This is a genomic window from Streptomyces sp. NPDC002092, from assembly GCF_053593775.1.
In genome coordinates, this window is the sequence record NZ_JBSFDG010000006.1 from 57,672 (window position 1) to 113,322 (window position 55,651).

Sequence of the window (55,651 nt, forward strand, 5' to 3'; positions counted from 1 at the left end):
GGCGTCCACCTCGAAGCTCATCTTGCAGGTGGAGGTAGATCGGTCGGTGGGCGACACCGGTGCACGTGCCCGCCGGAGAGGAGGTCGACAGGATGCCGTCGGCGTCGTCGGTGTATGGGCCGTGCTTCAGGTAGGCCCAGGAAGGGGTGACGCCGACGGCGCTGCCTGAGGGGCGTGGCCGTGTGGTCTGCGCCGGCATGGCGCTCATCCGGGCTCGCGGACGGCAAACCAGTGCTCCGCAGCGGTGGGGCCCGTATCCGCCTGGGCCGTCAGGGCCTGTGCGGGAGGCAGTTTGTCAACGGGCCGTGTCCGGCGAGGTCGGTGGCGCGCTCGACGAGGCGGGGGATTCGCTGCGGCACCGGGTGGAGTTCTTGGTGTACCAGTTCCACCGGGGTGACGCGGCGGGGGAGCCCGTCTTTGCCGCGTACTCCGATGACCGGCATCCGTCCTCCGGGGGCTGACGGGTCGGGTACTGCTTTCCACTCGCCTCCGAAGTGGTGGATCAGGAATACCGCGACGAATGCGGACAGTTGAGAGTGGATCCAGATCCAGTCGTCGTTGTCGAATTCCTGCCAGGGCATGCGGGTGATGAGGTCGTCCAGCACAGCCATCGCGGACAGCGGATCTGCGTCGACGGCCTCGACGTCGCCGCCGAGACCGTCGATCAGGTCGCGGATCGCCGGTCGTGCTCCGCTCGCCCACTCCTCGAGGTCGATGTCCATCCCCGGATCCTATTGATCAGAAACTCATGGGGTTCTCGTTCAGGACGTAGCGGACGTGTGGGCCCACCTCACCCGTCGTGGGTGAGCACCCCCACCACCTGGAGCACCGCCGACCGGATGCCGGGTGATGCCTGTTGCGCCGCATCTGACATGGTGGCGCGTGTGATGATCTCATCGGCGGCAGCCGGCGGAATGGCCCTGGTCGAACTAGGAATGGCACTGACGCCGGGCCCGAACATGGTGTACCTGGTGTCTCGGAGCGTCAGCCAGGGCCGCGTGGCTGGGCTTGTCTCGTTGATCGGGACTGCGGCGGGCTTCCTCGTGTACATGACTTTGGCCAACTTGGGGTTGGCGGTGGTCTTCGTTGCCGTCCCGTGGCTGTACATCGGTTTTAAAGCTGCCGGTGCGGCCTATCTCGCATTCCTGGCCTGGCAGGCGCTCAGGCAGGGAGGCCGCGGGTTGTTCGAGCCACGCAGCCTCCAGCGCGACTCGCACTGGAGGCTGCTGCGGATGGGACTGATCACCAACCTGCTCAACCCGAAGGTCGCCATCCTGTACCTCGCGCTCATCCCGCAGTTCATCGATCCCGCACGTGGCCACACCACGGCCCAAGGGTTCACTCTCGGCGTGGTGCAGATCGCGGTAGGCCTCACCGTGAACGCGGTGATCGTGCTCGCGGCTGGATCAATCGCCAGCCTGCTCAAGAGCCGCCCGGCATGGGCCAAGTGGCAACGGTGGACCACTGGGAGCCTTCTCGGCGCCGTCGCGATCGCCCTCGCCCGGGAGGTACCCGCCCGCGCGCGGGCTTGACGTCCGTCCACGACCTTCTTCGCACCTCAACCTCGCCGTCAGTTTCGGGACCTCCGGTGCACCATGGATGGCGCGCTTTCCGGATCACCGTGCAGGTGTCGACTGTCTTGTTGATCAGAAGCTCGTGCGGTTCTCGTCCAGGACGTATCGGACGTGTGGGGCGCCGAAGTAGCCACGGACGATGTGCGGTTGCCGTCGGCGTTTCTCGGCCACGGCCACGGACGGCGAGGTGCGGGCGGCGTTCCGGACCCCGCCCACGACGGCGAACGTGAAGACGGGCAACGGCGGGATCGACCTCACGCTGCCGAACTCCGACTACGACATCCAGGCCGACAGCGCCAACAGCACCCTCCAGATCGGCCTTCCGGTGGACCGCAACGCCAAGCACACCGTGATGGTCAAGAGCAACAGCGGTGGAATCAACATCCACCGCTGGCAAGCCGCCGCCGTCGGAGTGACGGACCCCGGTGCCCTCCCCCGAGCACCGGTTTCCGGCGGCGGCAGAGTGCAGGTAGACGTACCCGCCCTTGGCGCCACCGGTCTTCGCTCGCTGTGCGGCCCTGGCCTGCTCGGAGCCGCGTCCGTGGCCCGCCACCCGCCGCCGTCGGGGATGCGTCCGACCCTTCTTGACGTCCAGGTGGACCATGTGGCCCGGGTAGCGGGCCACGATCCGTTTCGACGGGCGCCTGTTGGCCGAGCCGTCGGGTCGAGGAACCGGCGGTGGCCGATGCCCAGACGCACCAGCCACCGGCCTACGGTGCGCTCGCTGATCTGCACGTTCTGGCCTGCGAGTTCGAGGGTGATCCGCGGGCGGACCACTTGTTGTCCCGCCGCAACCGCCCGATCCGTTCGACGACACGGGGTGCACCGGGTGGGGTCTGGGTCGGCGAGGATCGCGGGACGCTTGGGCGGTCCTGCAGCCCGACTTCGCCGTGCGTGTCGTACCGGTTCTTCCACATGGACAGGCAGGCGCGGAAGACACCGGCCTCGGCGGCGACGTGCGCGATGGGACGGGTGCGGCAGCGCTCCACGAGCCTTCGGCGTCCCTCGATGTTCAAGGGGGGCGTTCGCCTGTGTCACCGGAGCATCTCGGTGCTCCGGCCGGCCGTGATAGCGGTGCGGAGAGGGAACGCGATGAGCAGCGCGACCCCGACGAGGAGTCCGCTTGCCCACAGCGGCCCGAGATCCCCGGCTTCGGTACTGAGGGTGGCCGCAGCGATGACGGGGCCGACGGCGGCGCCCACGTTGAGCGCCGCGGTCGCATACGAGCCGGCCATGGTGGGAGCTCCCGCGGCCTCGTAGAGGACCCGCGTAATCAGCGTGCTGCCCAGCGCGAACGACAGTGCGCCCTGCACGAACACGAGGATGAACAGGGCGACCGGCTCGTTGACCAGCATCGCCAGGGCCGGCCAGCCGATGAGCAGCAACGGACCGCCGACTGCGATGACCGGACCGGGACGCCGGTCGGACAACCGGCCGGCGACATTGACGCCCACGAAGGAACCCGCACCGAAGAGCACCAGAGCGACAGAGATCCACAACTCGCCCAGCCCGGCGCTGTCGGTCACCACGGGGGCCAGGAAGGTGAGGCTTGCGAAGGTTGCCGCGTTCACCAGCGCACCGAGCAGCATCACCAGGATCAACCGCGACCGTGTGAGCTGGGCGAGCTCCGCTCGCAACGCCGGCCTGCCAGTCGCCCCAGCCTCATCACGCCCTGCTGGGACTCCCTTCAGGATGCCGAGAGTTGCAGGCAAGCAGAGAGCAGCGACCGCCCAGAACGTGGCCCGCCAGCCGAACAACGTGCCGAGCACCGAGCCGCCAGGGACACCGGCGATCGTGGCCACCGTCGTGCCCGACAGCAGAACGGCCAGCGCACGTCCCTTCCTGTCGGGTGAGACCAGCGTGGCGGCAGCCGTCAGAGCGACGGCAAGGAACCCTGCGTTCGCGAGTGCGGCGACGACCCGGGTGGCGAACAGGATGGGGAAGCTGATGGTGATGGCGCCCACGGCATGAGCTGCCGCAAAAACGAGGACGAGCCCGAGAAGGCTGGAGCGCCTGGGCCAGTTACGGGCAAGCGCGGCCACAAGGGGGGCACCGACCATCATGCCGACCGCGAAGGCCGAGGTGAGCGTTCCGGCTGTCCCGACTGTGACATCGAGGTCTGAGGCGATGTCCGGCAGGAGGCCGGCGAGCATGAATTCCGAAGTGCCCATGGCGAAAACCGCCATGGCAAGCAGGTACAGCGGGAGAGGCATCGAGTGGCTCCGAGGTGAGGAGAAGCGAGAAGGTCATCTCGTCACCGCGGCCAGCCCCAAGGGCGCAGTCGCCCGGCCGCAGGATGCGGCGCGACGACAGGGCTACGAGTTCAGTGGTTCAGGGGGCTGACGGCGTGACCGAAAGCCCCCACCTTGTCTGACTCAGGACTCGACATGGCCCGCACGCTACCCGACCGATGCCCGTCCCAGCACCTCGGTTTTACTGATCGGCCTGTGTCACCAACGTCATGTCCCGCAACGCCTAGCCAAGTGATGGCACGTCTGAGCACGGGTCACCTGCGCCTCCGAGGAGGCAAGCCAAGCAGTAGTTCGGTCATGGCGCGGGCATCTCGCCGCCGATCTGGCTTCGCAGACCAGACGCCGGGGACAACGACGCAGGCCAGTAAGGCCAGCGCGCCGAACAGAGGGATGAGAGCAACCCACGGGTAGGCCACTGCGACGGGTATCAGAGCGCCCCCTGAAACCAGGCCAAGCAGCGGCCGCGCCCTCACGGGTCGATAGTGCTCGCCATGCGCACGAGGTCCTCTCGGTCCAGGGAGCTTCGGGCTCCAACCGCCTTCCACAACGCGTTACGCCGACACATCTCCGACGTCGTTTATGGAAGCACCTCGCGTCCGACTCTCTCGGCTGGCGAACCCGAGTTCGTACGGTGAGGGGCGTCCAAATCCCCCGAGCGGAATTGAAGCCATTGTGGCGTACAAAGTTCACCAGGTGAAGACCTGTCAGCGGCACGGAAGTAGCTTCGAGAGGAGGCACGTTGTGGAACATTCGGCGATCGCTTCGCTGCTTAGGGTCAAGCTGGGGAACGCGGGAAGGGGGCGCCGCTGTCCCTGCGGCTCCAGCCTCGAAGTTTCGTGACGGTCTGGAGACGGAGTCGGTGGACTGTTTTCATGCCGTGAGTTGAGGCTGAGCAGGCCGAGGGCCCGGGTGTCGCCTCGGGGTGGGGCGCCGGTTTCCACTGCTCCGGATGTTGCTGCTGTCGTGGGGGCGGGGAGTCCGCTGGTCAGCCGGGGTTCGGTAGGAGTGTCAGCCGTTCGAGGGCGGCGGTTATGTGGCGGGTCCAAGGCCAGTGCCGGGCCAGGCGGAGGATCCGGCGGCGGCTGGTGGTGACGAGCTGTCCGGCCGGGGTGAAGAGCCGGAGTCGTAGGCGGCGGGGCTCCCCGAGGCGGGCCTTGCCGGTCAGGGCGAGCATCGGCATCCAGGCCAGCAGATCGAGAGCGATCTGCACGATCTCCAGCCAGCTCCGGTTCTGAGCCGTGCGCTTCAAGGGCAGGTTCCGCAAGCCGGTGGCCCGAGCAGCCCGGCTGCGGTCCTCGGGCCCGGGCCCGCAGCCGGTGACGGAGCTCGAGCTCGGCGATCGGCCGCCCCGATGTATTGGTGGCGAAACAGGTCAGCCGCATGCCGTCCGCGTCCGTGAGTCTCAACTGGGCTCCGGGATGGGGCCGTTCCTTGCGGATGATCAGCCGCATCCCCTTCGGCCAGCCGTCCAGGACGTCGCCGGTGAGTTCGGCGACCCAGGTGCCGTCGCGGGTCTCTCCGTCCGCCTCGACGGCCGCCGTCCACGAGGCCGGAACCTTCAGGACGTGCTGGTGGATCGCGTCGGTGATCACCATGCCGACCGAGTAGGACAGCCACCGTCCCCGCCGGGCGAGCCAGGCGACGAAGTCGTGGGTGCCGCCCGCGGAATCCGTGCGGATCAGGGTCTGCCGGCCGCGCCGGTACTTCTTCGGCAGTTGGACGAGGGCCAGTTGGGCGGCGGTGATGTGGTCGGATGCGGGTGTTTTTGCCCGGGCGCTGGGAACCACGCGACGACATCCGCGAAGCCTTCCTCGGCCTCGCCACCTGCCTGATCACCCACCGCCACGTCCAACGCCTTTGTCAGGAACTCTAAAACGCGCGCAACCGGGCACCGCACCCACGCCAGACTGCGAAACTAAACTGGTGCCTTGTCTCACTGGATCGTTGGACGCCGGCCGGCGCGGATCAGCAGTTCGGCCACGTGCAGGGCCCCGGCCGCGTCTACGCGGTTGCACCGGCCGTCGATCGAGCCAGTAACAGCCGTAGCGGCCCCGGTGAAGTCGTCACCCCGCCTGCGAGCCGCACTCAGGACCCTGTTCAGTGCTTCGTAATGGGCGACAGCCTGCAGGCCACCACCGATCTTCCAGGGCTCGGCAAGAACGAGCGCGGCCAGTTCGACGGTGTACGCGGGGTCGAACTCGGCACGGCACTGCTCGATGGCCTCGATGAGGCGGGGGACGCCCCAGACGACGAACGTGGAGTCCTGCATGCCTGTTGAAATCGCGACTTGGCGTGTGACTGCGAACGACGCGTCCCGAACCTCCTCGATGGCGGGCAGAAAGACACTGAACGTGCCTCGCACGCGGTTGAAGCGGTGGGACTTGAAAACGAGGCGGTAGTTCGTGAGGTAGATCCGCCCCCCGATGGCCTCCTTCCCCTGCATGCCGACCAACCACATCAGGTCGTCAAAAGCGAACCGCGACAGTCCAGCCTCGCGCAGGTCGATGACAGCGTTGGCGTTCTTGCGCAGAATGATGCCTTCGCCGGGCAGTAGTTCCTCAGGTTTCAGTGGCGCTATCGCCATGTTCGCTCCCCCATGCCGGTCCTGTTGCTGATCGTGAAGGGATTGTAAAGCTGCTGCACAGCCCAGGCTTCGGTGTCATCACTTGATGGCCGACCACGGCATGTGCCGCGCCGAGCATGTCGCCGACCCGCAGTCACGCGCCGTCCTCGGCGCAGGTGGTGTACCGCCGCGTGCCTTCACCGCGCCGCTCGCTCAGCTACTGGGCCGTTGGCGCTGACCGGGTCAGCGGGAGCGAGCGCTGCGCTGCCCGCGACGAGCCCGTGGCGATTGACCTGACTCGCGGAGGAGTTGAGACCGCCGAGGGACGGCAGGTGGGTGAAGTCGCCGTTGTCGACGCGAGCGATGAAGGCGAAGGGGTTGGGGGCGAAGGAGTTGGGGGCGAAGTTGTCACCGACCACGAGGTGCCCCTTGATCTGCTTGACCTCGGTGACACCCCGGCCGGGAACCAATCGTGGAAGTTGTGTGCGTCGTGAGATCGAACGAGCCACAGTTCGTCCGAGACGATCCAGGGCCGCGACTGACGTGTTCCCACGACCAGACCAACGAGCATCCACACCGACTCACATGATGGGTGTGTCAATTTAACGGCCCTGTCGCACTTTCGGTGGTGACGGAACGTGCGGCTATCCGAGGAGGATGCGGTGGCGTAGCAGGGTGAAGCCTGCTCGTCCGTGCATCTGGCGCGCGATCCGCTTGGTCTTGGTGTTGACGCCCTCGGTGGGGCCGTTGCTGTAGGGAAGTGTGAGGGCGGCGTTGACGGCGTCGCGGTCTCGTTCCAGACCTCGGGTGAAGGCATGCAGGTGGGGCAGGTCGGTGCCGCGGACCTGGACGATCCAGCGCGAGAGTGCCTCGGCGTTGTCGGCGTGCGGTGCAAGGAGCGGGGTGAAGTCGCGGATGCCTGTGGCCAGTTGGGTCATCTCGGGGCAGGCGGCGGTGAGCTTGGCCAGGAGCTCGTGTTGCTCGGCCTTGAGGTTCTCGGGCCTGGTCAGCAGCATTCGGGCGAGCTTGCGCGGGGAGATGTGGCTGCGGTCGGCGTCCGCGCGGCCCTGGTTGATGTACTTGTGCAGGAGGTTGAGGCAGCCGGTGAAACCGAGTGCTTTGATCTCGTCGAAGAGGTGCTTGACGGGGACGCCGGGATCCTCGGTCCGGCGTTTGCGCAGGTGCTCGCGGTAGGGGTCGACGAGGCTGGCGCGGTACTTGGGGACGCGGAGCATGCGCTCGGGCCGGTCGGCGCGGGCATAGCGTTTGACGGTGTTCAGGGCCAGTTCCAGGCGGCGGGCGCATTCGAGCAGGCCGACGCCCTGGGCGAGCAGGTCGTGGACCTGGTGCCAGCGTTCCAGGGTGGTCTGGGCGCGGGGTCCGTCGTAGATGGGCGCGTCCAGTACGGTGGCCCAGCAGGTGCTGTGCGCCTTGACCTCGCTCAGAGCGGCTTCGCACAGGTTGTGCCACAGATGCCACCGATCACCGACTTGCGTCGCACGGGGCAGGGCGCGGCGGATGGCCTCGGCGTAGGTCGCGGAGCCGTCGCGGCACACGATCTCGATGTCCGGATGCTCGCGCAGCCATGCTTCCAGGGTGTCGGCCGTGCGGTCGGGCAGCACGTCGATTCGCTCGTGGGTCTCGGCATCGATGATTACGGTGGCGTAGCGGTGCCGCCGGCGCAGCGCGAAGTCGTCGACGCCGATCACGCGGGGCGCTCGCCCTGCGGGCAGCGGGATCCGCAGCAGAGTGCGCAGAGCCGTGTGACGCGAGACGCCCGCCGCGAGTATCGCCAGCAAACGTGCCCCCGCCCGGCCCGCTAACTCCTTGACCACCGCCTTGACTTGCCTGGTCGGGCGGGTGGTGCGTCGCTGGTATCGGTCCAGGACTCCGGGCACCTGTTCGCGGAAGGTATGTCGGCAGCCGCGGGTGGGGCACACCAGGCGTCGCACCCGCACACGGACCACCACCCGCCGGCCGTCGACCGGCACGTCGGCCACCGTCCGCCAGTGATAGCCGTGCACCCGCCCCGACGACACCCCGCACACCGGGCAGGCCGCAGGGTCCTGCGGAGTCCGTGCCCGCACCACGACGCGCTCGCCCTCGTCGACCACATCCTCGATGACCAGTGGGGACAGCCCTGAAAACACCGTCAGCACAAGCTCGTTGACATCCTTCACATGGATACCAACGACACCTCACCACTCTGCGTCACCACCGAAAGTGCGACAGGGCCGTTAGATTTACACTCCCTGGCACGGCGCCAAACGAGACCCTACTGAACTTGATTGAGTGATGTCAGGGCGTGCTGCAGGGTGGCAGGGGGCAGCTCGCGCCTTTCCCGGTGTCGCCGGACGAGGATGATGCTCGCGTGATCAGAGACTTCCCGCCGTTGCCGTTGCCCCAGTACGCCGTGGTCCGTATCGGCTGCTCACCAGGGGTGCCTGCCGAGATCGCCGCCGTTCTGCGGGAAGTTGGCGTCCCGGCAGGGCTGATCGGTTATGAGTACCAACCGCTGACTGAGGCGACGCTCCTGGACGGGATCGGTGAGAGCGGGTTGGTCGTCTTTGGGTCCAGCGGCGTGTTCGGTCGGCTCGGCGTTGATGTGGCTTCACGTCGCGTCGTGCAGATCCCCAAGATCGGGTCGGCGACCGCTTGGCATGTGAACAGGGACCTCGGGGCCTTCCACCGGTGCGTCGCGGGCACCATCGCCCGCTTCCCGTTCTACGAGGAAGACGAGGAAGACAGGTTCCAGGAGGTGGCGGACGAGCTTCGTCGGCTCCTCGCTGCTCTCGATGCCACCGCACTCGCAGACAACGGGTTGTGGGAGACCTTTTGCGATGGCGTGGCGATGGGCGACTACGCGAACTGGGAGGAGGAATGAGCCACGTCAGTCCTCCAGGGTCAGGCCGGTGGTTGTGAGGCAGCCGTCGACGAGTTCTGGACGGTACTGGATCCTCTTGAGCCGACGTTTCACGGCTCGGGTGATCTGAGTGAGGTCCGCGGCGGCGAGGTTGCTGATCCCGCGCATATCAGCATCGACCACGCGTCGAAAACGACACGCGCGTCACCAGGCACCGACCGGCCCCATGCACACCAGCGGCGCCCGAGACCCGTATCCCGGACGCCGCTCAAGACTGCTCCTTGACAGACCGGCCCACATATCAGTGCTGTGACCGCGAAGGTTCACCGGGCGTGACTGAGCGCTCCAGTTGGCCACTGAGCGCGATAATCGGCCCCACTGAGCGCCGTAGTTGGCCGCTTCGTTGATCTCGCGGGTGTAGACGTCTTTGGGCTGGCTGGGCTGGGCCAGGGCTGGGAAGGTCGGTTGGCCTAGAGTCTGTGGTGACCGAGCAGCCGGAGGTGCCATGTTCCTGCAGATGAAGGCATGCGCAAGAACGCTCGCATGCACGGAAGAACAGGCTTTGGCGGCGATTTACCAGCTGGCCTCCGGCCTCGGACCCCGGCCGCAGTCTGACGCGGAGTTTCCTGGGGGCATCTGTGAGGACGGGCTGTTCATGGGGTCTCAGCGCGTCCAGGGCTTCCGGGGACGCGTCGAAGCGGAAGCCGCGGTGGACAGATGACAGCGCAGGGCCGGCGGCGTGAGCTTGCCGAGTTCCTCCGCAGCCGGCGGGCGCGGCGCACGCCTGCGGAGGCGGGGCTGCCAACCTTCGGGCGGCGGCGCACTCCCGGGCTGCGGCGCGAGGAAGTCGCGACGCTCGCCGGGGTGAGCATCACCTGGTACACGTGGCTGGAGCAGGCCCGCAATATCCGCGTCTCGCGCCAGATTCTCGGGAGCCTGGCCACGGCACTGGGACTTGATGAGGTCGAGCGTGCCCATCTGTTCCGGCTGGCCGATGAACCGCCTCCGGACGGGGCGCCCACGCGTGCCGAACTGCCACCACAGTACGAGCTGTTGCTCGCCCACCTCGACCCGAACCCGGCCTTCATCGTGAACCCGCGGTTCGACATCCTGGCTTGGAACCGCGGCTGCGAACTCCTCTACGGCGACCTGGGCGCCCTGCCCGCGCCGCGGCGCAACGTCCTGTGGCTCACGTTCACCGCACCCGAGGTGCGGGAGATGGCCCGCGACTGGGAGACGGAGGCCGCGCTCACCGTCGCGTTGTTCCGCACGCAGGCCAACGAACGCATCCTGTCACCCGAGATCACCGGACTCGTCGCCGAACTGGCCGACGCCAGCCCCGACTTCGCCCGCTTGTGGCGACGCAAGGAGCTGGCGCCGTTCGTGCCCGAGGCCCGTACGATCGACCATCCGCTGCTCGGCGAGGTCACCCTCGACTACGTGAAGCTGCACGTGGCGAACGACGACAAAACGCTGGTGTCGTATCTGCTGCCACCGGGCTCAGAAGTGGAGAGCCGGTTCCTGAAACTCATCAGGAATCCGGGTGCGTGAACATCAGGCGACCGTGAACCCGCCGTCGACCGGGAGGACCGTGCCCGTCACGTAGTCGGCGCCGATGAGGTAAGCGATCGCGTTCGCGACATCGTCTGGCCGTCCGATCCGCTTGGCCGGAAGGTCCGCCGCCACGGCGGTGAACTGGGCCGCACGCTGTTCCTCCGGCAGGAACGACCACCAGGGAGTGTCAACAGCCCCGGGGGCCACGGCGTTGACCCGCACCGGAGCCAGTTCGGCGGCGAGCGGGGACACGATCCGCTCGATCGCCCCGTTGACTGCGGCGAGCGCCACGCTGCCGGGCAGCGCGGCCCTCGCGGTGGCTGCGGAGATCATCGTGACCGAGCCGGTGACGTCGGCCTTCTGGATCGCGTACAGGTACGGGAAGAGCTTGCCGTCGAAGGCGCCCCTGATGCCGGCCAGGCTCACGTCCGCGAGCGGCCCGAACCCGAGCGCGCCCGGACTGAATGCCAGCACGAGATGGTCGATGGCGCCGATCCGCTCGAAGAACTCCTTCACGTCCGTTTCCGAGGCGCCGTCGATCTGTTCGGCACCGGCCACCCGGCCCTTGGCTGCCGCCAGCTTCTCGGGGTCACGTCCGGTCACGATCACCTCGGCGCCGGCAGCCGTCAGTCTCTCGGCTGCCGCGAGGCCGATCCCGGACGTCCCACCCATGATCACAACGCGCATCGCGTGCGTCTCCGATTCCGTAGGGCTGTGTTGTGTTGCCCCATCAGCCTCGGGAATCCGGAGACAGTGATCCAGATACGCCTGATGCTGGTGGTCCGGCCACCCCCCAGGTCGTGCCCAGGGGAGGTTCGGATCGGTATCAGCAACACGACGGGATCGCTACCCTGCGGCCAACTGAGACGCTCAGAGTGGCCAACTGAAACGCTCAGTCACACCGGGTTGGGCCGTACTGATGGCTCTCGGCGCCAGTACAGTCGGTGCGCTGAAGGAGCAGAGGAGTCCCGGTGCGCAAAAGAGACAGCAACGCTGATGGGCACAGCCAGCGGGCCATGGCTGTCAGGTGGATACAGGTCGTGCTGTTCGGAGTCGTTGTCCTGCTGGTCGGATTCCGTATCTGGGAGCGGGATCACGGCGATGGTTCGAGCTCGATCGTGTTCGGGCTGATGGCCGCATCGGCACTGTCCATTGGCGTACGAGACAAGACCATGATCGACGCCTTCAGCCCGGCCGTGACCACCTACCAGGCGGTCGTCCATACCGGCGGCGACCTGGTCAACGCCACCCGCGCGGCACACGATGCCGCAGTTCGGGGCCTGAAGCAGACCGCCGACATGCAGGCCCGGAAAGGCCGCGCCAGCTATCTCGGCGCCCGCAGCATCGGCCACGTGGACCCCGGCGCGGCGTCGACCGTCCTCATTCTGTCCGCCCTCGCGACCGTGTGCTCGGGGGGCGAGCGGCGTACGGACGGCCACCAGTAATCCTTTGCACGTTTGGTCGGCTGATTGGCACACCCCGGCGAGGGTGGCCTCCTCGCCGGTCCGGACACGGCCGACCTCGACGTCGATGCCAGGCCCACGCCGCCGGGGGCACACACGACGGACGGCCGAGCCCAGGTACTGAGCGGATCGCCACAGCGACCGCCGCAGGGGAAGTGATCGAGGTCCCCAACAGCTTCTAGGCCGGCACGTAGTTCGCGTCCAACGGCCATCTGCCGGCGGACGCACGAGGCGATGGCCTCCTTCACCAACGTCACGTTCATCACGACACGACAAGCGCACTCGCGCGATGAGCGCAGCGCCCGCGACGCGCGGACGCGCCTCGACGATCTGGTCGCCCACCTTGACGAAGAGGAGACGCCAGGCCGCCACGCCCCTACCGGTTGGCGGCCGACCGGTCCGGCGGAAAGCTGTTCGGGCGGGCCGCACCGATCCGTGAGCCTGTGAGCCAGCCATGAGGTTCCCGTGTGTGAACTGTTGAACGGGGTGCAGGGCTGGCTTCCGAGGGCACCTCGATGCAACGCAACAGCATGGAAGTCGGGCATCCCGCGCACTGTTGATGTACCAAGAACGCAATCGAAGATGTTGGATTCTGTTTCGACTTGCCCCTTCCGTCCGCTACCTGACGTTCGCGATGCACCTGGGCCCCTCTGTCTCTGGTGTCCCGTCAACAGGGCGGGATCTCCTTGAGGTTGGCGGATGCGTAAGGTCCCGATGAGGTTCCCGTCCACGATGAATCTTGAGCCGCCCTTGGGAAGACCTTGGTTGTTCATGTTGGCTTTCGGCGAGGAATCTGACAACGTCGCGTGATCAAACGCTTCAGCACGTGGCGGCAGCAACGGGGGCGGAGGCGTCGCGCATGTGTGGCCTGATGGCGAAACCGCCCTTCGCAGTGGATTCACTTCCTTCCACGAGCGCAAAGGACGGCCATGGTCAGACGAAGACATCCATCCGGCTCCTGCTTCCGGCTCGCTTCCTCTCTCAGATCCCTGCTGCTGGTTCTCACCCTGGCTGGCGGCTCGCTGTTCGCGTTCTCGGGCCCGGCTTCGGCCGACAGCTGCAAGGGGTCGGACTGCACCGGCCAGAGCCCCGCCACGATGGGCTGCGACAACGATGCCCGGCTGCTGGAGGAGATCGACGACACGGGGTACTCCCTGCGGTTCTACTACTCGGGCACCTGTGACGCCTCCTGGGCGTATGTGACCGTCGACCCGGCGTCGAACACCTTCCCGCAGGCCGCGAACATCTTCTACGTCCCCCAACTCGGCGGCAGCGAGGCGTCGTTCTCCGCCGGATTCGTGAACCAGGACGACGTGGCCAAGGCAACGCCGATGGTCGGCGGAGACGCGACGGCGAAGGGCTGCTCCACCGACACCGGGCCGGGCTTCGACCCGGCGCCTGAGACCTGGAAGCAGGAAGGGACGAGCGGGGTGTGCACGCAATGGCACTGACCAGGAGTACCCCGACCGCACGCCGCCGGACCGCCAGGACCGCCGCCCTCTCCTGCGCCGTACTGGCCGCGGGCCTGCTGCCCGCCTCGCAGGTCACCGCGGCCGCCGCAACACCCCAGCCCTCGGCGCACACCGACGGCCGGCTGTTCCCCTCGCCCGCCCGGGCATTGGGCGACAACTGGCAGACGTCCTCCGACCGTGCGGTCATCGGCACCGGCGACTCCGAGGGCTTCCACATCCTGGTGGCCGACGAGTCGCGGTCGTTCCGGTACCGGGAGCTGGCCGACCTCACGGAGGCCGGGCTCGACGGTATCGGCCCATGGACCGGGTACGTCTGCACCACCGGCTCCGGCCGGTACGCGGCCGCCGTCTACGCCCCGTCCATGGCGGCCAACAAGCCCGTCCTGATGCAGCACGGCGCCTTCGCCGCAGTCGTGGACCTGACGACCGGAAAGGTCACCCGGTCGGTCACCGGCGTGCAGCTCGCCTACTTCTCGCCCGGCTGCGGCCAGGGCGACACCGTCACCTTCACCCGCAGCGCCGTCGGCGACTCGGCCAGCGGATCCACCGAGCTCTTCGACGTCGACGCCGAGACCGGCAAGACCCTCGACCACACCTCAGTCAAGGGCCAGTTCACCAATCCGCTGCCGACCGCCGACGGCGACCTCGGCGTGCTGAACGGACGGCTGGTCAAGGCCGCCGCCGACGGGACGACCACCACCCTGACCAAGCTCCCGGGGCGCCTGTTCGGGCTCGCCCCGAGCGCCGGCGGGTCCCTCGACCTGGCCGTCGTGGCAAGCGGCAAGGACGAACTGCACCGCTGGAACGGCCGGAAGCTGACGAAACTCGGCACCGCACCGCTCGGACAGCTCGGTCTCTTTGCGCGCCGCGGCGGCGACCTGGTCGCCGGCAAGGTGTCCGGCATCGACACCGCCGACGCACCCGGCCTCATCAAGGCGGATGCCCCCGGCAAGCCCCTCGCCGCCTCCCGACAGGGCCATCTGCTCACGACCTCGGCGGCGTCACAGGAGCTCAAGGGCATCACCTCGAAGATCGGGGCCACCGGCACAGAGGGCGCCGGGCTCATCGACGTACAGGCCCTGGCGACCGCCAGTGACACCACGGCGACCACGCAGGTGACGACCGCGGAGGCCGCCGCCGACACCACCGACGACACGGAGCCCGACGTCGGCGGCCAGCCGGAGAAGGACGCGCTCGCGCAGTCCGGAGTGACCCCGAGCGACCCCAATCCCCAGTCGCACTACTCCAATTGCCTCGTCAAGCGCAACGACGTAAACGCCCAGGCCCTGCAGCCGAGCGCCAACATGGTCGAGTGGGCCGTGGACCAGGCGGTGCACGGCGACCTGAACATCACCCGGCCGGCGAACTACCTCGGCACCGGCAGCGACGCCTACGACCCGGAGACGCTCTTCCCGAAGGTCCCACTGACCGACGGCGGCACCGTCCCGGCCCAGGTCGTGCTCGGCGTCCTCGCCCAGGAGTCCAACTTCAAGCAGGCGTCCTGGCACTCCGTCCCCGGCGACGGCGGCAACCCGCTGCTCGGCGACTACTACGGCAATGCCGACAGCATCCACAACTACCCCAACACAGGCGCCGCCGACTGCGGTTACGGCATCGCCCAGGTCACCACGGGTATGAACGAGGCCAAGCCCGACGCGTACGAGCCGACCCAGGCGTACGCCATCGCCACCGACTACGCGGCCAACATCGCCGCCGGTGTGCGCATCCTGAGCCAGACGTGGAACCAGCTCAAGAGCCTCGGCATGAACGTCAACACCGGCAACGCGGCGTACATCGAGAACTGGTCCATGGCGCTGTGGGGCTACAACAGCGGCGTCTACACCGACACCTCGCAGAACGACGGCCACACGGGCCTGGGCTGGTTCAACAACCCGGCCAACCCCAACTACCCGGCCGATCGCGCCCCGTTCCTGCGTGACTCCTACGACGACGCCGCGCATCCGGCGAACTGGCCGTACGAGGAAAAGATCATGGGCTGGATCGAGACCCCGCAGCTGACCTACAACAGCCAGCCCTCCTACGCCCTGCCGCAGTTCCCGATCGGCGGCACGAGCCCGGCGGGCAAGCTGAATCTGAACCTGAACTACCGTGCCTACTGCGGCAGTTCCAACAACTGCGATCCCGGCGCTGCATCCGGCAGCGACCCGTGCCCGGCCGAGAACGAGACCTGCTGGTTCCACGGCTCGGTCTCGTGGGGCGCCGGCCAGGACAGCACCGACGGCTCCACCGAGAACCTCGTCTACTCGCTCGGCAGCGGCGAGCCGGCCCTGAACCGGCAGTACAACGCGGGCCCCTGCAACAATGCCCCCGCAGGGCTGCTCGTCGACGACCTGCCCGACCCGGACGACAACACCCAGGGCTGCACAGAATCGCAGTCAGCCGAGGGGAAGTTCACCCTGCAGCTCGGGGACAACTTCACCTACGACCGCAGTGACGGCACCTGGCGGGCCACCGGCGACATCGCACCGATCGACCTGCACCAGCTCGGCGCCGGATACGACGGACACGCCTGGTTCACCCACGGCTACCCGGGCGGATCCGGCAGCAGCGCCGACCTGTGGCACAAGGTCACCGCGACATGGACACCGAACCCGTCCCTCATGTCCGAGCCCGGCACCACCGGCCTGCTCTACGACATCTACGTCCACCTGCCCAACCACGGCGCCCAGGCCATCGTCCCGTACCACGTCAACGTCGGCATGAACACTGCCGGCGTGACCGCCACCCGCACCTGCAGCGTCAACCAGGCCACGCGGAGCAACGGCAACGACGTGTGGGTCGACCTCGGCACCGTGCGGATGTGGCAGGGCGGCAACCTCCAGGCCGACAACACCAGTCGTTCGGACTACACGGGTGACCAGGACGTCGCCTACGACGCGGTCGTCTTTTCCGCGACCACGACGGCGTCCAGCACCGGCATCTGCTTCCACGACGCGATGCCCTGATCCACCGCCGCACACCACGGCACGGCGGTGCGTCCCCCGGCCCGGAACGCCCGGGCGCGTGGGCGCACCGCCTCTGGCACACCTCCCTCGCTACGGAGCCCACGTCCATGAAATTCCCCCACGCCCTCGCGGCGGCGCTGGCCGTCTGCGCCCTGATCGCCGGGTGCTCGTCACCGCACGGCTCCTCACCGGGCTCCGCCTCCTCGACGTCAGCGGGACCGGGCGAGGGTGAGGTCACGCCCTCCGCCACCGCCACGACCACCCCGTCGGCGACGGCCACCCCCGGCCTCGACGACTGGCCCACCAAGCCTGCGACCGCCGACAAGTTCCCCACCGGCATCCACAGCACCGCCTTCGCGAAGGGGTACACCGGCGCCGACTTCCTGGCCCGGCTGGCGAAGCGGTGGAACATCACGCTGAGCGCCAGGAAGAAGAACGATTTCAAGGCGCATGACGCCTGGCCCGCCGTGTGGATCTCCTCCGGATCGGCGCACCCCACGTCCGGCATCGAGTTGAGTATCGCCGTCGTCTGGAGCCTGGACGGAGACCTGGAATCCCTCACGTGCACGGCCGACCGGAAGGCCACGGGGCACGCCGACTTCCTGCGGCAGTGCGTCGGACTGGATCACCCGGGCGCACACCCGCAGACGGCGGCGAGCTGGCTCAAGACGACCACACCGGCCGTCGACAAGGCGTTCACCCAGGCCAAGAAGGCGGTCGGCAGCCCCCTGCACCGATCCGGCCCGGCCGCCACCTACCTGCAGGAATACGGCGCCGGTCAGGCCGGGGCGACGTACTCGCTCCGGATCTTCGGCGCCGCCTCATAAGGAACCGAGCACCTCACGCACTGCCCCGGCCCCGGGCACCACCCGGGCCCCTGCCTCAGCCCACCCGGCATCAGGAGTGTGCGTTGACATCCACAACACCCCTGCGGGCGCTGTCCACGGCCGCAGCCTGCGCCGCGCTGGTCGGCGCCTTCGTACAGGCCACACCCGCCACCGCCTCATCCGGACCGTCACCGTCCCCGGCGCACAGCAGTGCCACCGATCCTGACAACACGCTCGGTTCAGCCTGGCAGAAGTCATCGGACCGGGCCGTCACCCTGGCTGCAGACACCGACGGGGTCCACCTGCTCGTGGCGGACAGCCGCAGCGCCTACAGCTGGAAGGACGCGGCCGTGCTCGCCGAGCCCGGCGTGCAGGCGGACACCTGGATCGGCAACGAGTGCGTCATCGACCACTCGCACGCCGCTGTCGCCTACGCGCCCCGCACCTTCACCAACCACGAACAGCTCATGGAACGCGGCGCGTTCACGGCCGTCGTCGACCTCGACTCCGGGGACGTCACCAAGCTGCCTTTCACGGCGTCCCTCGCCTACTTCTCCCCGTCCTGCAACCCCGGCCTGCGCCAGGCGACGTTCACCGCGCTCGGCGACGACAGCACACGTCTGGTCACTGTCGATACGGCAGGTAAGACCGTCAACTCCCCAGTGGTGGCAGGGGAGATCACCTCGGCCGTCCCCGTGAAGGACGGATTGGTCGCCGGACGCGACGACCAGCTGGTGCACATCCGCGCGTCGGGCACCGTGAAGAACCTCGCCAAGACCGCGGGCACCCCCTACGAGATCCACGCCGGTACCGACGGCCGGATCGCCTACCTCGACCACACGGCGACCACCAGCCGCGCCAGAGTCCTCGTCGCAGGGCACGTCAGCACCGTGGCCACCGGAAAACTCGGCGCCATCGGCCTCGGCCAGGGCGGCGGCCGGAAGGTCTTCCTCACCGGCACGCCCACTGGCTCCGAGCACCTGCCGGCCGCCGGCCTGACCCGGCTCGACGCGCCGGCCGACAGCGCCGTCTCCAGCGACGGACGCCTGGCCGTCTCCGCCGTCCTGACCCCCGGAGTACGGGCCGGACTGAAACGGATCGCCGACGCGGGCCGCGACTTCACCGGAAACAAGTCCGCCACCACGGCATCTGGACCGGACACCGAGAAGGCCACCACGGTGACCGCGACTGCGACGGTCACCGGCGAACAGATCACCGGAACCGTCCAGGACAGCGGCTCCCCGGACGCGTCCGGCAAGGCGGCTTCCCCGGCCATCGCCACGGACGGGCAGCCCGGCAGCGCCCACACCATGGCCCTCGCGTCGGCCGACACCGACAGCGTCTCGCACGACACCGTCGACAGCGACCGCTATTGCTCCGTCCCCCGCAACGACGTCGACACACAGGCCCTGCAGCCCACCCCCAACCAAGTCGAATGGGCCGTCGACATGGCCGTACGGAACGATCTGAGCTCCGGCTGGATCAGCCAGGGCGGATGGCGCTCCCAGACCGGCCTCGGCACGATCGACCCGCAGTCGCTGTTCCCGCTGCCGCAGTTGACCGGCGGCGGACGGATGCCCGCGCAGGTGCTCCTCGGCGTGCTCGCCCAGGAGTCGAACCTGTGGCAGGCCGAAAGCGGTGCCGTCCCCGGGCAGATGGGCAACCCACTGGCCTCCACTGCAGGGTTCTACGGCCATCAGGCCGACCCGGACAACCCGCTGTCGTACTGGCAGATCCACTGGGAGGACTCCGACTGCGGCTACGGAGTCGGCCAGATCACCGACGGCATGCGCATGGCCGGCCACGAGAAGACCGACGAGACCGCGCTCGCCCCCGACGTGCAGCGCGCCGTCGCCCTGGACTACACGGTCAACGTCGCCGCTTCCGCGCGGATCCTCGCCCAGAAGTGGAACGAGATCCACTCGGGCGACCAGACGATCACGGTCAACAACGACTCGGCCTCCGCCATCGAGAACTGGTTCGCCGCACTGTGGGACTACAACAGCGGTCTGAACACCCTCGCGGACGCCCCGGACAACGACGGCCACTGGGGCCTGGGCTGGTACAACAACCCGGCCAACCCGCTCTACCCGCCGGACCGGCAGCCGTTCATGGACACCAGCGTCGACCCGGACGCCAACCACGACGCCGCGCACCCGCAGGACTGGCCGTACGAGGAGAAGGTGATGGGCTGGGCCGCCTGGTCCATCGACACCGGTTACTCCTACGACACCAGCGGCAATCAGGACCGGGAAGGGGACACCGGCTACAACACCGCCGGCTTCTACCCGGCCTGGTGGACCGACGCCGACCTGCGTACCCAGATCAAGCCGCCGCTCGCCACCTTCTGCGACAGCAGCAACGACTGCGACGTGAGTGATCCCCCGCCGTGCGAGACCCAGCACATCGACGGCTGCGACGAACTGCACTGGTGGAACGCGCAGAACGCGACCTGGAAGAACGACTGCACCGACGACTGCGGACACGAGAACCTCAAGTACGCGACGCTGCGCAGCGAACCCGGACGCGGCTACAACCTGCAGTACGGCACCCCCGTGTGCACCAACGACGGTCTGCCCTCCGGATCCGTCGTCGTCACCTCCGTACCGAACGGCACCCCGACCTGGAGCGACTGCGGCGCCGTCAGCGCGGACGCAGGATCGTTCCAGTTCACCTTTTTCGCGGACTCCGACAACCACTTCGAGGCCCGCGGCGACCTCCACCAGATCGGCGGCGGCTACGACGGCCACTTCTGGTACGCGCACACCCGCTCCACCGATACCGGCGTGAGTGACCTCAACCAGACCGCCACCTGGTACGACGCCACCACCGGGGAGTTCGTCGCCGACGGGGATGCGGCCAAGCAGTTCGCCGCCACCCCGGTCGATGCCGGCGGCAACATGGCGATCACCGGCGACTGGAACGTGGGACAGCATCTGGACGGCTGGCAACGCGTCTGGGTTCATGTCCCCGACACCGGGATGACCGCCCAGCAGGCGATTTACACCATCCACACCGGATCCGGCACCACGAACCGCGTCATCAACGCCCACATGAAGGCGAACACCTGGATCTCCCTGGGCGCGGTGGACTTCTCCGGCACCGACTGGCAGGGCATCAGCCTCACCGACTTCGCCTTCGGCGCCACCGCCGACAACACGATCGCCTGGGACTCGGTCGCCTTCACCGCCCTGCCGGGCAAGCCGAAGGACACCGTCGTCCAGCTCGGTGACTCCTACGCCTCCGGCACGGGCGTCGGCGACTACTACCCCAACACCGACACCGGTCCGCACCTGGTGAGCGGCGATCCGAAGCCGGCCACCTACGACGCGTGCCTGCGCTCGAAGAACTCCTGGATCCGTCAGACGGTCCTGCCGGGCACCTCGACGTCCGTCGGCGCCCGTGAGGACGCCTTCGACACCTCGATGGACTTCCACTCGGCAGCCTGCAGCGGAGCGACGACCGAACACGCCTCGCGCAACGGCCAGTTCGGGGAGATACCCCAGCTGTACTCGGGATTCCTGAGCTCCGACACCAGCCTGGTCGCCATGACGATCGGCGGCGACGACGCCCACTTCACCAAGATCCTCACCCAGTGCCTGCTGACCGGATGCCCGGACGACGCCACCGTCCAGGACTATCTGACCACCGCAGCCGCCAACGACAAGGCGTTCCTGGCCAACGTCCATCTGGTGGCGCCCAACGCGAAGATCGTCCTGCTCGGCTATCCGCTGTTGTTCGACCCGTCCGTCACCTGCGCGTCGGTCTTCACCACACAGCAGATGGAGTTGTTGCACGACTGGGGCCAGGACCTCAACGACGACGAACAAACGGCCGTCGCACAGAGTGCGGACTCGACGGACGGCCAATCCGTCTTCTGGTCCCCGGACGCCGAGTTCGACGGACATCTGCTGTGCGACTCGGACGAAGCACTGCACGGCTTCACCCAGACACCCTCGGACGACATCGCCTCGGACAACCAGTTCACCGCGACGGCGCCGTCCAGCATGGAGTCGTACCATCCCAACGCGGAAGGGGCCCGGCTGTACGCGTCGGCCCTTGAGCACGTCCTGACCAACATCGGTTACTGATCGGCCATCAGAAGAAGTGCGCAGCGCGGAAAAGGGAGAAGAGGGAACGGTGAACATGGCACGCAAGCTCTCCAGAACCCTCATCGCCCTGCTGATCCTCACTGCCCTCGCCATGGGCGGGGTCATCTTCGCGATGCAGATAAAGGCGCACCGCGAAGAGGACGCCGCCCGCAACAAGCTCGCCGCACTCGTCACCCAGGTGGAGAAGCGGATAACGGACGGCTACCGCGCCGACGGAAGGCTACCGACCGTTCCGCGTGACATCGGAACGCCCACCGTCATCAGCCAGAACACCAGCCATGCCGCGGTGTACGCCCATCTCAGCGTCGACTACAACAGCACCGTCCTGATGCCGTCCGAAGACACGGTGGCCACCTGCCAGCTGTTCACTCTGGAGCGCATCGGAGGAAAGGTGCAGGTCTCGAAGAAGAAGGTCTCCTGCGAGACGGGCACCCGCCCACCGGTGAGCGAGGCTCCCCACCTCACCGCCGCCTTCATGAGCGGCATCCGCTACTGAGGGTCGGCCCCCGGCTTCGGCTGAGACCCAACAGGCCATCTGCCAGGAGTGCTGGGGGCGTGGGCCTGAGAATGCCTGTCCCTTGAGACATGACCAGCAACAACGAGCCGCAGGTCGTACGGCCGCTTCGCGAGCGGCATGCGACCAGGAGGGGCAGCGGCTGCAGCAGATCGTGCGCCGACGACGCCTGCGGGCGATCAGCGCCGCCGCCTGACTACGCACCCGTCCGGCCCGGCTCCGCTACGAGCCGTTTTCCACCACGAAGCGCAGGTAGGCCCTGCCACGCCGGGGCGTCAGCGGCCGCCCTGCGGCCGCGCCCTCCGCGCTGCCAGGAACACCAGCGCGCCGCCCGCCACCAGCAGGAGAGCGGTGCCCGCCCGCAGCAGGACGCCGTCCGCGCCCGTGGCGGCGAGCCCGCCGCCAGTCGTCGTCCCGTTCCCGGTTTCCGCCCCGGAACCGGACGGGCTCGCGGTGGCAGTGGCCGACGGGGACGCAGCGGCGCTGGGCGACGGGCTGGACGTCGCCGAGCCGGTGGCCTTCACCGCGATCGCCGCGGTGTCGTTCGCCGCGTCGTCGTCACGATTGGGGTACTCGGGATTCTCCACCGCCCGCACACTGCCCCGCGCGCCGGACACGACCCGGCCGATCCGCACCGTGAACTCCTGGGTCACCAAGTCGCCCGGCCGGAAGTCCGTGCTGGAGATGGCGCAGGTGTAGCTCTTCGCGCCGGCCTTGCGCGGTGTGCAGTTCCACAGCGGCCCGGGGTCGCACTGCTCGCCCGGGCCCGGGGCGCCGGTGATCGTGGTGCCGGCGGGCGGGGTCACCACGAACGTGCCGGATATGCCGGCGTCCGCCCAGCTGAAGCCCATCCGGCCCGGCCCGTTGTTCCGCACGCCCACGGTGATGCTCACCGTCTCGCCGACCTTGCCCTCGACCGCGTCACCGATCGCCTGGTAGTCGGCGTGCTGGGTGGTGGCGAAGGTGCCGTACCCGGAGCCGGTGAATCCGGAGCCGGGGGCGACGGACTTCAGGCCGAGCGGTGCGCCGGTGCCGGTGCCGGGGAAGTCGGACGGGTCGAAGGAGTCGGGCGCGGTGCCGCCGACCGGCCACACGACGTAGGTGTTGTAGCCGTGCGCATGGACTCATCCTCGGGGAAGTCGGCCTTCAACCGGTGCGAGATCTGTTCCGGGCTCCATGCTGTCGCCCACCGCCTGTCTTGCCGGTGCGGCTTGTTCAGCCCTTTCCACGGAGGCGTCCGCGGTCCTGCGGCGACCGTCCCGTCAGACCGGTGAACGTTCCCCGACAACCTCTCCTGAACGTACTCACGCAACCGGTCATTGCCACGGTGCGGCCGCCGCGTTGCTCAAGCACGCCCTGCACGCCGCCCAGCGCACCGTCGGGGCGGACTTTCCCCCTCGCCGCCTGACGGCCAAGATCCGTGACATCGGCGCCGACCTCATCCGCACCGCCACCCGGCCACGGCCCGGCCGCCGATCACCCCGCGCCACCAAAGCCCGACACATCAACTGGCCCACGCTCCAGCCAGATCAACCCGCCACCGAACGCATCACCTACACCGTCCAGCTCCACCCACTCACACCACAACCGCAGGCACCCTGAAACGATCAAGGAAGCGACATAGGGGGTCGACACCCCGATGGGTTCAGGGAAAGACACCGCGCCGACCGCGTGGCGCGGCTAACGTCCGGCCGAGCGCGGCGCTCCGGCCGCGGTCTGGTTTCTACTGGTTCGTTCCAGGAGGAGAGCCAGAAGAAGGGGACGGGCATGGGGAACTCAAGCAATTCCGACGGGGAGTGGATGGACCTGGCGGATGCGATCACGCTGTTGCGGGACCAGGTCGCCGAGGCCCAGGAGCGGATCGCCGACCCGGCCAGCGGCGGCCACCAAGGGGTGCTGTTCACTCTCGGGGAGATCACGTTGGACCTCGGTCTGGAGCTAACCGGCACCAAGGGCGTCAACGGCGGGCTGCGGTGGAGTGTGCTCAGCTTGGGCGGGAAGAAGGAGAGCGGCAGGAAGGCCACCCACACGTTGACCGTGAAGCTGCAACCACATCTGCCCGGCGGCGGCGACATCGACGTACGCGACGAGGAGTAGTCCGGGCCGCGCGGCCGGCCTTGGGCATGTCAGTGAGCAAGGAACGGGGAAACCGCTCATGGAGTTGGATCGCCGGGTGCAGATCCGGGTCCGCAGACGAGACACGGACAAGCGCGGGTTCGGCTCGGGCTACCTGATCGCGCCGCGGTTGGTACTGACCGCCGCGCATGTCCTGGACGGCATGGACGGTGCCGGCCAGGACACGCTGACGGTGACTCAGCCCGACACCGGCGAGAACGAGTTCCCCGCGACCGTGCGCTGGCGTCCCGCGGACGGGACTGTGGATGCCGTGCTGATCGAGGTCAGTGAGGGCCGGGGCTGGCGGACGCCGGAGTCGCTGAGCGATCTGCTCACCCGGCCGCCGCAGAGGTTCGGCCTTGTGATCGGCACCCGGCCGGTGCCGGTGACGATGACCGGTTTCCCGCGTATGCAGAAGGACGTTGAGGCCGGCCTGCGCCTGGACGAACAGCTCATGGGCGCCATCTTTCCGGGCAGCGGTTCCTTGGCCGGCCGCTATGAGATCTCCAGCACCGACCCCACCTTTCCCGCCGCGTCATCCACCGGGTCGGGCAGCCGCTGGTCGGGAGTGTCGGGTGCCGCCCTCCTCGGTGACGACGGGCTCGGCGGGGACATGCTGTGCGGTGTCGTGGGCCAGGACCGCCAGGCCGACAGCGGTAGCCGGCTGATCGCTGTCCCTGCCGCTCGTCTTCTCACCGATGAGGGCTTCCGGGCCGCCCTCACCGAGCACACCGGCTGGGAGCCGGCCGTGGAGCCGGTGGAGGCCGCCGGTCTGCTCACCCCGGCGGCGTTCGAACGTGATCTGAACTCACCGGCCGCGCTGTTGCGTGCCGATGCGGAGGCGGTCGCCTTCCACGGTCGCGACAGTGAGCTGGCCGAGCTGCGCTCCTGGTGCGAGGGTGGCCCGCCTGCCGTGGCGGTGCGGGTGCTGACCGGGCCCGGTGGGCAGGGCAAGACCCGTCTGGCCCGCCGTCTCACCGACGTCCTCAGCCAACAAGGATGGGTCACCGGACACCTGCGCTCCGACCTCACCGACTATGACGCCCCACCCGACCTCGCCCCTCTGACCACTTCCCTGCCCTTGCTGGTGGTGGTCGACTATGCCGAAACACGGCCTCGTCTGCTGCGCCGCCTGATCACCCACCTGCACCGCTCACGTCACCGGGTCAGGCTGCTGCTGCTCGCCCGTTCCGACGGTGAGTGGCGCACCGATGCACTCAACGCCGCTCCTGCCGTACGCAGTCTGCTCGCCGCGGCTCCGATCACCGTCCTTGCCCCTCTCATCTCCCGAAGCCGGCCCACCCTGGACCGCTGCACCGCGTTCACGAACGCCGCCCTCGACCTCGCCCGCCTGCTACCGCGTGTCCCCACCGTGCCGGCGTACGACTGGACGGCCCTGGCCTCCCGGCTCCAGCCCCCGGACGAGCTGAGCCACCCCCGCTACGACAACGCCCTCACCCTGCAACTGACCGTCCTGGTAACCCTGTTGCAGCACGGCCCCAAACCCGCCGGCGCCTCCCCCGGCACCCCGGCGGAGGAGATCCTCTTACAGCACGAGGGACGCTTCTGGGAGGACAGCGCCGAAGCTCCCGCCTTCAAACTGAACCTGCCCACCGCCACGCTTGCCGCAGCCGTCGCCGTCGCCGCCCTGTGCGGAGCCACCGCCAAGGACGGGGCTGCCCAGGTCATCGGCACGGTCCCCGACCTGCCGACCGACAAGACAGCACGCACGGCGGCGTGGCTGGCCAGCCTGTACCCGGCCGAACCCGACCGCTACTGGGGCTCCCTCCAGCCCGACCGCATCGCCGAGTACCACGCCTCAAGCGCCCTCACCCACGGCAGCATCCTGTTGCCCGGCCTGCTCGCCGCGGCCGACTCCGGACAGCAGACACAGCTCATCACCGTCCTGGCTCGCGCTGCCATAGCCCACTACAACGCCGGCCGCCCCGCAGACAGCCAACATGTCCTACTCGCCCTGGACACGGCCCTGGACACAGCCCTGCTCCCCTACTCAACCGTCCGGGCCGTCTCAGCCGCGCTCCCGTATACATCCCGGATCACCGCCCCTCTCGCCCTGCGACTCACCAGCGCCCTCGCCGGAGCCGACCAGCAACTGGCGGCAGAAGACCCGGCCGCTCACGAACCCAGCCTCGCCTCCTCGCTGTCCACCCTGGGCATCCTGCTGTCGGAGGCGGGCCGCCGCGGCGAAGCACTCACCGCCGCGCAACACGCGGTGGAGATCCGCCGTCGCCTCACGGCCGAGAACCCTGCCGCCCACGAATCCGACCTCGCCCGTTCGCTGTCCAACCTCGGCCTCCAGCTCGCAGAGGCAGGCCGCCGCAGCGAAGCACTCGCCACCGCCCAAGAAGCGGTGGAGATCTACCGTCGGCTCACAGCCGAGAACCCAGCCACCCACGAACCCGACCTCGCCCGTTCGCTGTCCAACCTCGGCCTCCAGCTCGCAGAGGCAGGCCGCCGCAGCGAAGCACTCGCCACCGCCCAACAGGCGGTGGAGATCTACCGTCGGCTCACAGCCGAGAACCCCGCCACCCACGCACCCGACCTCGCCCACTCACTGGGCAACCTCGGTGCCCGGCTCGCAGAGACAGGCCGCCGCGGCGAAGCACTCGCCACCGCCCAAGAAGCGGTGGAGATCTACCGTCGGCTCACAGCCGAGAACCCAGCCACCCACGAACCCGACCTCGCCGGCTCACTGTCCAACCTCGGCATCCACCTCTCAGAGGCAGGCCGCCACAGCGAAGCACTCACCGCCGAGCAACAGGCAGTGGAAATCCGCCGTCGCCTCACGGCCGAGAACCCTGCCGCCCACGAATCCGACCTCGCCCGTTCGCTGTCCAACCTCGGCCTCCAGCTCGCAGAGGCAGGCCGCCGCAGCGAAGCACTCGCCACCGCCCAAGAAGCGGTGGAGATCTACCGTCGGCTCACAGCCGAGAACCCAGCCACCCACGCACCCAGCCTTGCCCACGCGCTGGCCGGCCTCTGCATCCGGCTCGCAGAGACAGGCCGTAACGGCGAAGCACTCACCACCACCCAAGAAACGGTGGAGATCCGCCGTCGGCTCACAGCCGAGAACCCCGCCACCCACGCACCCGACCTCGCCACCTCACTGTCAGTCCTAACCCTGCTTCTAGGGCTGAGAGGCGATCTCTCCGAGGCGCTGATTGCGAGTGGGGAAGCCGTCGAGCTGTACCGCAACCATCTCGGCGCGACACCTGCTGTGCTCCCGCAACTCCATACTGTGCTGGGCCTGCAAGCGGATCTGCTTTCGGGGCTCGGGCGTGAGGGGCATGCGGAGGAGATCCGTCGCTGGCTCAGGGAGAATCCGCTCGCGCCCGATTCTGACAACGTCATTCACCCCAGCGGCCAGTCATGCCCCAACACTCCCGCCAGCTGCCCGAACCACTGCCGCAACCGCTGATCTCGAACGAAGCCCTGCGGCTGCTGCTGGCTGTACGGCGGATATGCCATCGCCGGCAACGGGCCACGCGGACAGCGCGTCACCGTCCGGGTCCCGGTCTACACAGACTCCCCGTCGGGGCACGGCGGCAGAAGCGCCTCAGGTGTCACCGGCGTGTCACCCACCCCGTAGACACCCTCGCATCACAGGGCACCAACTCGGACATACCCGCTCGTCATGGACCATGTGGACGCCCCTGGACGGCTTCTACGACATGTGCCATGTGGTACCGCGGCCCACTCGCTAGCACCGCGTACCACTCATCAAGATCCGGACCAGGTGCGGACCAACTCAGCCTGGCACTCGACGTTTCCGCTCTTTGTCGCAGGTCAGGAGCGAGATCAGGCGTGTACCACCAGCAGACGAAGAATCTGCTGCGGCACCCTCGCACCGCAGCACTCGCCCCGGACAAAGCTTGCACCAGCAGGCAACCACAGACCCTGAATCTTGTCGACTCTCTACAAGGCGCCAGAGCGAGTACCGAATTCCCTCGCCGGCGTACAGCACACTGCCCGCCAGGACATCACTCAGCCGCCGCCGTCGACCCGCCAAAACCGCTGCCCGCCACACAGCCATGCGCTGCAGAACCTCGCGAGATCAACTGACGAAGCGTCAGTAAAGTTAGCATTGGGTTAGCAAGTGTCCTGCCACAACTGCCCACAGACGGCGAAACCATGGAAAGGCCGAGCGCTACACATTGAGCCTGGAGAAGCGCCCAGCCTCCCACCAGCGAGCGATCGAAAGGTGGATACAAGACACTGCGCCAAATCGCCCACCTGTCACCGAGCAACCACCCATCCCTGCAGGTCAGCGGACCCTTCCTCGCGGCTTCAGCGGCGTCGACGGCAGCTCGGGGGCCGGTAGCGGGTCCCCGTCGTACCCCTTCACCTCGCCGAATCTTGCACCTTCCATCCAGTCCCGACGGGCCTGCTCGATCTCCTCCTGCGACCGTCCGATCCAGTTCCAGAACATGATCAGCTCTTCCTCGAAAGGCTCGCCGCCCAGGAGCATCAGGCCTGCGTCCGACTCGGCGCGCAGCGGGAGTTCGGTGCGGCCGCAGCCGAGGTAGAGCATCGAACCCGGCAGGACCGGCACGCCGTCGACGTGGGCCTCGCCGGACATGGACAGGACGGCGTACTCGAAGTCCGGCTCCAGCGGCAGGCGTACGTCCGCGCCGCGGGCGAGAGTGAGGTCGGCGCCGACGATCGGGGTGTACGTCGTTCCGGGCGAGGTCGCGCCGTCGAGGGTGCCGAGGATCAGCGTGGCCTTGAGGCCGGGTGCCGTGACGCGTGGCAGTTCGGCGTGGTGCTCGAAGTGGGGGTCGGTGTGGCGGTGGCCGTCGGGGAGGGCCACCCACAGTTGCGCGCCGTGCAGGAAGCGGGCGTGCGGGCGGGGGCTCTCCTCGGAGTGGCTGATGGCCCGGCCAGAGGTCATGAGTCCCAGTTCGCGGGGACGGATCGTCTGCAGGCTGCCGGTGGAGTCGCGGTGCAGCACCTCGCCCTCGTGCAGCCAGCTCACCGTCTGCAGGCCCATGTGCGGGTGCGGCGGCACCTGCATGCCGGGTTCGTCGGCGATGTCGTCGGGGCCGTAGTGATCGACGAAGCACCAGGCGCCGACCATGCGGCGCCCCAGGTTGGGCAGCAGGCGGCGCACTTCGGTCGACTCGCCGAGCTTGACGCGGCGAGGGCTGAGGAGTTCGCGCACGGGCTCCGCCACCACGAATCCACGGCCGCCGCACACGGCGGGAAGCGGCTCGCGATCAAGATTGCTCATGACGCCCAACCTAACCCTGCCGGGGGCGTCCCGTCAGTCCGTCACCCGGGCGTCCTCGCCTGCCCTCGGAGAAATAGTAGCCATGGACATAGTAGCCATGTACTGTATCTAACATGAGTGCAGGATCCGAGAAGGCCACGCCTGGCTTCCTGGTGTGGCGGCTGTCGATGAAGTGGCGGGTGGCCGTCGACCGGGCGGTGGCCCCGCTCGGGCTCACCCACGCGCAGTACTCGCTGGTGGCCTCGCTGTACGGCATGCAGCGCAGCGGGGAACGTCCCAGCCAGCGCCGCCTCGCCGACGTGACGGGCCTCGAGCCGCTGTACGTGTCCAAACTGGCCCGCGCCCTGGAAGCAGCCGGCCTGATCGAGCGCACCCGGGACCTCAAGGACCCGCGCGCCGTACAGCTGGCCCTCACCGAGCAGGGCATCGAGGTCACCGGGCGTGCGATCAAGGTCGTACAGGGGCTTCTGCAGCAGTTGCTGCAGCCGCTCGGCGGCCTTGACAGCCCCCGGACACGGGAGTTCACCCGGGAGTTGGCGACCCTGCTCGACGCACCTCTTGATCCGTTCGGCGAGAAGACCGACAGCGAGAAGGAGTAGTCATGACCACCACCGCACCCACCGCCGCATACAGCAGCGCACCGCCCGCCGGCCCTCGCGTCATCGCCCTGGCCCACTACGCGGGCCGCGCCGTCCTGGAGCATGTGCTGGCCCGTCACGGCGCCACCTTCCAGCAGCAGATCACCCTGCGTCCCCTCGCCGCCGAAGGGCCGCTCGAACGCGAGGAACTCGTCGCACAGCTCACAGCCGCACTCAAGGTCGACGCGGCCGAAGTGCAGGGCGTCATGGAGGAGCTGATCACCAAGGGGCTGGTGGCCGCCGAGGACCGCGGCGTCCGCGCCACCGATGCCGGGCGGGCTTTCCACGCCGAGGTCAGCGCCGAGACGGCGGTGATCTCCGCCCGGATCTATGCCGGTATCCCGGCGGAGGATCTGGCGGCGGCCGGGCGCGTGCTGGCCCTGGTGGCCGAGCGGGCCGACACAGAGCTGGCCGCACTGGCGGCCTGAGCGCCTCTCCCCCGACGCGCCCGCACATAGTGGAATGCTCAACGACCTCGTTCGGTTGGAGTGCACGAAGGAGGTCACGAGTGGAGATGACGTACTACGACCACGGAACGCCGGCGGAGCGCTGGGAGCGCGCGCAGCTGTTCTTCGACGCCAAGGACTACGCCGCCGCGGCGCGCGTGCTGGGCGGACTGGTCGAGGAGGTGCCGGAGCAGACCGGACCGCGGCTGCTGCTGGCGCGTGCCTACTACCACTCGGCCCAACTGCGGCGTGCGGAGGGCGAGTTGCGCGTCATCGTCGAGCGCGACCCGGTGGAGCACTACGCCCGGCTGATGCTGGGACGCACGCTGCAGCGGCAGGGGCGGCACGAGGAGGCCGAGTCGCACATGCGGATCGCCTCGGCGCTCGCGGGCCACTTCGAGCAGGTCTGAACGACGCCGTGGCTGTACGGCTCTGCGGCCGGGGCCCGGTTCCATGAAGGAACCGGGCCCCGGGCCATCTCAGCCCGCGCCAGTCCGCTACTGCACGGCCGGTGCGGGGGTGGACCGCCCCTTCCGGTGGGCGATCTCGCCGAGCAGGACGTCGACGGCGATGAAGGCCGCCAGCGGAATGCCGAGCAGCGGCACGAAGTAGCCGAGGACGGCGATGACGGCGACCGCCGGGACGAGGAGTTGCGGGGGTACCTGCTGCCAGGCGCCCCGTGGGACCGGCCTGCCGAAGGTCGAGCCGCGGCCGCGCTGCCACCACATGCGGTATCCCCAGACGATCAGCAGGATGAGGGAGAGCGCCAAGAGCATGAGGGCGATCTGGTTGACCAGGCCGAACAGGATGCCGGTGTGCAGGTCGATGCCCCAGCGGGTCAGTTTGGCAAGCAACGGGTAGTCGGCGAAGCGCAGTTCGTCGGTGACTTTGCCGGTGGCGGGGTCGACCGCGACCGAGTCCTGCTTTTCGGGCCAGCTGCGCTGCACCTGCCTGACGACGTATGCGGAGTTCGCATCGGCGGGCGGCACGATCTCCACCGGGTCGGTCAGGTCCTTGGCACGGGCCGCCGCCAGCACCTCGTCGAGGCCGACGCCGTGCTGGCCGGACCCGGTGGTGGCGGAGGCGCTGTGCCCCGCATGCTCGCCACCCGCCGTAGCCGAGACCGACGGGGTGGCCTGACCCAGCGAGGTACGCAGCGTGTCGATGTTCGCCCCGGCGTAGGCCGACCAGGTCAGACCGGTCGCCGACAGGAAGATGAACCCGGCGGCTGCCCAGACGCCGACGGTGCCGTGCAGACCGAGCGTGCGGCGCCGCCCGCTGGTGCCTCGCACCTTGCGCAGCGCCCGGCGGCGCGAGAACCACAGCATCAGACCGCCGCCGGCGATCACCCACAGCCAGCTCGCGGCGAGCTCGCTGTACAGCCGGCCGGTGTCGCCGAGCTGCAGGTCGCGGTGGAACTCGTCGATCCAGGTCCGCAGTGGCAACGCGCCCGTCGAGCCGTACTGTTCGAGGGCGCCGCGCACCTTGCCGGTGTACGGGTCGACGAAGACGGCGAGGGTGTGGTCGGGGTCGACGCCCTTGACGCCGGACAGCATCACGCGGGTGGTGACGTCGGCCTCCGGGGAGGGTCGTACCGCCGAGAGCGTGCCCTCGGGGTGCGCCTTGCGCGCGGCGGTGACCTGCTGGGATATCGGCAACTTGGTGTCGCCGACCTTGGCAACGGTCAACTCGTGGGCGTACACGAGCTTCTCGGCCTGGAACGCGCCGGCGTACAGGAAGCCGGTGACGGCGGCGATGAGCAGGAACGGCGCCACGAACACGCCGGCGTAGAAATGCAGTCGCAGCACCAGCGGACGCAGCGGCGCCAGGCGACTGGGGGACGGCGCCGGGGCGGCGGCCGGTTGCGGGGCCTCGTCCGGTGGGGGTCCCCCCGCTGGAGCGGAGCCGGAAGCGGGGGAGGTCGAGGGAACGGTGGACATCGGCGGGCTTCTCCGGGGGACGGGGACTTGAGGTGGGTAGCGGTCCAGTAGTCGGGGCCGCAGGACGCCGAGTTCCCGGCGACGTAAGTGGCGCGCGTCACATGCCGGGACGGCAGCGACCGAAGTCCATGGCATCCTGGCCCGATGGCGACCCCCCGTGACCACGCGCCCCTTGCCGAGCACGTCGAGGAACTTCTCGCCGTCGGCGGCCCGTTGCCCATCGTCTCGGCGGGCGACCCGGTGTTGCGGCGCGGCACCGAGCGCTTCGACGGCCAGCTCGACCCCGCCCTGCTGGCCCGCTTCGTCGAGGCCCTGCGCCTCACCATGCACGAGGCGCCGGGCGTCGGCCTGGCCGCACCGCAGGTGGGTGTGCCGCTGCGGATCGCGGTGATCGAGGATCCGGCTCCGGTGCCCGAGGAGGTGCGGCTGGCCCGCGGCCGGGTGCCGCAGCCGTTCCGGGTCCTGGTCAATCCGACGTACGAGCCCGTCGGGAGGGCGCGGGCCGCCTTCTTCGAGGGCTGTCTGAGTGTGCCGGGCTGGCAGGCGGTCGTGGCGCGGCACGCACAGGTGCGGCTGACGGGCGAGGACGAGTACGGGAAACCTGTGGACGAGGTGTTCAGCGGCTGGCCCGCGCGGATCGTGCAGCACGAGACGGACCATCTCGACGGGACGCTGTACCTGGATCGGGCCGAGCTGCGCTCGCTGGCCTCGAACGAGGCGATGGCTCAGCGGTGGACCCAGCCGACGCCTGAGGAGGCGGCGCAGGCCCTGGGTTTCGACCTGCCGTCACAGCCGTGAAAAGCGCTTCTTGAGGTACGGGCGCCGCGCAGTGAGGCGTCCCCCCTCAAAAAATCCCAGGCGTCCGTCCGGGCGCCACCGCTACGCTGGCCGCATGTCCACGCCCCGAATCTCCTAGCTACAGGACCCGCTTCCACGCCACCCGTGTGTCCTCTTTGCTTGCTTCGGAGCGTTTCTCATGATCACCGTTCATGGTGTCGACGTGCGCGTCGGCGCGCGTCTGCTGCTGTCCGGCGTCTCCTTCCATGTCTCCCCCGGCGACCGCATCGGCCTGGTGGGCCGCAACGGCGCCGGAAAGACCACGCTGCTCAACACCCTTGCGGGCACGCTGCGTCCGGCCGCAGGGACCGTCGCCCGTACCGGTGCGGTCGGTCACCTGCCGCAGGACTCCCGGGCTGCCGATCCGGCAGTCACGGTCACCGACCGCATCCTGTCCGCGCGCGGTCTCGACCAGGCCGTACGCGACCTGCGGCGTGCCGAGGCGGCCATGGCCGACGGGTCGGAGCGGGCGATGGACGCCTATGTGCGTGCGGAGGCCGAGTTCCAGGCCCGTGGTGGGTACGCGGCTCAGGCCGAGGCGGCTCGGATCGCCGCCGGGCTCGGCTTGCCCGACGATCTGCTCGGCCGGCCGCTCGGTGCGCTGTCGGGTGGGCAACGCCGCCGGGTGGAACTGGCCCGCATCCTGTTCGCGGACCGCGGCACCCTGCTGCTCGACGAGCCGACCAACCACCTGGACGTGAGCGCCATCTCCTGGCTGCGCATGTTCTTGACGAGCCGTCAGGCCGGGCTGGTCCTGATCAGTCATGACACCTCCCTGCTCGCCCACACCGTCAACCGGGTCTTCCACCTGGATCCGCAGCGCGCCGCGATCGACGTACACAACACGGGCTGGGACACCTACCTCGCCCAGCGTGCGGCCGACGAGCGGCGGCGGGCGCGGGAGCGGGCGAGCGCGGAGCGCAAGGCTGCGTCGCTGCACACGCAGGCGAACAAGATGCGCGCCCGTGCGTCGACGGCGGTGGCCGCGAAGAACATGGCACGGCGAGCCGACCGCCTGCTGGCCGAGCTCGAACCTGTGCGGCGCGCGGACAAGGTGGCCCGCATCCGACTGCCCCACCCCGCGCCGTGCGGGCGGATCCCGCTGGGTGCGATCAGCCTGACGAAGTCCTACGGCGGCCAACAGGTCCTCAGCAGCGTGGATCTGGCGGTCGAACGAGGCAGTCGCCTGGTGGTCCTCGGGCCCAACGGGGCCGGAAAGACGACCCTGTTGCGCATCCTGGCCGGGCGGGTCGAGCCCGACAGCGGCAGGGTGGTGCCCGGGCCCGGGCTGCGGCTCGGGTACTTCGCCCAGGAGCACGACACGCTGGACGCCGAGTCGACGGTCGGCGCCCATCTCGCGTCCGTCGCCCCGCACCTGACGGACGGCGAAGTACGGGGTGTGCTGGGCTCGTTCCTGTTCAAGGGGGACGACGTCCACAAACGCGTCGAAGTCCTGTCCGGCGGGGAGAGGACCCTCCCCCATAGCCCTAAGGGCATGGGGGGACCCCCACCGCCCTGGCGGGCCTGGTCCACTCCGGCGCGAACGTGCTGCTCCTGGACGAGCCCACCAACAACCTCGACCCGGCCTCCCGCGCCGAGGTCCTGGCCGCGGTGGGCACCTATCCGGGCGCGATCGTCATGGTCACCCACGACGAGGCCGCCGTCGCGGCGCTGCGCCCGGACCGGGTGCTGCTGTTGCCGGAGTCCGAGGAGGATCTGTGGAGCGAGGACTACCTGGAGCTGGTGGTGTCCGCGTGAAGTCCCCTTCCCAGGCGGTCAGTTGTCCCGGTACGCCTCCAGCAGCCGCAGCCACACCTCGCTGATCGTCGGGAACGACGGCACTGCGTGCCAGAGCCTGCTGATCGGGACCTGGCCGGCGACCGCGACGGTCGCCGAGTGGATCAGCTCGCTGACGCCCGGTCCGACGAAGGTGACTCCGCGCAGGATCTCCTCGTTCAGGTCCACGACCATGCGGGCGCGGCCGCGGTAACCGTCGGCGTACAGGCCGGCGCCGGATGCGGAGGTCATCTCGACGTCCACGGCCCTGACCCGGTATCCGGCCTGTTCCGCCTCGGCGAGGGAGAGGCCGACGGCGGCCGCCTCCGGGTCGGTGAAGACGACCTGGGGAACGGCGTGGTGGTCGGCGGTGGCGGCGTGGGCGCCCCAGGGGTCCGACTCCAGGAGCGGGACGCCGGAGGCGCGCGCCGCGATGGCGGCGCCCGCGATGCGGGCCTGGTACTTGCCCTGGTGGGTGAGGAGGGCGCGGTGGTTGACGTCGCCGACCGCGTAGAGCCAGTCGGTGCCGGTCACGCGCAGGCTGTCGTCGACGGGGAGCCAGTTGCCCGGCTCGAGACCGACGGTGTCCAGGCCGATGTCGCCGGTCTTGGGGCGGCGGCCGGTGGCGAAGAGGATCTCGTCGGCCTCGATGCGGCCGCCCTGGTCGGTGACGACCACGACGGTGCCGTTCTCGCGGGTGACCGACTCGACCGAGGTGCCGGTGCGGATGTCGGCGCCGGCCTCGGTGAGGGCCTCGGCCACCAGTTCGCCGGCGAAGGGTTCCATGCGGTTGAGCAGGCCCTTGCCGCGGACCAGGACGGTGACCTGGGAGCCGAGGGCCTGCCAGGCGGTGGCCATCTCGGTGGCGACCACTCCCCCGCCCACCACGACCAGCCGGCCGGGCACCTCCTGCGCGCTGGTGGCGTTCCGGCTGGTCCACGGCTTGACGTCGGCCAGGCCGGGCAGGTCGGGCAACACCGCGTCGGTTCCGGTGCAGACGGCGACGGCGTGCCGGGCGCTGAGCACCTTCTGCCCGCCGTCGGAGCCGGTGACGGTCACCGTGCGCGGGCCGGTCAGGCGGCCGTGGCCGCGGTGGAGGTCGGCGCCGATGCCCTCCAACCAGCCGGCGGCGCCGTCGTCGTGCCAGTCGGAGGTGTAGTAGTTGCGGTGGGCGAGGACCGCGGCGGCGTCGAGGGGGCCCTGTACCGCCTGGCGCAGGCCCGGCACGCGGCGGGCGTCCGCGCGGGCGATGACCGGGCGCAGCAGGGCCTTGCTGGGGATGCAGGCCCAGTACGAGCACTCGCCGCCGACCAGCTCGCTCTCCACGACCGCGGTGGACAGGCCGGCCGCACGGGTGCGGTCGGCGACGTTCTCCCCCACGGGCCCGGCCCCGAGCACCACGACGTCGTACGCGATGGTTTCCGTTTCCGTCATGGGGTCAGTCTGGTGGGTGGTGTGCGCTCAGGCCACACGGGTAGGGGCGCGGAATACGTGACCGGCCGGCCGCGTTGTGCCGACGGCTTCGCCCCGACAGCAGGAAGAGGGATTTCAGGTCATGAGCAGCACCGTGGAGCTCACCAAGGAGAACTTCGACCAGACGGTCACGGACAACGACTTCGTCCTGATCGACTTCTGGGCGTCGTGGTGCGGGCCGTGCCGTCAGTTCGCGCCGGTCTACGAGAAGGCGGCCGAGGACAACCCGGACCTGGTGTTCGGCAAGATCGACACCGAGGCGCAGCCGGAGCTGGCCGCGGCCTTCGGCATCCAGTCGATCCCGACGCTGATGATCGTCCGCGACCAGGTCGCGGTGTTCGCGCAGCCGGGCGCGCTGCCCGAGGCCGCCTTGACGGACGTCATCGGCCAGGCCCGCAAGCTGGACATGGACGAGGTCCGCAAGGCGGTCGCGGAGCAGCAGGCGCAGGCCGGGCAGAACGGCCAGTAGCCCTCTGTGGACCGGTAGCCCTCTCTAGAAGGGATACGGCGCCACATCACCGCGCACCGTCGTCCAGCGCACGTCTGTGAAGGCCTCCAGGTTGGCCTCGCCGCCGAAGCGGGCGCCGGTGCCGGACGCGGCGATGCCTCCGAAGGGGGCCACGGCCTCGTCGTTGACCGTCTGGTCGTTGATGTGGACGATGCCGGTCGGGATGCGTTCGGCGAGGTCGAGGCCGCGGGCCGCGTCGCGGGTGACGATTCCCAGGGACAGGCCGTACTCCCCCGCCGATGCCAGGGCCGCCGCCTCGTCGGCGGTGGCGAAGGACCGTACGGGCGCGACCGGGCCGAAGACCTCCTCGGCGTAGGCGGGGCTCTGGTCGTCGACGCCCGCGAGGACGGTCGGACGGTAGAAGAGGCGGTCGTGGGTGCCGCCCGCGGCCAGTTTGGCGCCGCGGGAGGTGCTGGCCTCGACCAGGCCGTGCACCTTGGCGAGCTGGTTGTCGTCGATGATCGGGCCGAGGTGGACCTGTTCGCGGTGCGGGTCGCCGACGGCGAGGGAGTCGGCCTTGGCGGCGAGGCGCTCGACGTACTCCTCGTAGAGCGACTGGTGCACCAGGTGGCGGCCGGTCGTCATGCAGATCTGGCCCTGGTGGAAGAACGAGCCCCAGGCGGCCGTGGAGATCACCGCGTCCAGGTCGGCGTCCTCGAGGACGACCATGGCGGAGTTGCCGCCGAGTTCCAGGTGGACGCGCTTGAGATGGCGGCCGCCCGCCTCGCCGACCGCGCGGCCCGCGGCCGTGGAGCCGGTGAAGGAGATGACGGGGACTTTCGGGTCGGCGACCAGGGCCTGGCCGACGTCCGGGCCGCCCGGCAGGACGTGCAGCAGGTTCTCGGGAAGGCCTGCCTCGGCGAAGACCGCGGCGAGGGAGAGCCCGCCGCAGACCGCGGTACGCGGGTCCGGCTTGAGGACGACCGCGTTGCCGAGCGCGAGGGCCGGGGCCACCGAGCGGATCGAGAGGATCAGCGGGGCGTTGAAGGGGGAGATCACGCCGACCACGCCGACCGGGATACGTCGCGTGTACGACAGGCGGGGTGCCTCGCTGGGCAGGATCTGCCCGGCCGGTCGGGAGGCGAGGGCGGCGGCCTCGTAGCACTCCTGGGCGGCCACATGCAGCTCGAATTCGGCCTTGCCCGGGATGGAGCCGGACTCGCGGACGAGCCATTCGCGCAGCTCCTCGGCGTGCGCGGCGAACAGGTCGCCGGCCTTGCGCAGCACGCCGGCTCGGACGAAGTGCGGGACGCGTGCCCACTCGGCCTGGGCGGCGCGGGCGGCCTCGGCGGCCGGGCCGACGTCCTCTGCCGAGGCGAGGGTGACGGTCGCGAGGGTGTCCCCGGTGGCGGGCTCCGTCACGGCGTATTCCGGTCCCGACAGGGGTCGGGGCTGCCAGGTCTTCGGGTCGAGCAACGGCATGACGGCTCTCCGTTTCGTCACCGGCGGGACTCAGGTCATGAGCGGAAGTCCCGTGTAGTTGGCGGCCAGTTCGGCGGCCGCGTGGCGGGATGCGGCGATCCGGCGCAGACGTGTCAACTGCAGGCGGTTCTCGAACGCATCCCCATCTGGTTGAGCATGCAACATCTTAGTCATGTCGTAGGAGAAGCGCGTGGCCTGCCACACCCGTGCGAGGCAGATCTCCGAATAGGTGTCGAGGAGTTGCTCGGATCCGCTGCGATGCAGCTCGGCGAAGGCGCGGGCGAGGACGCGGACGTCGGAGACGGCGAGGTTGAGGCCCTTGGCCCCGGTCGGCGGCACGATGTGGGCGGCGTCGCCGGCCAGCAGCAGCCTGCCGTGGCGCATCGGTTCGTGGACGTAGCTGCGCATCGAGGTCACGGACTTGGCGGTGATCGGGCCGCGGTGCAGGGTCCAGTCGGCGTCGACGGCGAAGCGGGCGGCGAGTTCGTCCCAGATGCGGTCGTCGGGCCAGTCGTCGGGGTCGGTGTGGTTCGGGACCTGGAGGTAGAGCCGGGACAGGTGCGGGGAGCGCATGCTGTGCAGGGCGAAGCCGCTCTCGCCGCGCGCATAGATCAGCTCCTCGCAGGAGGGTGCCACGTCGGCGAGGATCCCGAGCCAGGAGTACGGGTAGTCGTGCGCGTACGGGCGGCTGCTCGCGGCGGGGAAGGTGTCGCGGGAGATGCCGTGGAAGCCGTCGCAGCCGATCACCCAGTCGCAGGTCAGCGTCTGTTCGCGGCCCTCGTGCAGGAAGCGTACGACGGGCGAGGCGCTCTCCGGCTTCTCGATCGCGAGGGCCTCCGCCTCGAACAACAGGGGTGGTCCCTCCGCCAGTTGGAGGGCGACGAGGTCTTTGACGATCTCGGTCTGGGCGTAGATGGTGACGGTACGGCCGCCGGTGAGGGCCGGGAAGTCGATGTGGTGGCGTTCGCGGTCGAAGCGCAGCTCGATGCCCTGGTGGACCAGGCCCTCGGCGTTCAGGCGGTCGGCGGCGCCTGCATCGCGCAGGGCGTCGACGGTGCCCTGTTCCAGCATTCCGGCGCGCTGGCGGTGCTCGACGTACTCGCGGTTCCTGGACTCCAGGACGACGCAGTCGATGCCCGTGCGATGCAGCAGCCGGGCCAGGAGCAACCCGGCCGGGCCGCCGCCGATGATGCCGACCGTCGTGCGCATGGGCGCCTCCCGGGGGTTCAGCTGGAGTCGCGGTGGACCACCGTGGCTCCCAGCACCTTGTGCGTCTCGGGCGCGGCGCCCGGGTTGCGGACCGCGCGGTCGACCAGTTCGGCGAGGTCGCGGCCGGACGGCAGCTCGATGTGGACCGTGCTCAGCCGCGGCCTGAGCAGCCGGCCGAGCATGAGGTCGTCGGCGCCGATGACGGCCGTGTCCTCCGGGATGCGCACCCCCGCGTCCTGCAGGGCGCGCATCAGCAGCATCGCGTACTCGTCGTTGTACGCGAACACGGCGTCCAGGTCGAGTTCCCGCCAGCGGGCGGCGAGGCGCGCGGCGGATTCCTCCTCGTAGCCGAGGGGCAGTTCGGTGACGGTGGCGTCGGTGCCGTGCAGGGCGCGGCGCACTCCGTCGAGGCGGGGCAGGGAGAAGGACTCCAGGCCCGCTTCCTCGGGTACGACGACGCCGACACGGCGCCGGCCGCGGTCGAAGAGATGGCTGCCGGCGCAGTGGCCGACGGCCTCGTGGTCCATCAGCAGGGCGTGGGCGCCGTCGACGGAGTCGGGGCCGAGGGTGACGACGGCCCGGGCGCCGGAGCGCTTGAGCACGGTCACGCCCTGCGGGGTGAGGGAGCCGGGGCCGGGCACCAGGACCGCGACCGGGCGCAGCTCGGCCCAGGCGCGGGCGGCCTCGTCGCCGTGCACGCCGACGGAGCCGTACTGCACGACCGTGTAGTCGAGACGGCCCAGCGCCCACTGCAGCTCGCTGATGAACTGGCTGTAGAGCGGGCCGACCGGGAAGCTCGGCGCGGGCATCAGGACCATGCGGCTGTGTCCGGCGCGCAGGCTGCGGGCGGCCGCGTGCGGCACGTACCCGAGTTCCTTGGCGGCCTCGTGGACGCGGCGGCGCGTGGGTTCGCTGATCCGTACGGCGCTGGCGTTGTTCAGCACGTAGGAGACGGTCGCGCGCGAGACGCCGGCCAGGCGGGCCACATCGGCGCTCGTGGGTACGGAGCGCGGTGCGGGCGACGAGGACGCGGGCGTTTTCGGTATCTGCACCATGACGTACGGCATCTTTGCAGAACCTGTGTCCGAGGCCACAGGCGGGGCGTCGCGGACCCCGTCCGAGCCCGGTTCAGCAGGGCGGGCGGCCGCCGGTGACGCGGTCGACCAGGTCGATCCAGCCCTTCTCCAGGCGTTCCAGGGGCATCCCGCACTGCTCGGTGAGGTGGTGTATCAAGGCAGGGTCGAGATACCCCATCAGCGTCCGGGCCAGCAGATCGCAGTCGGCGTCCGGCACGACCTGCCGCAGCAGGATCGTGACGTGCATGGTCAGTGCCCGAGTCGACGGGTGAGTGAACCGGCGGGTCGGCTCCGGCTGGGCCGCCAGTTGCAGGTCCAGCTGCTCGGCCGAGCGGTAGAGCACCGCCACCCCGAATGCCCGCAGCCGCTCCAGGGGCCGCGCCCCGGGGCCCAGCGGCGGCGGTCCGCCGAGGAAGTCGGCCTGCAGCTTCCTCGACGAATGGTCCAGCAGCGCCGTCAGCAGCCCGGTGCGGTCGCCGAAGCGGCGGAAGACGGTCCCCTTGCCCACATTGGCCGCCGCGGCGACCGCCTCCATGGTCACCCCGGCCGCCCCGTGCTCCGCGATCAGCCGGGTGGCCGCCTCCAGCAGCCGGGCCCGGTTGCGGGCTGCGTCGGCGCGCAGGCACGGCTCGTCCCCGGCGGAGCTGAGCTGCAGCAACTCGGGCTCGCCGGTGGGCTCTTGAGGCCTCGGGAAGGGCGGCAGCGTGGCGGACATGAAGACAGCGTAAAGCATCGGGAACAAAACTGGACCGCGGTCCGGTTAGGGTGCTACAAAATAAACGGACCTCGGTCCGGATCGTAACGGCAATGTTTCAGCATCCTCTGGAGTACCCCATGTCTGTTCGCATCCTTGCGCTCGTCGGCAGCCTCCGCGCCGGTTCGCACAACCGCCAGCTCGCCGAGGCGGCCGTCAAGCTCGCCCCCGAGGGCGCGGACGTCGTGCTGTTCGAGGGCCTGGCCGAGATCCCCTTCTACAACGAGGACATCGACGTCGAAGGCAGCGTCCCGGCCGCCGCCGCGAAGCTCCGCGAGGCCGCGCAGGCCGCCGACGCGTTCCTGTTCTTCTCCCCCGAGTACAACGGCACCATCCCGGCCGTCCTGAAGAACGCCATCGACTGGCTGTCCCGCCCCTACGGCGCCGGCGCCTTCGGCGGCAAGCCGGTCGCCGTGGTCGGCACCGCCTTCGGCCAGTTCGGCGGCGTGTGGGCGCAGGACGAGACCCGCAAGGCCGTGGGCATCGCCGGCGGCAAGGTGCTGGAGGACGTCAAGCTCTCCATCCCCGGCTCCGTGGTCCGCTTCGCAGAGACCCACCCGGCCGACGACACCGAGGTCGCCGCGCAGCTGACCGAGGTCATCGCCCGCATTCACGGCCACGCCAACGAGGCCGCTGCCGCCTGAGCGGACGCGACTGCAGCAGAATCCCAAGGGGCCGGAGCGGATCAGCTCCGGCCCCTTTGTGTGCCTGGTCCGGGTGTCAGGCCACCGCTGTCGGCGCCAGTTCGCGCAGTTCCCGCAGTGCGGCCGCGATCGCGGGCCGTTCCCGGGCGCCACGGCGGGTGCAGGTGAGCAGCTTGCGGTGCGGGTTGCCGGTGCAGCGCACGCGGGTGATCGGCAGATGCGGGGTCAACTGGGCCAGCCGCGGGATCAGTGCGACGCCGAGGCGGCTCGCGACCAGGTGGGCTGTGACGTTCCAGTCCAGCGCGTGATGGACGATGTCCGGGCTGAACCCGGCCTCCCCGCAGGCCGACAGCACGTGCGGGCGGCAGGGGCTGTCCGCCACGGGGGCGATCCAGTCCTCGTGCGCCGCTTCGGACAGGTCCACGCGCTCGTGCCCGGCCAGTGGGTGGTCCTCGGGGACGACCAGGTCGAACGGGTCGTCCAGGAGCGGCTGCTGGTCGAAGCGGGCGTCGCCGAGGGGTGGGTTGTGCGGCGTGGCCTCGACGACGGCCAGGTCGGTCTCCCCCTCGAAGAGCAGGTCGAAGCTGCCGGGGACGCCGGCCTCCTGGATGCGCACGGACAGCCGCGGATGGCGCTCGTGCAGCCGGACCGCCATCGGGGCCAGCAGCACCGAGACGGCCACCGGGAACCCGCTCACGCGCAGCGGCCCGGCGGGGGCGTGTTCGGCGCGCAGGTCGAGCTCGGCCTGTTCCCAGCGGGCCTGGATCGCGTCCGCGTGCGCGAGCAGGCTCTCGGCGGCCGGGGTGAGCCGCACCCCGCGGCCCTGCGGTTCGAGGAGGTCGACGCCGAGGTCGCGGGCGAGCTGGCGGATCTGCTGGGAGGCCGCGGACGTGGTGAAGTGCAGGGCGCGGGCGGCCGCGGTGACCGTGCCGTAGTGGGCCACCGCCCGCAGGACGTGCAGTCGGCGCAGGTCAATCATGAAGCCCAGGCTTCAAGGTCGGGTCCACAAAGTCAACCTGGACGTGTACGGATTCCGCGCTGCACCCTGGCTGTGTCGCGACGGTCCACCAGTCAGGACGTACGAGGAGTTGCCATGATCAGCACGACCGGCACCAGCTGCCCGCACTGCGGTTGGCCGGACGGCGCCGAGCCCTTCCAGGTGGTGTCGAGGCACAGCACCGCGTCGGGCCGCACGGAGTGGACGCGTTGCGGCTGCGGCTCGCTGCAGGTCCGGGTGGTCGACGGCTGCGGGATGCGCGTCGTCTCGCGCAGTGGTCCCGCGGAGCCTCACTCCAGCCCGGCCAGCCGCTGAACGGCGGGGGCCGCGAAGCTCTCGATCCACGCCGCGGGCTCGCCGAGACGCGGCACGAGGATCACGGTGTCCAGGCCGAGCTTGGTGTAGCCGGAGATGTCCCGCGTGAAGGCGTCGAGGTCGCCGGCCGTGGCCGACTCGCTGGTGTAGGCGACCGTCTTGCGGATCCGGTCGTAGTCGCGCCCCTCGGCCTCGCAGTGCCCGCGCAGCACGTCGAGCTTGTGGCGGACCTCCTCCGGCGAGGTCGCGAACAGGTTGCAGGCATCGCCGTACCGGGCGACCAGGCGCAGCGTCTTCTTCTCGCCCCCGCCGCCGATCATGATCTCGGGGTGGGGGCTGCTGACCGGTGCCGGTACGCACAGGGTCTCGGCCAGTTCGTAGTGCTTGCCCTCGAAGGGGCCGTTGGCCTGCGGGTCCCACATCTGCAGACAGATCCGCAGGGTCTCCTCGAGCCGTTCGAAGCGCTCGGCGAGCGGCGGGAACGGTACGCCGAGCCCCTCGTGCTCGCGGTCGTACCAGGCCGCGCCGATACCGAGGGTGGCGCGGCCGCCGGACAGCACGTCAAGCGTGGTGGCGATCTTGGCGAGCAGTCCGGGGTGCCGGTACGTCACGCCGGTCACCAGCGCGCCCAGCTGAACGGTGGACGTGTGGCCCGCGAGATAGCCGAGGGTCGTGTAGGCCTCCAGCATGGGGTCCTCGGCGCCGCCGTTGAACTCCATCTGGAAGTAGTGGTCCATGACCGACAGCCGGCTGATCCCTGCCGCCTCGGCCGCGGCGCCCGTCGCGGCGAGTTCCGCGCCGAGGGCGGGCCCTCCGCCGCTGTGGTTGAACCGGTTGATGTGTACGCCCACCCGCATGACCGTCTCCGTCCGCCCGGACCCTTGCCGTCCCCAGTGACGCTAAAGCTTCGAGCGCTCTCGAAGTCAAGCGTGCGCCTGGCCGCGCCGCCTGGATGTGCGGCCGAACCGCGGCGGACTCCGCCCGCCCTGCTCAGCCGGCGCCGCCCGCTTCCGCCGCGTCCGGCTGCTCCTGCGTCGCCTGCCTCTCCTGCTTCTTCGACGCCCACAGGCTGGTGATCGTCGTCACCGTCAGCCCGCCGTTCGGCGGGCAGGTTCCGCCGGACGGCGGCGGTCCGTACGGCGGCCGGTGCGTGAATCATGTCGGCCAGAGCCGCCGCGCCGTGCGTGAGGAGACAGTCATGACCCTGGTCCCGCCCCCGTTCGATCCCGAACTTGCCGCAGCACTCGAGCTGATCAAGGACGTGGTCCAACCCGGTCTCACCCTCGACGAGATCGACCTGGTGCGCCAGGGCCCGGGCATCGCGATGCTCGCCCAGCTCGACCTGACCGCGGGCGGGTTCTTCGAGGTCGAGGACCGTACCGTGCCCGGCCCCGAGAACGCGCCTGACATCTCCCTGCTGATCTGCCGCCCCGCCGGTTCGCCGGTCGCCGGTCCGCGGCCCGTCGTGTACCACGTCCACGGTGGTGGGCTGGTCATCGGCAACAACCGGGTCGGTGTGGACGTACCCCTGGCGTGGGCGCAGCAGCTGGACGCGGTCGTGGTGTCGGTGGAGTACCGGCTGGCTCCGGAGCATCCGTATCCGGCGCAGATCGAGGACGTGTACGCCGGGCTGCTGTGGACGGCGGAGCACGCCGAAGAGCTCGGCGCCGACCCGGAGCGGATCGTGATCGCGGGTGCCAGCGCGGGCGGTGGGCTGAGTGCGGCGCTGGCCCTGCTGACCAGGGACCGCAAGGGCCCGCGGCCGCTCGGCCAGGTGCTGATGTGCCCGATGCTGGACGATCGCAACGACAGCCCGTCCACGTACCAGATGGCGGGCCTGGGCGTCTGGGACCGCACCGCCAACGAGACCGGCTGGACGGCGCTGCTGGGCGAGGAGCGCGGCGGCCCGGACGTACCGCCGTACGCCGCGCCCGCCCGTGCCGAGGACCTGTCCGGTCTGCCTCCGGCCTTCCTGGACGTCGGTTCCGCGGAGACCTTCCGCGACGAGACCGTGGCCTACGCCTCCCGGATCTGGCAGGCCGGCGGAGTGGCCGAGCTGCACGTCTGGCCGGGCGGCTTCCACGGCTTCGACGGCTTCGCCCCCCAGGCAACACTGTCCCAGGCGGCCCGGGCGGCCCATCTGGACTGGCTGCGGCGGTTGCTGGCGCGGTAACGGGCGGCGGTCAGGAGGGTTCCTCCACGACGACCGCGCCGGCGAGTGCGGTGGTGGAGGCGAAACCTCCCATGGCGGTCTCGTACAGCAGGGCCGCGCGGGTGGGTCCGAGGAGCCGGGCGAGTTGTCCGGGGGCCACGGGCGCGTCCGCGACGACGGTCTTGTCGACCGGGTAGACCAGTACCGGCAGCAGACTGTCGTCGAACAGGGCAACGGGCCGTCGCCGGCAGAAGGACGAGGGCATCAGCAGCGGACCGCGGCCCTCGAGGACCAGGTCGCGGTCGACCGGCACCACGGCCTGAACGGGAACACGCTCTACACCCTCGCCTCAGGCTGGACCTTCCCGTCGCACGACTTCTCGCCCGTCTGGGCGGTGCGGAACTGCTGACGCCCGCCGTCCACTGACAGCAGCGCATCGCGGCCGCACCGCTCCCGCAGTGCGGCCGCGATGCCGCAGGTGCTCCTCATGGAGTGCGCCATGGCGCATCATGGCCGGTATGAAAGAGCTGGCCGGGCGCCTGACCGCGCTGGATCCCGATGCCGGTGCGGCCGTGCGGGTCATCGCCTACTTCGACCGGCTGGCCGAGACCAGGGCCGGTCTGGAGGCGCTGGTGCGCGGGGCGGCCGTGCTGGCCGGTTGTCCCGCGCGGCTCGTCGATGCCGGCCGGCTCGTGCGGGTGAGGGTCGAGCCCGACGGCGCCCGCAAGGACACCGGAGCGCCGCCGGAGCCGGACTGGCCGAGCGCGGCACTGGAGCCCGGCGGCGCCCCGGCGCTGTGGCTGGAGCGGGCGGGTTCCGGGCCGAGCGTCGTCGACGCGGTGATCCTGGAGCGGGCAGCCGGTGCGATACGGCTGGTCCTGGACCGCACCCGGGGCCGCGCCCCGGCCTCCCCCGCCGACGACCCGGCTCTGATCGAGACGCTGCTCGACGCCACGGTGCCCGAGCCGGCCCGGCTGCACGCGGCCCGCCGCCTCGGCATCGACCCCGCCGACCCGGCCGTACGGATCCGCGCCCTTGCTCCCGGCGACGGACCACCCCGCATCCTGGCGGCCCGGGCGGGTGCCCGACCGGGCGACGCCGAGCTGCCCGCCGGTCGCCTCGGCGTGGGACCCGCCGTACCCGTGCCCGACCTGCCGGGCTCGTGGGCGGCGGCCCGCACGGCTCTCCGGTTCACTGCCGACGGCACACCACGGGACCCCGGCCCGCGAGTGGTCTACGCCGACGAACTGGGCGGCATCGCGCTGCTCGCGGATCTCGTCGTACCGGGTGCCGAGCCGCCGCCCGACGTGCGGGCCCTGGAAGCGGCAGCGGGCGCGCTGCCCGGGCTGCTGGCCACGCTGCACGCCGTGGCCGCCACGACGAGCCAGCGCGCGGCGGCCGCCGAGATCAACGTGCACCACTCCACGCTCCAGGACCGCCTGACCCACGCCGAGCACCTGCTCGGCTGGCCGCTGCGCACCCCGCAGGGCCGGCTCAGGCTTCAACTGGCGCTGACGATGCGGCACTTGGCGCGGCCGTAGCCCCTCGGTGCACGAGTTTCACCTGAACTCGTGGATCACCTGGATCTCGCCGTCGATATGGGCGTTGAACTCGTCGAGCTCCTCGGCCGGCACCCACAGCTCGAGGATGGTCTCGCCGCCGGCCTGCCGCACGGGGTACCGGCTCAGGAACTCCGTGTCGACCTCGAACCGGGTGACGAAGCCTGCGCCGTCGTGCTTGACGTTCCAGTCCCGCGCGATCTTGATGGCGTAGTCCTCGTTGAGCACCGGATAGAAGATCGGCTGCTCGGGCAGCCGCGGCGGCCAGGCGCGCCACTCCAGCTCACGAACCAGCTCCAGCTCCCTGGGGCCGGTGGGGCGCCACAGGGTGGTCGTCGGTCGCGGGCTGGTCATGGCGTTCGCTTTCCGGAGGGATCGGTGGCCGGTGCGCCGGTCGGGAGTCCGGACGGTACCGGCGAGGCCGGTGCGGCGGCCAAGGAGTTTCGGGCGGCGAGTGGGTTCCGGGCCGCTACCGGAGAGCGAAGGACGCCCGGTGCAGCCAGTCGGTGCCGTCGTACGCCACGAGGTCGACCGTGGGCACGCGGGCCGTGAAGGGGAGGGCGGGGCGCAGGCCGGCCTCGATCTCGTCCAGTACGGCCTCGTCCTGGCCCTGGGCGACCGTGAGGTGCGGGTGCGGGTCGTACTTTCCGCCGTACGGCGGGGCTTCCGGCCAGCGCTCGACGACCGCGTCGGTGAGCCCGCGGAACGGAGCGTCGGGGGTGGGCGCGAGGTAGAGCACCCCGGGAAACCGTCCGGATTTCTCGAACCGCACCTCGAAGGAACGGCGGCCCCCGAAGATCTCGTCCAGGGCGGCGCAGGTCCCGGCGTCGACCAGGGAGGCGGGCAGGAAGGGGAAGACCACGGTGACGTGGGCCGGGACGCCGGCTCGGGCCGCCGGGTCGAAGCGGTCCCGCCAGGACCGGACCACCGCTTCCGCCTCGGGTACGGGTACGACGAGCGCCGTCTGCCCCGCCGTGAAAGGACCGGATTCCTCGTCTGCCATGCCATGGGTGTACCAGGCGGATACCCGCGGGCGCGACCCGACACCCCTTGCATACGCGCCTTACCAGCGCTCGATGAAAATTTCACCGATGCCCTATCCTGGGCCGCAGGCACTTCGGGACGGAGGACCCAGCCCATGACCGCGACGGATCCGGCGCTCACCGCGCTCGCGTCGAGCTGGTCGGCCCTGTCGCTGTTGCACGGCAGGATCGAGGCCCACATCGAGCGCGCCCTGCAGGCCGGGCACGATCTGAGTGTGCGCGAGTACTCCCTGCTGGACGTGCTGAGCCGGCAGCACGACGGAGAGGGCGGACACCTGCAGATGAAGCAGGTCGCCGACGCGGTGGTCCTCAGCCAGAGCGCCACGACCCGGCTGGTCACACGCCTGGAGGACCGCGGGCTGCTGACCCGCTACCTGTGCCCCACCGACCGGCGCGGCATCTACACCAACGTCACCGAGGCCGGCCTCCGGCTCCTGGAGGAGGCCCGCCCGACCAACGAGGCGGCCCTGCGCGAGGCCCTGGACGAGGCCGCCCAGAGCCCGGAGCTCGCCCCCCTGGTGGAAGCCGTCGAGACGCTTCGCGTTCCTGCCTGACACCAAGCCCCGCCGCGGAAGTCGCGCTGCGGGGCTTTCACCTGGCCACATACTTGCAGACACCTACTACCCGCCTCAGCCATTCCATGCGATTGCATTTATCGAGCGTATGCAACTATTGTCAACGCCTGTAAGCGTTACACGCAATCACCTGGAAGGTACTTCCCATGCCTCTCGCCCTCCTGGCCCTGGCCATCGGGGCCTTCGGGATCGGCACCACGGAATTCGTGATCATGGGCGTGCTGCCCGAGGTCGCGGGTGACTTCGGCGTCTCCATCCCCACCGCCGGCTGGCTCGTCTCCGGCTACGCCCTGGGCGTCGTCCTCGGCGCGCCCCTGCTGACGGTCCTGGGCACCAAGGTCTCCCGCAAGAAGATGCTCATGTTCCTCATGGGCCTGTTCGTGGTGGGCAACACCCTGTCCGCGTTCGCCCCCACCTTCGGCGCCATGCTCGCCGGCCGGGTGATCGCCTCTCTCGCGCACGGCGCGTTCTTCGGCATCGGCTCCGTGGTCGCGGCCGGTCTGGTCGCGCCGGAGAAGAAGGCGTCCGCGATCTCCCTGATGTTCACGGGCCTGACCGTCGCCAACGTCGTGGGCGTCCCGCTGGGCACGTACATCGGCCAGGCCGCCGGATGGCGGGTCACCTTCACCGCCGTCGCCGCGCTCGGCATCGCGGGCCTCGTCGGGGTGGCGAAGCTGGTGCCCGAACCGGGCCGCCCGGAATCCGGAACCGTCCGTACCGAGTTCGCCGCCTTCCGCAATGTGCAGGTCTGGATCGCGATGGCGATGACGGTCCTCGGCTTCGGCGGGGTGTTCGCCGCGATCACCTACATCACGCCGATGATGACGGAGGTCGCCGGCTACTCGGCCGGTGCGGTGACCTGGCTGCTGGTGCTGTTCGGGGCCGGGATGTTCCTGGGCAACCTGGTGGGCGGCCGGTTCGCCGACCGTGCCCTGATGCCCATGCTGTTCACCGCGCTCGGTGCCCTGTCCCTGGCACTGCTGCTGTTCACAGCGACCGCCCACGACAAGGTCCTCGCCGCGATCACCCTGACGCTGATCGGCGCGCTGGGCTTCGCCTCCGTGCCCCCGCTGCAGAAGTGGGTGCTCGACCAGGCCTCGGCCGCCCCGACACTGGCCTCCGCCGCCAACATCGGCGCGTTCAACCTCGGCAACGCACTGTCCGCCTGGCTCGGTGGTCTCGTCATCTCGGCCGGCCTCGGCTACACGGCGCCGAGCTGGGTCGGCGCCCTGATGGCCGGCAGCGCGCTGCTCCTGTCCTTCCTGGCGGCCTCCCTCGACCGCCGCACCCGTCCGGCCGGCCGGGTCGTGGCCGCGTCCGCACCGGCCGAGCACATCCCGGCCGCCGCACGGCACTGATCATCCAACTCGCAAGCGACTCAACGCACGTCTTCCAGGTCCCCGATGCCGAGACCACCGCCGGGGTGAGCGCCGCAGTGGAGGCCGGGTACCGCAGCATCGACTCGGCCGCCGTCCACGTCAACGGAGCCGACGTCGGCGCCGCGCTCGCCTCCTCCGGCATCACCGGGGGTACGACGTCACGCTCCGCGCCTTCGATGCGAGCCTGGCCAGGCTGGGCCTGCACTACCACACCGGCCCGCGACCCGTACCGGGAGTCCTGGCAGGCCATCGAGAAGCTTGCGGGCGACGGGCGGATCCGCGCGGCCGGTGTCTCCGACTTCCGGCCGTCCCGTCTGCACCGGCTGCCGACAGGCAGCGCGCTGGCGCCGGCTGTCAACCGGACGAACCGCACCCCGGCCTCCAGCAGCGTGAACCGCGCGCCCAGCACGGCACTTGGGCATCGCCACGGATACCTGGAGTCAGCCGGCGCAGGGCGCGGTGCTGGCCGAGCCCGCGCTGACGGAGATCGCCGAGCGGTACGGCAAGTCGCCGGTGCAGCTGGCGCTGCGCCGGCGTCTTCAGCTCGGCAATGTGGTGATCCCGAAGTCCGTCACACCCGCCCGCATCCGCGAGAACATCGACGGCTTCGACTTCGCCCTCGGCGACCAGAAGACGGCCGCGATCGCCGCCCTGGACCGGGGGCCGCGCACCGGCCCCGGCCCGGACACCCTCAACTGACCGCGGACGCGGCGCGTTCAGGCCGTCACTGGGCCCATTTCGGGGTCCAGGTGTCGGCGTCCCGCCGGGCGGTGCCGAGGTGGGCGCGGAGCGAGGCCAGGGCCGGATGCGGGTTGTCGGCGCGCCAGATCAGCGAGTGCGGGTAGACGGGCGTGGGGTCGCGCACGGGGATGCGGCGCAGGTCGTGGTCGGCCGGCCAGACCATGCGGGTCTGCACGCCGACGAAGGTCGCGAGCAGCGAGGAGTCGGCGATGGTGTCGAGGAGCGGTTCGGTGCCGAAGTCGGGACCGGTGACCTCGATGGTGAAGCCGAAGGCCGCGGCCAGGTCGTCGTAGTAGGCGGCCCATTCGGTGCCCGCGACGTTGCCGGGCATCCAGATCCGGTGCCCGGCCAGCTGGGCCGGGGTGACGGCGCGGGCGGAGGCGAGCGCGTGCCGGGGCCCGGTGAGGAGTTCGAGGGGCTCGTCGTGGACGCGAGCCGCCTCGATGCCCTCGGGCAGCTGCCGGGCGGGCAGAGTGAGGGCGCGGAAGGACGCGTCGATCGTGCCGGAGCGCACCGCGGAGATCGCCGCGTCGGCGTCGAAGAGCGTCACGACGTCGAGGGCCGAGTCGGGGTGGGCGCGGTGGAAGTCCCGGATCAGGTCGGCCGGGGCGAGCCGGCGGCCGATCACGTCGACGCGCAGGGCACGGCGGCCGGGCCGTACGGAGGCCGCGGCGCGCTCCTCCGCCTGCAACAGTTCGCGGGCGTGGGGCAGGAAGACCTGGCCGTCGACGGTGAGCTGGGCGCCACGCGCAGTGCGGGTGAAGAGCCGCGCACCGAGGTCCTTCTCCAGCGCGGCGACCCGCTTGGAGACAGCCTGCTGGGTGACGTCCAGGCCGAGGGCGGCCTCCCGGAACTGTCCGGCGTCCGCGACGGCCACGAAAGTGCGCACTGCGTCGATGTCCACGCGCCCTTTTCTACAACGTCCCGTTGCCTGTGGGCCTACAACTTCAGGTTGTCGGACGACCTGCGCGTCGGTTGTTTGCCCCCGTGCCACAGGACCGGCTTTGATGTCGCCGGTCGGGATTGAGGCGGACGGGGAGGCCGGCATGCGGGGCAGGCAGGCGCTGGGGCGGCAGTTCGGATGGCTGTGGGGGGCGTACGCCGTCAGCGCGATCGGGACATGGCTCGCCTTCGACGCGTTCTCGCTGATAGCGGTGATCGTGCTGCATGCCGGGGCGACCGAGGTGGCGGTGCTGTCGGCGGCCGGGCTCGCGGTGGGGGCGGTGGTGGCGACGCCGCTCGGGCCGTGGATGGAGTTCCGTCGCAAGCGGCCCGTGATGATGTTCATGGATCTGGTCCGCTGTGGGGCGTTGCTGACCATTCCGGTCGCGTTCGCGCTCGGTGCGCTCACCTTCGTACAACTTCTGGTTGTGTCGATCGTCGTCGGCGCGGCCGACATCGGCTTCACCGCGGCGAGCGGGGCCTTCGTCAAATCGCTGCTGCCCCCGGAGGACCTGCTCGCCGCGAACGCGCGGTTCGAGGCGACCCAGTGGACCGCGACCATCCTGGGGCCGCCCCTGGGCGGGGCCGCGATGGGCCTGTTCGGGCCGGTGATGACCGTGGTGGCCAATGCGGTGAGCTTCCTGCTGTCGGCCGTCGGGATCCGCGCGATCGGCGGGACCGAGACGCATCCCGTACGGCCGGCGCCGGGGCCGGGGCAGGCGCCGACCGGCAGTCTGCTCGAAGGATGGCGGTACATCCTGGCCCATCCGACGCTGCGGCCGATGTTCTTCAACACGGTGCTGTACAACGCCCTGATCATGGTGTCGCTTCCGCTGCTCGCCGTGCTGATGGTCGGTGATCTCGGCTTCGCGGCCTGGCAGTACGGCCTGGCCTTCTCCGTACCCAGCATCGGCGGCCTGATCGGCTCGCGGCTGGCCCGCCGGCTCGTGCCGAGGTTCGGAGAGCGGCGGCTGCTGCTCGTCTCGGGGACGCTGCGCGCGTGTTGGCCGATCGGCCTCGCCTTCGTCGGGCCCGGCACTGCGGGGCTGGTGCTCGTCATGGTCGTGGAGCTGGGGGTGATCATGTCCTGTGCCGTGTTCAACCCGGTGTACTCCACCATTCGGCTGCGGCAGACGGACGCGGGCCGGGTGGCGCGCACGCTCTCCGCGTGGTCGGTCACCAACAAGGCGACGGCCGCCGCGATGACCGCCCTGTGGGGCCTGCTGGCAGGCCTGACCGGCCCCCGCACGGCGATCGCCGTCGCCGGTGTCCTTGTCCTGGCCACCCCGCTGCTGCTGCCCCGCCGTATCGCAGACCCCGCGGCGATGACGCAGCCGAGCGTCGACGAAGCGGCCTGAGCCGCCGGCCCCGATCCTCCGGGTTCCGTGAGGAGTTGCCGCTCATCGCGGCGGGCAAGGTGATGAAGGACCAACTGCGATGAGGACGGCCGGGAGCCGTGATCCGGTTCCCGCCGACGAAACGGAGATCCCTTCTGATGACAAATCACGCGGCCGGCCTGACGACGGACCCGTCCCTCGACCAGATCGAGCGCCTCGACGACGAGATCATCGCCCTCCTCGCCCGCCGCCGCGCGATGGCCCAGGAACTCCCGCCCCCGGCCCGCGCCCGCGCCGCCGATCCGGCCTTCGCCGAGACGGTACGAGGCATGACGGGCCGCTACCGGAGGGAACTCGGCGGCGCGGGCGAACTGGTCGCCCGCGCGGTGATGGTGCTGTGCGATCCCAGCCGGGACATCTGAGTCGTCGCGACGCACCGGGCACCGACGGGCACGTCACCGCCGCTTCTCGATGACCTTCGGGTGCACGAGCGTTCCGACGATTTCGATGCGCAGGCCGTCGATGGTGCTGACGGAACGGTCGTGAAGCGTGGTCATCGTGTCCTCTCTCAGCCGACGCGTACGGCGAGCGCGGGAACGACGGAATTCACCGGCCGGGCGGCCCGGGCCGTGAACTGGGGGTCCATCGTGACGGTGGTGACGCCGAGCGGTTCGGTCAGCGCGCGCAGAGCCGGCTCGGCAAGTCTGATCCACGCCTGCCCGGGGCCGAGCGTCGCGGTCAGCCGGCTCTCGGAGGTGAAGGCGACGGCCGTACGGTCGCCGAGAGGTGTGCGGAAGACTCGCGTCACACACCCCGAGGGTCCCGGCCGGACGGGAACGAACAGCGGTCCGACCGGGAACGGATCAGAGGGTTCCGGGTCTTCGCCGGACAGGATGTTGGCCATGGGACGCCTCCAGGAGGACGGTGGGACGCGAGTGGGCCCGGGCCGGGCGAGTGACTGGGCGCCCCGAACGCGGGGAGGCGGAACGGGGCGCACCGATGACGTTATGCCTGTCCGCCCCGGTGACCCGCCGGCTCATGACGCAACGCTGACGGGCATCGGGCAAACACTGACGTGGCGATGACGCCGACGGCGATGACCGCCCCGCTTCTCAGCCCGCCCGCGTTGTTGTGTACAAAGTCTCGCCAGGGTCCCGATGTCTGCTCCGACACATCACGGTGGTGCGCCAAGACACAGGTCATGACGCTGTGGGCAGCGTTGACATGGGCCCGGATTTGGCCGTACAAATCCGAGCAGAGGCAGGTACCCAATCCCCTGGGGGACCGTTGACTGTCGCCCGTCTCCTCGCGCAGTGGGCCCATGCGTATTGCGCGACGCCGGACGACCTGGCGCCCGCCGAGCGGGCGCCGGGGGACACCGTGGCCGTCTCGCCCGCCGCCCGTGCGCATCCCCTGCGGGGCGTCACCGCCGTACTGCCGGACGCGGCGCGCTGGGCGGGCATGGCGCACGTGCTCGACTTCGACGATCTGCACACCGACACCACCACGCACATCTCCGTGGTCACCGTCCCGGCGGTCCTCGCGGCCGGCGGTGACGCACGGGCCCACCCCGCCGGCGCGGGAGTCATGGCACGGCTCGGGGCGATGCTCGGCCGGTGCCACCACACGGCGGGCCGGCATGCGACCTGCACCGCGGGTGCCCCGGCCGCCGCGGTCGCGGCCGGGCTCGCCCTCGGCGTGGACGTGACGGGGCTCGCCACCGCGATGGCGCTCGCCGTGCCCGCCGCCGGTGGCGGGCAGGAGGCCTTCGGAACGCATGGCAAGGGGCTGCAGGTCGGGTTCGCGGCCGAGGCGGACGTACGGGCGGCACGGCTGGCGCGGGCGGGGCCACCGCCGATCCGCGGCTCCTGGAGGGCTGGCTGGAGCGGGTCGGCGGCAAGCCCGCCGCGGACTTCCCGGCGGCCCCGGCCGTCCCGGGAGGCTGGCCGTCAAGCTCTTCCCCTGCTGCTACGGCGGGAACCGTCCACCTTCTCATCCATGACCGCCCGAAGACCGGCCGTGCGGCGTCCGGCGGCGCAGGCGCTCGTCGGCCGCGTCCACGCCGACCGCGTCCACGCCGACCTGCTGCCGGGCGAGACCAGCTCCCTCCTCGACGGCCGGGTCCCGCTGCACGTCGGCCTCGCCGACGGCAGCGAGGTGCGCACCGAGGCCGCGCTGCCGCCGGGTGCGCCCGGGCGTCCACTGTCCGAGGCCGAGTTGCGGGCCACGGCCGCCGTCCGCGGTCCGGACGTATCGGCGCCGCTGGACGGGCTGACGTGGACGGGCGCGCCCGAACTGCTGAGAAAACACTTCCCGTACATCCCCACGAGAGCCAAGAGGCATGACGGTGCATCAGCTTCCC

The 55,651-nt window shown here is 70.1% G+C and carries 49 protein-coding genes and 8 pseudogenes (1 of these 57 running past the window's edge); 30 read left to right on the forward strand and 27 right to left on the reverse strand.

What is annotated here, in order from left to right; genetic code table 11:
- Positions 1-269: 269 nt before the first annotated feature.
- Positions 270-722 (reverse strand): hypothetical protein, encoded by a 453-nt coding sequence (locus ACWCRD_RS15210; protein WP_450966278.1) that lies wholly within the window; start codon positions 720-722, stop codon positions 270-272.
- 165 nt (positions 723-887) lie between these two features.
- Between ACWCRD_RS15210 and ACWCRD_RS15215 the strand changes: the two genes are divergently transcribed.
- Both ACWCRD_RS15215 and ACWCRD_RS15220 read left to right on the forward strand, forming a co-directional pair.
- Positions 888-1,532 carry a LysE family translocator gene (locus ACWCRD_RS15215; protein ID WP_450966628.1) on the forward strand — a complete coding sequence of 215 codons (645 nt, stop codon included), beginning with the start codon at positions 888-890 and terminating at the stop codon, positions 1,530-1,532.
- A 229-nt stretch (positions 1,533-1,761) separates the two neighbouring features.
- Positions 1,762-1,899: pseudogene (locus ACWCRD_RS15220) on the forward strand (hypothetical protein); the annotation flags it as partial.
- 123 nt (positions 1,900-2,022) lie between these two features.
- Here ACWCRD_RS15220 and ACWCRD_RS15225 read toward each other — a convergent pair.
- The 6 genes and pseudogenes from ACWCRD_RS15225 to ACWCRD_RS15250 form a co-directional block, all read right to left on the reverse strand.
- A pseudogene (locus ACWCRD_RS15225) lies at positions 2,023-2,590 on the reverse strand (helix-turn-helix domain-containing protein); the annotation flags it as partial.
- Between the two features lie 18 nt (positions 2,591-2,608).
- Positions 2,609-3,787 (reverse strand): Cmx/CmrA family chloramphenicol efflux MFS transporter, encoded by a 1,179-nt coding sequence (locus tag ACWCRD_RS15230; protein ID WP_450966279.1) that lies wholly within the window; start codon positions 3,785-3,787, stop codon positions 2,609-2,611.
- 1,024 nt (positions 3,788-4,811) lie between these two features.
- Positions 4,812-5,583: pseudogene (locus tag ACWCRD_RS15235) on the reverse strand (transposase); the annotation flags it as partial.
- Between the two features lie 176 nt (positions 5,584-5,759).
- Entirely contained in the window at positions 5,760-6,410 is a 651-nt protein-coding gene (locus tag ACWCRD_RS15240) for a hypothetical protein (protein WP_450966280.1), read from the reverse strand.
- A 176-nt stretch (positions 6,411-6,586) separates the two neighbouring features.
- Entirely contained in the window at positions 6,587-6,859 is a 273-nt protein-coding gene (locus tag ACWCRD_RS15245; RefSeq protein WP_450966281.1) for a hypothetical protein, read from the reverse strand.
- A gap of 174 nt (positions 6,860-7,033) precedes the next feature.
- The gene (locus ACWCRD_RS15250; RefSeq protein WP_450966282.1) at positions 7,034-8,569 is read right to left on the reverse strand and encodes an ISL3 family transposase; all 1,536 of its coding nucleotides are present in this window, start codon (positions 8,567-8,569) and stop codon (positions 7,034-7,036) included.
- 191 nt (positions 8,570-8,760) lie between these two features.
- Here ACWCRD_RS15250 and ACWCRD_RS15255 point away from each other — a divergent pair, with 191 nt between their 5' ends.
- The gene (locus ACWCRD_RS15255; RefSeq protein WP_450966283.1) at positions 8,761-9,273 is read left to right on the forward strand and encodes an SUKH-4 family immunity protein; all 513 of its coding nucleotides are present in this window, start codon (positions 8,761-8,763) and stop codon (positions 9,271-9,273) included.
- A 6-nt stretch (positions 9,274-9,279) separates the two neighbouring features.
- Here the strand turns inward: ACWCRD_RS15255 and ACWCRD_RS15260 are convergent.
- Positions 9,280-9,417 (reverse strand): annotated as a pseudogene (locus ACWCRD_RS15260) (IS630 family transposase); the annotation flags it as partial.
- A gap of 552 nt (positions 9,418-9,969) precedes the next feature.
- On the opposite strand from ACWCRD_RS15260, the gene ACWCRD_RS15265 reads away from it, so the two are divergent.
- Positions 9,970-10,803, forward strand: a complete 834-nt coding sequence (locus ACWCRD_RS15265) for a helix-turn-helix transcriptional regulator (RefSeq protein WP_450966284.1) — start codon at positions 9,970-9,972, stop codon at positions 10,801-10,803.
- Positions 10,804-10,806: 3 nt separating this feature from the next.
- Here the strand turns inward: ACWCRD_RS15265 and ACWCRD_RS15270 are convergent, their stop codons facing one another.
- On the reverse strand, positions 10,807-11,493 hold the full coding sequence (locus ACWCRD_RS15270; RefSeq protein ID WP_450966285.1) for an SDR family oxidoreductase: 687 nt from the start codon (positions 11,491-11,493) through the stop codon (positions 10,807-10,809).
- 329 nt (positions 11,494-11,822) lie between these two features.
- Between ACWCRD_RS15270 and ACWCRD_RS15275 the strand changes: the two genes are divergently transcribed.
- The 6 genes from ACWCRD_RS15275 to ACWCRD_RS15300 all read left to right on the forward strand — a co-directional run bounded on the left by ACWCRD_RS15275 (position 11,823) and on the right by ACWCRD_RS15300 (position 22,142).
- Positions 11,823-12,251 (forward strand): DAK2 domain-containing protein, encoded by a 429-nt coding sequence (locus ACWCRD_RS15275; RefSeq protein WP_450966286.1) that lies wholly within the window; start codon positions 11,823-11,825, stop codon positions 12,249-12,251.
- Between the two features lie 947 nt (positions 12,252-13,198).
- Positions 13,199-13,720 carry a DUF2690 domain-containing protein gene (locus tag ACWCRD_RS15280; protein WP_450966287.1) on the forward strand — a complete coding sequence of 174 codons (522 nt, stop codon included), beginning with the start codon at positions 13,199-13,201 and terminating at the stop codon, positions 13,718-13,720.
- Entirely contained in the window at positions 13,711-16,707 is a 2,997-nt protein-coding gene (locus ACWCRD_RS15285; RefSeq protein ID WP_450966288.1) for a hypothetical protein, read from the forward strand. The genes ACWCRD_RS15280 and ACWCRD_RS15285 overlap by 10 nt, the downstream gene beginning before the upstream one ends.
- Positions 16,708-16,814: 107 nt before the next feature.
- Positions 16,815-17,534, forward strand: coding sequence for a hypothetical protein (locus ACWCRD_RS15290; protein ID WP_450966289.1), 720 nt, complete (start codon positions 16,815-16,817; stop codon positions 17,532-17,534).
- Between the two features lie 83 nt (positions 17,535-17,617).
- Positions 17,618-21,625, forward strand: a complete 4,008-nt coding sequence (locus ACWCRD_RS15295; RefSeq protein WP_450966290.1) for an SGNH/GDSL hydrolase family protein — start codon at positions 17,618-17,620, stop codon at positions 21,623-21,625.
- Positions 21,626-21,680: 55 nt separating this feature from the next.
- Positions 21,681-22,142, forward strand: coding sequence for a hypothetical protein (locus ACWCRD_RS15300; protein WP_450966291.1), 462 nt, complete (start codon positions 21,681-21,683; stop codon positions 22,140-22,142).
- A 293-nt stretch (positions 22,143-22,435) separates the two neighbouring features.
- On the opposite strand, the gene ACWCRD_RS15305 is transcribed toward ACWCRD_RS15300, so the two are convergent.
- Together ACWCRD_RS15305 and ACWCRD_RS15310 are read right to left on the reverse strand one after the other, a co-directional pair.
- Entirely contained in the window at positions 22,436-23,254 is an 819-nt protein-coding gene (locus ACWCRD_RS15305; protein WP_450966292.1) for a hypothetical protein, read from the reverse strand.
- A 20-nt stretch (positions 23,255-23,274) separates the two neighbouring features.
- Positions 23,275-23,505 (reverse strand): annotated as a pseudogene (locus tag ACWCRD_RS15310) (IS30 family transposase); the annotation flags it as partial.
- Between ACWCRD_RS15310 and ACWCRD_RS15315 the strand changes: the two are divergent.
- The 3 genes from ACWCRD_RS15315 (at position 23,502) to ACWCRD_RS15325 (ending at position 27,714) form a co-directional block, all read left to right on the forward strand.
- Complete coding sequence (locus ACWCRD_RS15315) at positions 23,502-23,762, forward strand: hypothetical protein (protein WP_450966293.1); 261 nt, start codon at positions 23,502-23,504, stop codon at positions 23,760-23,762. The pseudogene ACWCRD_RS15310 and the gene ACWCRD_RS15315 sit on opposite strands and share 4 nt — an antisense overlap.
- Before the next feature lie 165 nt (positions 23,763-23,927).
- Positions 23,928-24,257 carry a trypco2 family protein gene (locus tag ACWCRD_RS15320; RefSeq protein WP_450966294.1) on the forward strand — a complete coding sequence of 110 codons (330 nt, stop codon included), beginning with the start codon at positions 23,928-23,930 and terminating at the stop codon, positions 24,255-24,257.
- Positions 24,258-24,315: 58 nt separating this feature from the next.
- Positions 24,316-27,714, forward strand: coding sequence for a tetratricopeptide repeat protein (locus ACWCRD_RS15325; RefSeq protein ID WP_450966295.1), 3,399 nt, complete (start codon positions 24,316-24,318; stop codon positions 27,712-27,714).
- A gap of 846 nt (positions 27,715-28,560) precedes the next feature.
- Here the strand turns inward: ACWCRD_RS15325 and ACWCRD_RS15330 are convergent.
- Entirely contained in the window at positions 28,561-29,526 is a 966-nt protein-coding gene (locus ACWCRD_RS15330; protein WP_450966296.1) for a pirin family protein, read from the reverse strand.
- 113 nt (positions 29,527-29,639) lie between these two features.
- Between ACWCRD_RS15330 and ACWCRD_RS15335 the strand changes: the two genes are divergently transcribed.
- The 3 genes from ACWCRD_RS15335 (at position 29,640) to ACWCRD_RS15345 (ending at position 31,020) form a co-directional block, all read left to right on the forward strand.
- Positions 29,640-30,125, forward strand: coding sequence for a MarR family winged helix-turn-helix transcriptional regulator (locus ACWCRD_RS15335; RefSeq protein ID WP_450966297.1), 486 nt, complete (start codon positions 29,640-29,642; stop codon positions 30,123-30,125).
- Positions 30,126-30,127: 2 nt separating this feature from the next.
- The gene (locus ACWCRD_RS15340; protein ID WP_450966298.1) at positions 30,128-30,592 is read left to right on the forward strand and encodes a MarR family winged helix-turn-helix transcriptional regulator; all 465 of its coding nucleotides are present in this window, start codon (positions 30,128-30,130) and stop codon (positions 30,590-30,592) included.
- An 80-nt stretch (positions 30,593-30,672) separates the two neighbouring features.
- Positions 30,673-31,020, forward strand: coding sequence for a tetratricopeptide repeat protein (locus tag ACWCRD_RS15345; protein ID WP_450966299.1), 348 nt, complete (start codon positions 30,673-30,675; stop codon positions 31,018-31,020).
- Positions 31,021-31,107: 87 nt separating this feature from the next.
- On the opposite strand, the gene ACWCRD_RS15350 is transcribed toward ACWCRD_RS15345, so the two are convergent.
- Positions 31,108-32,550, reverse strand: a complete 1,443-nt coding sequence (locus ACWCRD_RS15350; protein ID WP_450966300.1) for a PepSY-associated TM helix domain-containing protein — start codon at positions 32,548-32,550, stop codon at positions 31,108-31,110.
- 144 nt (positions 32,551-32,694) lie between these two features.
- Between ACWCRD_RS15350 and ACWCRD_RS15355 the strand changes: the two genes are divergently transcribed.
- Complete coding sequence (locus ACWCRD_RS15355; RefSeq protein ID WP_450966301.1) at positions 32,695-33,348, forward strand: peptide deformylase; 654 nt, start codon at positions 32,695-32,697, stop codon at positions 33,346-33,348.
- 178 nt (positions 33,349-33,526) lie between these two features.
- A pseudogene (locus ACWCRD_RS15360) lies at positions 33,527-35,145 on the forward strand (ABC-F family ATP-binding cassette domain-containing protein).
- Between the two features lie 18 nt (positions 35,146-35,163).
- Here ACWCRD_RS15360 and ACWCRD_RS15365 read toward each other — a convergent pair.
- Positions 35,164-36,597 (reverse strand): dihydrolipoyl dehydrogenase family protein, encoded by a 1,434-nt coding sequence (locus tag ACWCRD_RS15365; protein ID WP_450966302.1) that lies wholly within the window; start codon positions 36,595-36,597, stop codon positions 35,164-35,166.
- A 121-nt stretch (positions 36,598-36,718) separates the two neighbouring features.
- Here ACWCRD_RS15365 and trxA point away from each other — a divergent pair, with 121 nt between their 5' ends.
- Positions 36,719-37,105, forward strand: coding sequence for a thioredoxin (gene trxA / locus ACWCRD_RS15370; RefSeq protein WP_450966303.1), 387 nt, complete (start codon positions 36,719-36,721; stop codon positions 37,103-37,105).
- A gap of 24 nt (positions 37,106-37,129) precedes the next feature.
- On the opposite strand, the gene ACWCRD_RS15375 is transcribed toward trxA, so the two are convergent.
- From ACWCRD_RS15375 to ACWCRD_RS15390, 4 genes are all read right to left on the reverse strand, one after another.
- The gene (locus tag ACWCRD_RS15375) at positions 37,130-38,566 is read right to left on the reverse strand and encodes a benzaldehyde dehydrogenase (RefSeq protein ID WP_450966304.1); all 1,437 of its coding nucleotides are present in this window, start codon (positions 38,564-38,566) and stop codon (positions 37,130-37,132) included.
- A gap of 30 nt (positions 38,567-38,596) precedes the next feature.
- The gene (locus ACWCRD_RS15380) at positions 38,597-39,775 is read right to left on the reverse strand and encodes a 4-hydroxybenzoate 3-monooxygenase (RefSeq protein ID WP_450966305.1); all 1,179 of its coding nucleotides are present in this window, start codon (positions 39,773-39,775) and stop codon (positions 38,597-38,599) included.
- A 17-nt stretch (positions 39,776-39,792) separates the two neighbouring features.
- Complete coding sequence (locus ACWCRD_RS15385) at positions 39,793-40,842, reverse strand: LacI family DNA-binding transcriptional regulator (RefSeq protein WP_450966306.1); 1,050 nt, start codon at positions 40,840-40,842, stop codon at positions 39,793-39,795.
- A 61-nt stretch (positions 40,843-40,903) separates the two neighbouring features.
- The gene (locus ACWCRD_RS15390; protein ID WP_450966307.1) at positions 40,904-41,584 is read right to left on the reverse strand and encodes a TetR/AcrR family transcriptional regulator; all 681 of its coding nucleotides are present in this window, start codon (positions 41,582-41,584) and stop codon (positions 40,904-40,906) included.
- Between the two features lie 101 nt (positions 41,585-41,685).
- On the opposite strand from ACWCRD_RS15390, the gene ACWCRD_RS15395 reads away from it, so the two are divergent.
- Entirely contained in the window at positions 41,686-42,249 is a 564-nt protein-coding gene (locus ACWCRD_RS15395) for an NAD(P)H-dependent oxidoreductase (protein WP_450966308.1), read from the forward strand.
- 76 nt (positions 42,250-42,325) lie between these two features.
- Here ACWCRD_RS15395 and ACWCRD_RS15400 read toward each other — a convergent pair whose 3' ends face one another.
- Entirely contained in the window at positions 42,326-43,228 is a 903-nt protein-coding gene (locus ACWCRD_RS15400) for a LysR family transcriptional regulator (RefSeq protein WP_450966309.1), read from the reverse strand.
- 114 nt (positions 43,229-43,342) lie between these two features.
- On the opposite strand from ACWCRD_RS15400, the gene ACWCRD_RS15405 reads away from it, so the two are divergent.
- Positions 43,343-43,561: a hypothetical protein gene (locus ACWCRD_RS15405; RefSeq protein WP_450966310.1), complete on the forward strand. Its 219-nt coding sequence runs from the start codon at positions 43,343-43,345 to the stop codon at positions 43,559-43,561.
- Here the strand turns inward: ACWCRD_RS15405 and ACWCRD_RS15410 are convergent.
- Entirely contained in the window at positions 43,537-44,418 is an 882-nt protein-coding gene (locus tag ACWCRD_RS15410) for an LLM class F420-dependent oxidoreductase (RefSeq protein ID WP_450966311.1), read from the reverse strand. The genes ACWCRD_RS15405 and ACWCRD_RS15410 overlap by 25 nt on opposite strands.
- Positions 44,419-44,759: 341 nt before the next feature.
- Here ACWCRD_RS15410 and ACWCRD_RS15415 point away from each other — a divergent pair, with 341 nt between their 5' ends.
- On the forward strand, positions 44,760-45,734 hold the full coding sequence (locus ACWCRD_RS15415) for an alpha/beta hydrolase (RefSeq protein ID WP_450966312.1): 975 nt from the start codon (positions 44,760-44,762) through the stop codon (positions 45,732-45,734).
- Positions 45,735-45,744: 10 nt separating this feature from the next.
- On the opposite strand, the gene ACWCRD_RS15420 is transcribed toward ACWCRD_RS15415, so the two are convergent.
- Positions 45,745-46,029, reverse strand: a complete 285-nt coding sequence (locus ACWCRD_RS15420; RefSeq protein ID WP_450966313.1) for a hypothetical protein — start codon at positions 46,027-46,029, stop codon at positions 45,745-45,747.
- Between the two features lie 20 nt (positions 46,030-46,049).
- Entirely contained in the window at positions 46,050-46,202 is a 153-nt protein-coding gene (locus tag ACWCRD_RS15425) for a hypothetical protein (protein WP_450966314.1), read from the reverse strand.
- A 29-nt stretch (positions 46,203-46,231) separates the two neighbouring features.
- Here ACWCRD_RS15425 and ACWCRD_RS15430 point away from each other — a divergent pair, with 29 nt between their 5' ends.
- Positions 46,232-47,254, forward strand: coding sequence for a helix-turn-helix domain-containing protein (locus tag ACWCRD_RS15430; RefSeq protein ID WP_450966315.1), 1,023 nt, complete (start codon positions 46,232-46,234; stop codon positions 47,252-47,254).
- 18 nt (positions 47,255-47,272) lie between these two features.
- Here the strand turns inward: ACWCRD_RS15430 and ACWCRD_RS15435 are convergent, their stop codons facing one another.
- Both ACWCRD_RS15435 and ACWCRD_RS15440 read right to left on the reverse strand, forming a co-directional pair.
- Positions 47,273-47,626, reverse strand: coding sequence for a hypothetical protein (locus ACWCRD_RS15435; RefSeq protein WP_450966316.1), 354 nt, complete (start codon positions 47,624-47,626; stop codon positions 47,273-47,275).
- A gap of 115 nt (positions 47,627-47,741) precedes the next feature.
- Positions 47,742-48,275: a 2'-5' RNA ligase family protein gene (locus ACWCRD_RS15440; RefSeq protein WP_450966317.1), complete on the reverse strand. Its 534-nt coding sequence runs from the start codon at positions 48,273-48,275 to the stop codon at positions 47,742-47,744.
- A 135-nt stretch (positions 48,276-48,410) separates the two neighbouring features.
- Between ACWCRD_RS15440 and ACWCRD_RS15445 the strand changes: the two genes are divergently transcribed.
- From ACWCRD_RS15445 to ACWCRD_RS15455, 3 genes and pseudogenes are all read left to right on the forward strand, one after another.
- The gene (locus tag ACWCRD_RS15445; protein WP_450966318.1) at positions 48,411-48,869 is read left to right on the forward strand and encodes a MarR family winged helix-turn-helix transcriptional regulator; all 459 of its coding nucleotides are present in this window, start codon (positions 48,411-48,413) and stop codon (positions 48,867-48,869) included.
- 167 nt (positions 48,870-49,036) lie between these two features.
- A complete protein-coding gene (locus tag ACWCRD_RS15450) occupies positions 49,037-50,248 on the forward strand; it encodes an MFS transporter (RefSeq protein WP_450966319.1) in 1,212 nt (403 codons plus the stop codon).
- Positions 50,245-50,968, forward strand: a pseudogene (locus tag ACWCRD_RS15455) (aldo/keto reductase). The gene ACWCRD_RS15450 and the pseudogene ACWCRD_RS15455 overlap by 4 nt, the downstream one beginning before the upstream one ends.
- Before the next feature lie 25 nt (positions 50,969-50,993).
- Here ACWCRD_RS15455 and ACWCRD_RS15460 read toward each other — a convergent pair.
- Complete coding sequence (locus ACWCRD_RS15460; RefSeq protein WP_450966320.1) at positions 50,994-51,914, reverse strand: LysR family transcriptional regulator; 921 nt, start codon at positions 51,912-51,914, stop codon at positions 50,994-50,996.
- Between the two features lie 142 nt (positions 51,915-52,056).
- Here ACWCRD_RS15460 and ACWCRD_RS15465 point away from each other — a divergent pair, with 142 nt between their 5' ends.
- Complete coding sequence (locus tag ACWCRD_RS15465) at positions 52,057-53,310, forward strand: MFS transporter (protein ID WP_450966321.1); 1,254 nt, start codon at positions 52,057-52,059, stop codon at positions 53,308-53,310.
- A gap of 137 nt (positions 53,311-53,447) precedes the next feature.
- Positions 53,448-53,711 carry a hypothetical protein gene (locus tag ACWCRD_RS15470; RefSeq protein ID WP_450966322.1) on the forward strand — a complete coding sequence of 88 codons (264 nt, stop codon included), beginning with the start codon at positions 53,448-53,450 and terminating at the stop codon, positions 53,709-53,711.
- Between the two features lie 146 nt (positions 53,712-53,857).
- On the opposite strand, the gene ACWCRD_RS15475 is transcribed toward ACWCRD_RS15470, so the two are convergent.
- Positions 53,858-54,193 carry an SAV_915 family protein gene (locus tag ACWCRD_RS15475; RefSeq protein WP_450966323.1) on the reverse strand — a complete coding sequence of 112 codons (336 nt, stop codon included), beginning with the start codon at positions 54,191-54,193 and terminating at the stop codon, positions 53,858-53,860.
- A gap of 557 nt (positions 54,194-54,750) precedes the next feature.
- Here ACWCRD_RS15475 and ACWCRD_RS15480 point away from each other — a divergent pair.
- Positions 54,751-55,125 (forward strand): annotated as a pseudogene (locus tag ACWCRD_RS15480) (MmgE/PrpD family protein); the annotation flags it as partial.
- Positions 55,126-55,281: 156 nt separating this feature from the next.
- On the opposite strand, the gene ACWCRD_RS15485 reads toward ACWCRD_RS15480, so the two are convergent.
- Positions 55,282-55,599, reverse strand: a complete 318-nt coding sequence (locus ACWCRD_RS15485; protein WP_450966324.1) for a hypothetical protein — start codon at positions 55,597-55,599, stop codon at positions 55,282-55,284.
- 31 nt (positions 55,600-55,630) lie between these two features.
- On the opposite strand from ACWCRD_RS15485, the gene ACWCRD_RS15490 reads away from it, so the two are divergent.
- Positions 55,631-55,651, forward strand: the 5' end (the start) of a protein-coding gene (locus tag ACWCRD_RS15490; protein ID WP_450966325.1) for a CaiB/BaiF CoA transferase family protein. 1,170 nt of this gene lie beyond the right edge of the window; 21 of the gene's 1,191 nt are visible here — the first part of the coding sequence; it begins with the start codon at positions 55,631-55,633; the stop codon falls past the right edge of the window.

What these genes read in the sequence shown, in the direction of transcription:
- ACWCRD_RS15380 (WP_450966305.1), bottom strand. Translation starts at nt 39,775, where the DNA reads ATGCGCACGACGGTCGGCATCATCGGCGGCGGCCCGGCCGGGTTGCTC.
- ACWCRD_RS15475 (WP_450966323.1), bottom strand. Translation starts at nt 54,193, where the DNA reads ATGGCCAACATCCTGTCCGGCGAAGACCCGGAACCCTCTGATCCGTTC.
- ACWCRD_RS15270 (WP_450966285.1), bottom strand. Translation starts at nt 11,493, where the DNA reads ATGCGCGTTGTGATCATGGGTGGGACGTCCGGGATCGGCCTCGCGGCA.
- ACWCRD_RS15375 (WP_450966304.1), bottom strand. Translation starts at nt 38,566, where the DNA reads ATGCCGTTGCTCGACCCGAAGACCTGGCAGCCCCGACCCCTGTCGGGA.
- ACWCRD_RS15440 (WP_450966317.1), bottom strand. Translation starts at nt 48,275, where the DNA reads ATGGCAGACGAGGAATCCGGTCCTTTCACGGCGGGGCAGACGGCGCTC.
- ACWCRD_RS15285 (WP_450966288.1), top strand. Translation starts at nt 13,711, where the DNA reads ATGGCACTGACCAGGAGTACCCCGACCGCACGCCGCCGGACCGCCAGG.
- ACWCRD_RS15400 (WP_450966309.1), bottom strand. Translation starts at nt 43,228, where the DNA reads ATGATTGACCTGCGCCGACTGCACGTCCTGCGGGCGGTGGCCCACTAC.
- trxA (WP_450966303.1), top strand. Translation starts at nt 36,719, where the DNA reads ATGAGCAGCACCGTGGAGCTCACCAAGGAGAACTTCGACCAGACGGTC.
- ACWCRD_RS15390 (WP_450966307.1), bottom strand. Translation starts at nt 41,584, where the DNA reads ATGCTTTACGCTGTCTTCATGTCCGCCACGCTGCCGCCCTTCCCGAGG.
- ACWCRD_RS15385 (WP_450966306.1), bottom strand. Translation starts at nt 40,842, where the DNA reads ATGCCGTACGTCATGGTGCAGATACCGAAAACGCCCGCGTCCTCGTCG.
- ACWCRD_RS15230 (WP_450966279.1), bottom strand. Translation starts at nt 3,787, where the DNA reads ATGCCTCTCCCGCTGTACCTGCTTGCCATGGCGGTTTTCGCCATGGGC.
- ACWCRD_RS15445 (WP_450966318.1), top strand. Translation starts at nt 48,411, where the DNA reads ATGACCGCGACGGATCCGGCGCTCACCGCGCTCGCGTCGAGCTGGTCG.
- ACWCRD_RS15395 (WP_450966308.1), top strand. Translation starts at nt 41,686, where the DNA reads ATGTCTGTTCGCATCCTTGCGCTCGTCGGCAGCCTCCGCGCCGGTTCG.
- ACWCRD_RS15325 (WP_450966295.1), top strand. Translation starts at nt 24,316, where the DNA reads ATGGAGTTGGATCGCCGGGTGCAGATCCGGGTCCGCAGACGAGACACG.
- ACWCRD_RS15275 (WP_450966286.1), top strand. Translation starts at nt 11,823, where the DNA reads ATGGCTGTCAGGTGGATACAGGTCGTGCTGTTCGGAGTCGTTGTCCTG.
- ACWCRD_RS15405 (WP_450966310.1), top strand. Translation starts at nt 43,343, where the DNA reads ATGATCAGCACGACCGGCACCAGCTGCCCGCACTGCGGTTGGCCGGAC.
- ACWCRD_RS15350 (WP_450966300.1), bottom strand. Translation starts at nt 32,550, where the DNA reads ATGTCCACCGTTCCCTCGACCTCCCCCGCTTCCGGCTCCGCTCCAGCG.
- ACWCRD_RS15355 (WP_450966301.1), top strand. Translation starts at nt 32,695, where the DNA reads ATGGCGACCCCCCGTGACCACGCGCCCCTTGCCGAGCACGTCGAGGAA.
- ACWCRD_RS15300 (WP_450966291.1), top strand. Translation starts at nt 21,681, where the DNA reads ATGGCACGCAAGCTCTCCAGAACCCTCATCGCCCTGCTGATCCTCACT.
- ACWCRD_RS15450 (WP_450966319.1), top strand. Translation starts at nt 49,037, where the DNA reads ATGCCTCTCGCCCTCCTGGCCCTGGCCATCGGGGCCTTCGGGATCGGC.
- ACWCRD_RS15215 (WP_450966628.1), top strand. Translation starts at nt 888, where the DNA reads ATGATCTCATCGGCGGCAGCCGGCGGAATGGCCCTGGTCGAACTAGGA.
- ACWCRD_RS15465 (WP_450966321.1), top strand. Translation starts at nt 52,057, where the DNA reads ATGCGGGGCAGGCAGGCGCTGGGGCGGCAGTTCGGATGGCTGTGGGGG.
- ACWCRD_RS15430 (WP_450966315.1), top strand. Translation starts at nt 46,232, where the DNA reads ATGAAAGAGCTGGCCGGGCGCCTGACCGCGCTGGATCCCGATGCCGGT.
- ACWCRD_RS15410 (WP_450966311.1), bottom strand. Translation starts at nt 44,418, where the DNA reads ATGCGGGTGGGCGTACACATCAACCGGTTCAACCACAGCGGCGGAGGG.
- ACWCRD_RS15290 (WP_450966289.1), top strand. Translation starts at nt 16,815, where the DNA reads ATGAAATTCCCCCACGCCCTCGCGGCGGCGCTGGCCGTCTGCGCCCTG.
- ACWCRD_RS15320 (WP_450966294.1), top strand. Translation starts at nt 23,928, where the DNA reads ATGGGGAACTCAAGCAATTCCGACGGGGAGTGGATGGACCTGGCGGAT.
- ACWCRD_RS15365 (WP_450966302.1), bottom strand. Translation starts at nt 36,597, where the DNA reads ATGACGGAAACGGAAACCATCGCGTACGACGTCGTGGTGCTCGGGGCC.
- ACWCRD_RS15265 (WP_450966284.1), top strand. Translation starts at nt 9,970, where the DNA reads ATGACAGCGCAGGGCCGGCGGCGTGAGCTTGCCGAGTTCCTCCGCAGC.
- ACWCRD_RS15330 (WP_450966296.1), bottom strand. Translation starts at nt 29,526, where the DNA reads ATGAGCAATCTTGATCGCGAGCCGCTTCCCGCCGTGTGCGGCGGCCGT.
- ACWCRD_RS15340 (WP_450966298.1), top strand. Translation starts at nt 30,128, where the DNA reads ATGACCACCACCGCACCCACCGCCGCATACAGCAGCGCACCGCCCGCC.
- ACWCRD_RS15435 (WP_450966316.1), bottom strand. Translation starts at nt 47,626, where the DNA reads ATGACCAGCCCGCGACCGACGACCACCCTGTGGCGCCCCACCGGCCCC.
- ACWCRD_RS15470 (WP_450966322.1), top strand. Translation starts at nt 53,448, where the DNA reads ATGACAAATCACGCGGCCGGCCTGACGACGGACCCGTCCCTCGACCAG.
- ACWCRD_RS15415 (WP_450966312.1), top strand. Translation starts at nt 44,760, where the DNA reads ATGACCCTGGTCCCGCCCCCGTTCGATCCCGAACTTGCCGCAGCACTC.
- ACWCRD_RS15335 (WP_450966297.1), top strand. Translation starts at nt 29,640, where the DNA reads ATGAGTGCAGGATCCGAGAAGGCCACGCCTGGCTTCCTGGTGTGGCGG.
- ACWCRD_RS15425 (WP_450966314.1), bottom strand. Translation starts at nt 46,202, where the DNA reads ATGAGGAGCACCTGCGGCATCGCGGCCGCACTGCGGGAGCGGTGCGGC.
- ACWCRD_RS15280 (WP_450966287.1), top strand. Translation starts at nt 13,199, where the DNA reads ATGGTCAGACGAAGACATCCATCCGGCTCCTGCTTCCGGCTCGCTTCC.
- ACWCRD_RS15240 (WP_450966280.1), bottom strand. Translation starts at nt 6,410, where the DNA reads ATGGCGATAGCGCCACTGAAACCTGAGGAACTACTGCCCGGCGAAGGC.
- ACWCRD_RS15210 (WP_450966278.1), bottom strand. Translation starts at nt 722, where the DNA reads ATGGACATCGACCTCGAGGAGTGGGCGAGCGGAGCACGACCGGCGATC.